Consider the following 57,671-nt stretch of genomic DNA (forward strand, 5'->3'; position numbering starts at 1 on the left):
CATAGACAGACTCTCCTTTGCAATTTAGCTCTGCTTTGGATCGCAGGCCCTTATACTACCTGTATTGCCAAAGTAACCTAAGATATTGCAAGTACGTGGGAGTCTGTCTCGTTCATAATAACTGTTGGGGATGGTTCAGCCGGATAAGGATGTGTCTGAAGCAGCGGCCTACTCGTTACGCAGGCTTTCTGCCAGCCGCAGGAACGACCTGACAGCACTGAAAACGCGTTCGTCCGCTTCCGGCACGGACTCATGCACACCCGTCTGGAGGCCGGATATGCCTTCGAATTGGTGGCGCAGACTGCCGCCGATCGAGATCCATTCCGGGCAGTTCACGCCGTGCAGGTTGCGGACGATCGCCTGCAGCTGCAGCAGTGAGCTGATGCCAACCGGACCTCCGGCGGTGCTGGCGGTTAGCACGGCCTTGCCTTTAAAATGCGCCTGGCCCAGGTAGTCGAGCGCGTTTTTGAGCACACCACTGATACTGCCGTGATACTCCGGCGTAGTCAGCATGATGGCGTTAGCCTGTTCAAACGACTGCAGCAGCTGTTCTACGCCAGGATGCTGCAGATTTTCCGCTGTGGGAGAATAAAGCGGCAGCGGCGTATGGTACAGATGGATTATGCGGACTGTATGTCCTGACTCACGCATGATGGCTGCGGCATATTCCGCAAGCCCGCTGCTTGCTGCATGATTACGGTTGCTTCCTGTAAGGGCGACAATATTCATTAGAGATTCCTCCTGTATTCCTGTAAATTAGGCTTCTGTTAGCGTTGTGCTGTTTCTACTGGTATCTTACCTTACGGACGCAGCAGGGGGCGTCGGCAGAGGGATGTATCTTTGTATGGCGAAAAACGCTCAGCCGCAAGGCTGAGCGTCTACAACTTTAGGATGAGATGGAATGGGTATCTTAGCTGCTGATTCCGTTTTTTAAGGCGAAAATGGCCGCCTGCGTCCGGTCAGCAAGCTCCAGCTTGTCGAGCAGATGGCTGACATGGGTCTTGACCGTTTTTTCGGTGATGACCAGCTTCTCCGCAATCTCTCGGTTGTTCAATCCGTGGGCAATCAGGTCCAGCACTTCACGCTCCCGGGGGGTTAGCCGCTCCAGGTGCGGGTAGGATGGTTTGCCTCTTGCGGATGCATTCTCATCGTGCGGCTCTTCTCCGTACCGAAGCTCCCCTGCATGGTGTGGAGGGTTCGTATCCTGCATATTTTGACCCACTCTCAGCCCTTGGGCATCCGGGGAAGACATCAGTCTCATCAGCTCTCCCGCTGCGTCGGGATGGAGCTCAACCTTCCCTTGATACACCCTCCGGATGGCTTCCGCCAGCTCGGAAGGTTCGATATCTTTCAGCAAATACCCCTTAACCCCGGCCTGGACGGCGGGCAGGACATGGGCTCTGTCATTGAAGGAGGTCATGACGATCACCTTGATCTGCGGCTGTGCCGCCCTCAGCTCCCGAGCCGCCGCAATCCCGTCCATCATGGGCATGTTCAAGTCCATCAGAATCACATCGGGCAGCAGCAGTGCTGCCTGCTCCAGTGTCTCCGCTCCATTGGAAGCCTCACCGACCACCTCGATATCCGATTGGGTAGACAAAAACACCTGCAGTCCCTTGCGCACCATGGCATGGTCGTCGGCAAGCAGCAGTTTAATCATAATCAGGCTCCTCCCGTCATCGGATCTCTATCACTCAAACGGCCCAGAGGAATGGTGGCTTCCACGACGGTTCCGTTCCCGGCGCTGCTCGTAATTGTACAGCTTCCGCCTAGCGACTCGGCACGGTGCTTCATGTTGGCCAGCCCGTAATGCCCCCCTCCGGAGGCCGGATGCTTTAATACACCGCCGCGACCCTGATCCGCAATGCGCAGCACGGTCCGGTCTGGCAGGAGTGAAAGTCTTACATCGGCTGCTCTGGTTCCTGCATGTTTGACGACATTGTTCAAGGCTTCCTGCCCGATGCGCCAGAGCGCTTCCTCGACTGCTGGGGGAAGCTGCCGGACGCCCTCCATTTCCGTTTGAATCCGCAGTCCGAGCATGGATCCATATTCCTGCAACGCAGACAGCACACCGGCTTCCAGACCGGCGGGCCGCAGTTGCCGGATCAGGCTGCGCATCTCCTGCAGTGCGGTCTGCGACAGTTGGCGCATATCTCGGACGGCTGCGGCCGCCGGACCGTCGTTTTCTCCAGTGAGCATGGCTTCCACACCCTTGGCGGTCAGCGATAGAGAAAATAAAATTTGGCTGACCGAATCGTGCAAATCTCTTGCCAAACGGTTGCGCTCCTCCAGACGGGTCAACAGCCGTTGCTGTTCCTCCAGCTTCACCCGTTCCAGTGTGACGGTAATATGCTCCGCCACCGCCTCGATCACCACGGCATCCACCTGTGTGGCTTCTTCTTCCCTACTGCCGTTGCACCCGACAACCAGCACGGCCGACTGTCTGCACCATGAAGGCACAGCAGCTGCAAAGGCTGCTTTCAGTTGAGTTCCGTTGTCCCCTGTTGCCAGGCGCAACTCCGCCAGCTCAGCAGCTGATGCGCGCACGGGTCGGCTGTCTGCGGCGCCCCTTGTCAGCAGGCTCCGCAGCCGCTCCGTACCGGAACCGGCCTGATGGGACAGGCCGGTTCCGACATACAGACTCCGCAGGGTGTAACCGCCCTCTTCCGGCTCGAACAAGGCGGCCAAGGGCCACTCGGCGAACGTCTCGCCGAGCAGCTGTGTTACCCGGTCAGCCACCAGGTAGAGCATTGTGCCGGTTCCTGAGGCCATTTTAGCAAGTGCACCTCCGAATTCGCCTGCTTTGCTGAACAGCAGCGCTCGGCGCTGCTCCGCCTCGAACAGACGGATGCGCTCCAGTGCGCCTCCGATTTGCAGCGCTACGGACTGCAGGAGGGCCAGCTCGCTGTCTGTGAAGTGGTTTTTGCCTGGAGAAGCGACATTCATCAGGCCATAGCTGCGCTCTCCTGAGCGGAGCGGAACCGTGGCATGGTGAGTGATTCCCCCAGTATCCGCAGTCCGCTGCTCCTCGGCGTCTTCGAGCCGTTTGCAGTTCAGAATGTTAACGGCATTATGCAGTCGTCCGCCATGATACCGGTCCACGCACCAGCAGTTGCCGCATTTCATGGGCTGTTTATCCCTGTAAGTCAAAGCCGGCGGCAGATTCCGGTCGGCGGCAAATTCATATTCATGTGAGGTGTCCATCAGGAAAATCCAGCCTGTCGTCAGGCCGGTCAAATCCAGCAGTTGTTCGAGCACATTTTGCAGCATCGGCTGTAGTGTGCCTGAGTGATTCAAGGTTTCGGCAATGGTTTTCAGCGTGATGAGCTCCTGCATATGTGTAGGGTTGTTCATACGGATCCCCGCGCTTTCTTGTCATTTCTGAGTCGTTTTTATTATAGCATTGCCCCTACTGAAACTTAACATGGAATGGTTGTATTTATATGAATACGGATGTATAATAATACACAACTCAAGCAGAGCGGAATGGGGGAGCAGCATTTGAACAGCAAATTGAAAGTAGCAATCGTCGGTTCCACCGGCTACGGCGGGGTGGAACTGATTCGTTTTTTACAGCATCATCCGCAGGTGGACGTTGTCTCGGTGATCTCATCCTCCAGCAGCGGAACGCCCATTAACGAAGGCTTCCCGCATTTAACGGATATATTGGTTCAGGATCTGGATGGGGTTATAGTAGAGGAGATTGCGGCCAAGGCCGATCTTGTTTTTACCGCGACGCCGTCGGGTGTAAGTACAGAACTGGTCCCTCAGCTTCTGGATGCCGGTCTGAAGGTTGTTGACCTGTCGGGGGATTTCAGGCTGAAGGACGGCGCTTCCTATGAGCAATGGTACAAAAAGCCGGCTGCCCCCTCTGCTTATCTGGAACAGGCAGTATACGGGCTAGCGGAAGTGTATGGTGATCGTGCGGCGGGCGTGCCGTTCATCTCCAACCCGGGATGTTATCCGACAGCGACGCTGCTCGGTCTCATTCCGGCGCTCAAGGCTGGCTGGATCGACCACCGCAGCATGATTATTGATGCGAAATCCGGTGTATCCGGCGCGGGACGTGGCACCAGCCTGATGACGCATTTTGCCGAAATTAACGAAAATTTCAAAGCGTATAAAGTGAATAAACATCAGCATATACCGGAAATTGAACAGGTGCTTGGAGATGTGGCGGGAGAGACAGTTACAGTCACCTTCACTACTCAGCTTGTGCCTATGACGCGCGGCATTATGAGCACCATGTATGCGACACTGAACGGAGACTATACGGATCAGGATCTGGTGGATCTCTACAGGGAGTATTACAAAGGACGGCCGTTTGTGCGTGTCCGGAATGCGGGCGTATGGCCGGCCACGAAGGAAGTATCCGGCTCCAACTATTGTGACATCGGCTTTGCCGTCGATTCAAGGACGAACAGGGTGACGATTATTTCGGTCATTGATAATGTCGTTAAAGGCGCGGCAGGCCAGGCTATTCAAAATATGAATCTCATGATGGGATGGGAGGAAAACCTCGGGCTCGGCTTGACGCCGGTCTATCCGTAACGCGGATACGGGGGCACAACTATGGGGAAACAAATGTTCGAAATCGTGAGCGAAGGCTCGATTGTAACGCCGCGCGGTTTCAGTGCAGGCGGGCTGCATTGCGGCCTGAAGAAGACGGACCGCAACGATTTGGGGGCGATCCGCTGCGAGGTTCCAGCCACGGCGGCAGCCGTATACACCACCAACATTTTTCAGGCAGCGCCGTTGAAGGTAACACGGGAGAGTATGGCCGATGGCCGATTGCAGGCTGTTATCGTTAACAGCGGCAATGCCAACGCCTGCACCGGTCAACAAGGCGAGGAAGACGCCTACGCGATGCGTGCGGCAGCAGCGCGGGAGCTTGGCGTGGCTGAAAGTGATGTGGCCGTGGCATCCACGGGTGTCATCGGGGAGCTGCTGAAGATGGACTGTGTGCATGCGGGGATCCAAGGGCTGCCGGAGCAGATGAACGTTGACCGCGAAGGAGCTGAAGCCTTTTCGCAGGCGATTTTGACGACAGATCTGGTGAAGAAGGAGTCGTGCGTTTCGCTGGTCATCGACGGGGTAACAGTACATATCGCCGGTGCCGCTAAAGGCTCGGGTATGATCCATCCCAACATGGCAACGATGCTTGCCTTTATGACTTGTGATGCGGCAGTGGAGCAGGCGTCGCTGCAGCAGCTCCTGAAGCAGGCGACGGATACGACGTTCAACATGATTACGGTTGATGGTGATACGAGCACGAATGATATGCTGGTCGCCATGGCAAGCGGACTTGCCGGCAATCAGGAGCTGAATGCGGAGCATCCGGATTGGGAGGCCTTTGCCGAGGCATTTACATATGTGTGCCGTATTCTGGCCCAGAGCATTGCCCGGGACGGGGAAGGAGCGACCAAGCTGGTGGAGGTGTCCGTAAGCGGTGCGGTCAGTGAGCTGTCGGCTAGAGCGATTGCGAAGACCGTGATCGGCTCCAGTCTGGTCAAATCAGCCGTGTTCGGAGCGGACGCCAACTGGGGACGCATTATCGCCGCCGTTGGCCGTGCGGGAGAGCCGGTCAATCCGGAGACGGTCGATATCCGGCTCGGTGATATCATCGTGCTGAAGGGCTCACGTCCGGTCGTATTTGATGAAGAGGAAGCTCTTGCTTATTTGCGCGGAGACACGGTACGCATTGTTGTTGATCTGCATAACGGCGATGGTGCTGCTACCGCATGGGGCTGTGATTTGACTTATGATTATGTGCGAATTAATGCGGCTTACCGGACGTAAGCGGACTTATATATACCAGGAGTAGAGGAGGCATGCAATGAAAACCGCAGCGGACAATACAGCACAGACAGTGCCGGAACGGCTGCGCTCCAGCTTTGTCATGAAATGTGGCGGTAGCACGCTGGCTGCGCTGCCGGATTCCTTCTTCGACGATCTGGTGCACCTGCAGCGGGATGGCAGGCAGCCGGTCATCGTGCATGGCGGAGGCCCGGCCATCTCCGATACGTTGACGAAGCTCGGCATTGAGACCGAATTCGTCAACGGACTGCGCCGCACGACGGAAGAGGTGCTGGATGTGGTGGAAATGGTGCTGGCAGGCAGCATCAACAAGCAGATTGTACGCCGCATCATGGTGCGTGGTGGCAAAGCAGTTGGCCTGTCGGGTGCGGATGGTTCTCTGATTCAGGCGCAGCCGGTGGCGAACAGGGCAGAGGTCGGCTGGGTCGGGGATGTGACAGCGGTCAATGCGGAGCTGATCGGGGGTATTGTGGATATGGGCTATATGCCGGTCATCGCGCCGGTGGGCATCGATGCAGGAGGCCAGCGTTACAATATTAATGCCGATACGGCGGCAGGTGCGGTGGCATCCCACATCGGGGTGAGCCGGATGATCGTGGTGACAGATGTTCCCGGTATTATGCGGAATGTGGACGGCGTTAAGCAGGTGCTGCCTCTGGTGACGGTACAGGATATTGAGGATATGATCGGCACAGGCGAAATTTACGGCGGCATGATTCCGAAGGTGCGGGCGGCGGTTGCTTGCATCCATGGTGAAGTCCGTGAGGTTGTCATTGTGGACGGGACGGAGCCGCAGGTGCTCAGCCGTGTACTGAACGGGGAAAATATCGGTACGAGAATAGCCAGAACGTAACTCTATCTTTACTAAAAAATCAACCCGGCCGTAGTGTCGGCATGAACAGGAGCGTGAAGGATATGGCTAACGGGCACAATGGAACAGCAGGCGGAGCCACGGTGAAGGAAATGGCGGCAGGTCAAGCGCAGGAGAGTGCCTTGTTTCCCACATATGCAAGATACCCGCTGAGTCTCGTCAAAGGAGAAGGCAGTTGGCTGTGGGACGACCAAGGGAAACGCTACCTTGATTTCATGTGCGGCCTGGCGGTGACCAATCTGGGGCATGCGCCCAAAGCAGTGGCCGAGCGGCTGAAGCAGCAGATCGATACGTTGTGGCATGTATCGAATCTGTTTCATATTCCGGGTCAGGAGCAAGCCGCGCAACTGCTAACGGCAAATAGTTGCGCGGATGCGGTATTTTTCTGCAACAGCGGGGCGGAGGCGAATGAAGCCGCCATCAAGCTGGCGCGCCGTTACCACCAGAAGGTGAAGCAGGACGGAAGATATGAGGTTATTACGTTTACCCAATCCTTTCACGGACGGACACTTGCGACATTGACCGCTACCGGACAGGATAAAGTGAAGGAGGGCTTCCTCCCTCTGCCGGCAGGCTTCAAAAGCGTTCCGCTGCATGACAAAGCGGCTCTGAAAGCCGCGGTCAGTGATGTTACAGCCGCCATTATGCTGGAAATGGTGCAGGCCGAAGGCGGGGTATACCCGGTGGAAGCGGATTTTGTGGACTACATCGTGGAGCTGTGCCGCGAGCACGGGCTGCTGCTCATTATTGACGAAATTCAAACCGGCATGGGACGTACCGGCAAATTGTTCGCGCATGAGCATTACGGGATTGAGCCTGACATTTTTACCATTGCCAAAGGGGTAGGCAGCGGCTTCTCTGTCGGCGCGATGCTGGGCAAAGGGTATCTGCGCGAAGCCTTCACGGCGGGCAGTCACGGTTCCACCTTCGGCGGTACACCACTCGCGATGGCGGCGGTCAACGCAACAGTAGAAGTTATCGTGGGGGAAAACCTGGCGGCACGAGCGGCGGAAATGGGCGAATATTTTATGGAGCGTTTGAACAGCCGTTTTGCCAATATGCCTTTTGTCAAGGAAGTGCGGGGCAAGGGACTGCTCATCGGCGTTGAATGCGCGGAACCGGTGGGCGAGCTGGTGCTGGCCGGACAGGAGAAAGGATTGCTGTTTGTGACAGCAGGGCCCAATGTCATCCGTTTTCTGCCTAACTTGTATGTAACAAAGGAAGAGATTGACATGGCTGTGGGCATTGTTGCGGAAGTGATCGAAGCCCACACGGCTGCGGAAAAATAAACCGGCTGCAGGCCGAAAGGAGACTCTCTCATGAGCAAAACCGAAGAGAAGCTGAAGCTCGACCTGAAGGGGCGGGATTTTATAGAGCTGAACGATTTTACGACCGAAGAGATTCAATATCTGATTGATCTGGCGGTGGATATCAAGCGCAAGCAGAAGAACGGAGAACTGTATCAGCCGCTGCAGGGCAAGACGCTGGGCATGGTTTTTGAAAAATCCTCAACACGCACCCGCGTATCCTTCGAGGTCGGGATGTATCAGCTTGGGGGGCATGCCCTTTTTCTGAGCAAAAATGACATTCAGCTCGGCCGGGGGGAGATCATCAGCGATACGGCGCAGGTGTTGTCCCGTTACCTCGACGGCATCATGATCCGCACGTTCGGCCACAACAATGTTATTGATCTGGCGCGTTACGCCACGGTGCCGGTCATCAACGGATTGAGCGATTTGGCACATCCGTGCCAGGTGCTGGCAGACTATCAGACGGTGTATGAGAAGAAGGGCAAGCTGAAAGGCCTCAAGGTCGCTTATATCGGCGACGGCAACAACATGGCGCATTCCTTGATGATCGGCGGAGCCAAGCTGGGGATGCACGTATCCGTAGCCAGCCCTGCCGGTTATGAACCGGACAAAAATGTGGTGGCTGAGTGCAAAGAGATCGCCAAAGAAACAGGCAGCGAGATCGTGGTCACAGCCAGTCCGCAGGAAGCGGTCAAGGACGCTGATGTGATCTACACGGACGTGTGGGCGAGCATGGGCTTCGAGGAGGAGCAAAAGCAGCGTGAGGCGGCCTTCGCGTCGTATCAGGTGAACGAAGAGCTGGTCAAGCTGGCGAAGCCGGACTACCTGTTCATGCACTGCCTGCCCGCACATCGCGGGGAAGAAGTTACCGCTGGTGTCATCGACGGTCCGAATTCCGTGATCTTCGATGAGGCGGAAAATCGGCTGCACGCGCAAAAAGCGCTGCTCGTCGCTTTAATGGCTTAACAGTACAGCACCTAAAATATATATTTCAGGTCATGAATGGTACATGTAATTAACAATAGTATGGATGCACAGGGAGGAAGCGGTCTAATGGCAAAAGAAAAAATCGTACTGGCGTATTCCGGGGGTCTCGATACGTCGGTCATCCTGAAATGGCTGAAGGAAACCTATGACGCGGAAATTATTGCTTTTACAGCGGATATCGGCCAGAAGGATGAGCTGGACGGGCTGGAGGAAAAAGCGCTGGCAACCGGCGCATCCAAGGTATACATCGACGACCTGCGCGCCGAGTTTGCGAAGGATTTCATTTATCCGATGTTCCAGGCAGGGGCTTTGTATGAAGGCCAGTATCTGCTTGGCACAAGCATCGCACGTCCGCTGATCGCCAAGCGCATGGTAGAGATTGCGCAGGCGGAAGGCGCGACGGCCATCGCCCACGGTGCTACAGGCAAAGGCAACGACCAGGTGCGCTTCGAGCTGAACGCGGCGGCGCTGACGCCGGACATCAAGGTGATTGCGCCTTGGCGGCTGGAAGAGTTCCGCAATCAGTTCCCGGGAAGAGCGGAAATGATCGCTTATGCGGAAAAGCACGGCATCCCGGTCACCGCATCTGCGGCGAAGCCGTATTCCACAGACCGCAACCTGCTGCACATCAGTTACGAAAGCGGGGTGCTGGAGGATCCGTGGTTTGATCCGAGCACACCGGAGAACAAGGATATGTTCCTGCTGAGCAACGATCCCGAGGACGCGCCGGACACACCGGAATACCTGGAGCTTGAATTTGAACAAGGCAATTGTGTCGCGCTGAACGGCGAGCGTCTGAGCCCGCTGCAGGTGATGGAGAAGCTGAATGAGCTGGGCGGCAAGCATGGTATCGGCCGTGTCGATATGGTGGAGAACCGTTTCGTCGGCATGAAGAGCCGTGGTGTATACGAGACGCCGGGCGGTACCATCCTGTTCACGGCGCATCGCAAAATGGAATCCATTACGATGGACCGCGAAGTGATGAATCTGCGTGACAGTCTGATTACGAGATACAGCACGCTTGTGTACAACGGCTTCTGGTTTGCGCCGGAGCGTCTGGCATTGCAGGCACTCGTTGCGGAGAGCCAGAAAAATGTGACTGGCACGGTGCGCGTGAAGCTGTATAAAGGCAATGTCATCGGCGCAGGCGTGAAAAGTCCGGTCAGCCTGTACAATCCGGACATCGCCACGATGGAAGCCGATCCTACCCAGGCCTACGATCAAGGGGACGCAACCGGCTTTATCCGCCTGAATGCGCTCCGCTTGAAGGTGTATTCCGGTGTAAATCAGAATAAATAAGGCAGAGAGGGGGCAGCAGAATGAGCAAGCTGTGGGGCGGCCGTTTTACGAAGCAGACGAACAAGCTCGTGGAAGAATATACGGCTTCCATCAACTTTGATAAGACACTGGCTGAAGAGGACATTCAGGGCAGTCTGGCCCATGTCACCATGCTGGGCAAATGCGGAATTGTTCCGCAGGAGGATGTCGAGATCATTAAAGAGGGTCTGTTAAAGGTGCTGGAGCGCATCCGCAAGGGAGAGATTGAGTTCTCCGTAGCGGACGAGGATATTCACATGAATATCGAAAAGAATCTGATTGAAGAGATCGGTCCTGTCGGCGGCAAGCTGCATACAGGCCGCAGCCGTAACGACCAGGTGGCGACGGACATGCATCTGTACCTGCGCGGCCGTGTGGTTGCTCTTGTTGGCATGCTGCATGCGGTACAAGAAGCATTGATCGGACAGGCCAAGGAAAACATGGACACGATTGTGCCTGGTTATACGCATCTGCAGCGGGCGCAACCGATTCTGTTCGCCCATCATTTGATGGCGTATGTGTCTATGTTTGAGCGAGATATCGACCGGTTGAAGGATAGTTATAAGCGTATCAATATCCTGCCGCTTGGCGCAGGGGCGCTGGCCGGAACGACGTTCCCGATCGATCGTCATTTTGTGGCTGAGCAGCTCGGATTTGATGGTGTATACGAGAATAGTCTGGATGCGGTCAGCGACCGTGATTTTATCGTTGAATTCCTGGCCGCGGCTTCGCTGATCATGACCCATCTGTCCCGGCTCAGCGAGGAGCTGGTGCTGTGGAGCAGCACGGAATTCAGCTTTGTCGAGCTGGACGATGCCTTCTGCACAGGCAGCAGCATCATGCCGCAGAAGAAAAACCCAGATGTGCCTGAGCTGGTACGCGGCAAAACTGGTCGTGTCTACGGCAACCTGATGGGACTGCTAACTGTGCTGAAGTCCTTGCCGTTGGCCTACAACAAGGATATGCAGGAAGACAAGGAAGGCATGTTCGACACCGTGGCGACGCTGGAAGGCGCGCTGCAGTTGTTCGCGCCGATGATCGCCACGATGAAGGTCAACAAGGAGCGCATGCGCCGAGCGGTGAACCAGGACTTCTCCAACGCGACGGATATTGCGGACTTTCTGGTGGGTAAAGGGCTCCCGTTCCGCCAGGCGCATGAAGTGATCGGCAAGACGGTGCTGTACTGCATCCAGAACGGCAAATACCTGCTTGACCTGACCTTGGATGAGTTCAAGCAGTTCTCGGAGCTGTTTGACGACCGGATCTATGCTGTGTTGCAGCCGGAAGCGGTCGTGAACGCCCGCAACGTGTACGGCGGAACCGCCACTGCTCAGGTCACAGATGCGATCACGCGCAGCGAGAAAACGCTGCAAGCTACCGTGCACTGGCTGGAGCTCCGTCGGGGAAATGTGGAGGCATAATATTTAGAAGATCACAGTTGAAGCAAACAAGGAAGAAGCCCCAGGTGTCGAACTGAACTTTGACCCCGCAGGCTTCTTCCTTTTTCTGTTCAGACAGGCGCGTCTTCGGGTGTCCATCCATTTAAACCATGTGCGCCAGCACCAGACCGCCGTAAATGAATGCCGCCACAATCACCAGCGCGGGGTGAATCTTGCGCAGATTCATGGCCCAGAAGGCCACGGCTGCAATGCCGAGTGACTGCCACATGCCGATGGAAGCAAAGGACGTGGCGCCCATTTGCCAGGTCAGCACTGCCATCATGACTGCGATGACCGGCTGCACGAGCAGCGTCATGCCTTTGACGACCGGGGACTGCCGGTACTTGGCCATAATGCGCAGCAGGATGATCAGCGCGGCGGCCGACGGAACCACAGTGGCAGCAAGCGCAATCAGAGCGCCTAACCAGCCGGACACGTCATAACCGACAAAGGCGGCAATTTTGGTGGCAATCGGTCCGGGCAGAGCATTGCCAAGCGCCAGCATATTGGAAAATGCCTGATCATCTAGCCAATGATAGCGGGGTACAATTTCTTCATACATTAACGGGATCGAGGCGGGGCCTCCCCCATATCCCAGGACATTAGCAATAAAGAATCCAAGCAGAAGCTGCAGCCATTCGATCATAGACCCTCCTCCTTTTGCTTGCGGCGTGCCTTCATCTTCGCCAGAAGCCGGAAATGCACGGCTCCGTAAGCAAGAAATAGCACGATTACAATGGCCGGATGAATTTCAATGATCTGAAGCAGCAGCAGGGAAATGATAAAGAAGGCGATCCCCACATATTTGCCCAGTCCCTTGACAGCTTTCTCCCCGAATTCATAAGCCATGGTGCCGAGCATGACCGCCACGACAGGGGTCACCGCAGCAATCATGCCCGCGATGACCCTGGAGGTGCTCAGAAACTGCACGGCAGATAGCAGCGCAACCATGGCGATGCAGCTTGGCAGGATGTGGGCAAGCACCGCGATGATCGCGCCGAGAGCTCCTTTTTGCCGGTATCCGAGGTAGGCTGCCATTTTGGTTGCAATCGGTCCGGGCAGGGCGTTGGCAATCGCCAGCGTCTCTCCGAATTCATCGTCCTCCATCCACTGATAACGGGTGACGGCTTCGTAACGGATCAGCGGAATGACGGACGGTCCGCCGCCGTAACCGAGAATACCGGTGCGCATCATGGCGGCCGACAGATTCCAATAGGTTGTGCCTGATGATTTCATCGTCATTGGATTAAAGTTCCTCTCTTGTCCATGTTATAAACGCATGCCCATGCGGCTCTTGTAGCGCTGAATCAGCACCTGGCAATCTACCCCGGTAATGCCTGGAAGGGGATACAGCTTTTCCTTCAGAAACTGTTCCATTTCCTGATGGTTGGCGAACAAGCCGTGCATATGCAGTTTGCTCGGGCCGGTCATGTGGTACAAGCTTGTCACTGTAGGTTCCTCGGCAAGAATTTCGGCCACCTGCTGCAGATGCTTGGGCTCCACCTCAACGTTAAAAAAAGCCGACACCGAAATGCCGATCTTCTCGGGATTAATGACGGCGGTAAAACGCTCAATGACCCCATGATCCATCAAGGCCTGAATACGGGTCTGCACGGCTACGCGGGAAAGGCCGATTTCCTTAGCAAGGTCTGTATAGGAGATGCGGGCGTTTTGGTGCAGGATGGAGATAATTTTGCGGTCAATCGTGTCGACAGGTGCGTGAGCCTGCTCATCCATATTTTTCATGATGTGATCCTTTCCTGTTCAAATTCCAAACGAAATATAATAATCTATTTTCATTTCTTTATGTATGAATATAAGCTTAAAATGATTACCAATCAATGGTTGTAATCTGATTTTTGTTTCGTTTTGATAAAAAAACCGTTCGTTTTAGTAACAAAACAGGAAACCCTTCGCCAGAAAGGATTTCCTGTTTTTTGACGCATATTCGACAAAATTAGCATTAGGTGTGACGGCCTATTTCCGCTCGAAAGGCAGCCATGCCAGCACCTCTTGTATTTTGGCATCCCAATAGCCCCACTCGTGCTCCCCCGGTCCCTCTTCATAAGTAAGCTGGATGCCGGTGTTCAGACAAGCGTCCCGGAAGTTCAAATTTTCCTGATACAAAAAATCCTCCGTTCCGCAGCACTGGTAGAGCAGCGGCTTTGCGCCTTCACTCCGGTCGAGGCGTGCAAGCAGCTCCAGCAGGTCATTGTCTGTGCCTTGGATGGGGGCGGCACCGAAGATTCGGTCCCATTCGGCGGCTTCCATGACGCTCAGCTGCGGCGAGGTCCTCATTTTGCTTAAATCCAGTGCGCCTGACAGGCTGGCTGCGGCCGCAAACTTGTCCGGATGCCGCAGCGCAAGCTTGAACGCCCCGTAGCCGCCCATGGACAGGCCTGCAACAAAGTTGTCCTCCCGCTTGTCAGATAGTGGAAAGAAAGAGCGGGCGAGCCGTGGCAGCTCTTCGCTGATGAAGGTCCAGTAAGCGCCTCCATCAGCCATATCCGTGTAGAAGCTGCGATGGACCTGAGGCATGACGACCGCGATCCCGAGCGATGCGACATACCTTTCGATGGAGGTGCGGCGCAGCCAGATGGAATCATCATCCGATAAGCCATGCAGTAAATAAAGGGTAGGATGCGGCCCGTGTCCTTTCGTATTTTGCAGTCCGATCTGGGAGCGGGTTTGCTGCGGCAGAATGACCGTCATGGACGTGCTCAGCCCGAGTGTTTCCGAATAGAACCGGCATTCAATCAGCGCCATAAGTGTAGTTCCTCCTTTTGAAAAAGTAATTATTCCAGCAAATGATAAGCGCTTGCATGAACTATTTTATCGGAAATGATGAGTGGTGTCCTGACGGAATTAAAGGTTTTGACATTTCTTGAATTTCGTAAATATGAAAATTAAAATTCGCAATAAATCAACGAAAAATGAAATATAGCTTTGCTTAGTGATTCTGGTGTTGATGAAAATAGAATCTTAAGTCCTGGTGTTGATGTTTTTTTATGCAGCATACCGCGAATGGGAGAATCGAATCATTTTCTGGAAAAAAGGGTTTTCATTGTTTGGAAATCTGATAAATTGTTTTAAAAAGGATGGGAGCTTCATTTCTTCGCAAGCCAACTCAAAGGAGGATGTAAAAGGAATGGGAAAATATTTTCGCAAAGTAGTGACAGGAGCTTTGGGAACGGGATTGGTGCTGAGCGCATTCAGCAGCGCATCCGCAGCGACTGAAAATCTGAGCACGCATTGGGCCGGGGATCAGATCAAGCGCTGGGTAGCGATCGGCACTCTGGGCGGATATAGTGACGGTACACTGAAGCCGGACGGAAGCATTACGCGCGCCGAATTCATTTCACTTGTCAACCGTACCTTTGGCTCCTTCACTTCGTCCGCGCCGACGGTTGCGGATACCACCTATGGTTCAACCGGTTCCGGCTTCAGCGACCTGTCCTCCGGCAGTTGGGCTTATAACGATATCATGACAGCGGTACAGGCCGGTTATATCAACGGTTATGCGGATGACAGGATTCGCCCGAATCAACAGGTAACACGTCAGGAGGCAGCAGCGATTATCGCTAAGGTCATTGGGCTGACACCGGGTTCAGCAAGCACGCTCACAGGCTTCTCCGATGCTGACGAGATCGCTTCCTGGAGCAGAGGTAGTGTAGCGGCTGTGATCGGGCAGGGTTATATGAACGGGTATCCTGATGGCAGCTTTAAGCCTGAGAAAGAGCTTACCCGCGCTGAGGCCGTCGTTATTCTGGATGCGGCATCCGGATATACGCTGGACGATACGGACAATATCATAGCTCCTGATGAAAATACAGGAAGCGTTATTGATGATACTTACGGCGAAGATGATAATATGGTCCTCCCTCCGGTAGATACGGATGCCGAGCCTGAGCCCGCAGAAGATACGGACACTTCTACCGATACGGAAGATACGGCGGCCGCTGACAGCGGGGATGCTGTAGATACACAGGTATCAGCGCCGGATGTAGATGCTGTGGAGAGCGGGGAAAGCAGCATCACCGGTACGGCTGATCCGGGTGTGACCATCCGTGTATATTCTGAGGATGACACGCTTCTTGGCAGTGACACAGCGGATGAGTACGGACTGTTTGAGGTTTCCGTTTCGGAAGTGACGGGGGATGCCGTATTGAGGGTCATTGCTGAGGATGCCGACGGCAATGAGAGCACAGAGGTTGAAATTACGGTGGTCAGCGAGGATGGTAATGATTCCACGTCCACGGAGGATGAGGACAGCATTGATCAGTAAAGTTAACAACTGAAGCAAGGGTGTACCGCCCTGGTTGAGAGGGTAAAGCGAAAGCCGAGGGCTCTAATAGCTCCGGCTTTCTTGCCGTTTAATCCGAGTCTGTTTTGCCAACACCATCCTCGATCAGGGGGGAGCGGGATGGCTGCTGTCTATCTGTATTGGGTGTACGTCCTCTGAACTCGCTGCCAATGGCGATAACTCGTTTTTGCGCACTGTATGTGTCACGTGAAATTCGGATTCGCTCGACGGGCTTTCCATTAATGAGCTTCGTACGGAATGTATCGACAACATACCCGGGCTTACCCTCTTGGATCAATTGCTGACCGCTGCCGGGAAGACCGCTGTTCACATAGCTTACCGACGGGCTCAGCGTCTCAACCGTCCGTGATTCGATCCGATAGGAGACATTGGAGGGGAAGGTGCCGAAAAATTTGACGGTCAGCACTCCGTTACGAACTCCCGTACGAAGCAGCAGATGCTTGCCGGTGTTGTTTCTGAAACGGAAATTAATGTAGCCGGAGGCGAAGGTGGCATCCTGTCCTTTAGGCAGATAACTGACAGGCAGGGAGTGGTTGCGGCGCTCCACAATTTCAAGGCCAGCACGCAGGGCTGCATTGTATACCGTACTGGACACCTGGCAAATGCCGCCGCCGATGCCGGGCTGTAGACGACCGTTGACGATAACGGGTGCCTTTCGGAATCCGTATTGGCTCTCCGCCTTAGCGATGACCTTTCCGTAATCGAATACGCCCTCTGGCTCAAGAATCATGCCATCAACGGCCCTTGCTGCCGACGCCACGTTAAACACTCGTCCTGCTGAGCTGCCGCGGAGCTTGGTCGAGAACAGAGTAATACGCCGCTCAATGCCCTCCTTTTTCAGCTTCTCTAGCGTTATGTCAGGCTCTTCAACGGCCAGCGGCAGTACAAGCTCAACGCCGCCGTCATCTGTTTGATCGAGAATGGAAAAATCGGCTGGCAAAGACTCGTCCAATCTGGTGCGCAATGACTTCCATTGAATTCGGTAGACCGGTATTTCGGGGATGTATTTAACGGTATCGTCGGCTTCAATCCGGCGAACTGCATTTGCCGGTTCACCGTAACGTGCCTTCTCCCATTCGGTGTTGAGCCTCTTTTCCAGCACCTCCGGCCTGCGTTCGGCTTCAATATTCCAAGAGCGGGGGAAAGAGGCACGGACGCGGACCCGCTGCAGCAAGCTTCCTTTTTGTAATCCTTCCAGTGCCCCCATAAAATGATCGGCATTGTAGACAATGCCTGCTTCGCCAAGCGACATCTGCACATCCGGGGCACGGGTCTCCTGATCGATAAGCACGAGTGGAATGGCTTCCATCGCTTGCAGGTCCGAACGGACACGGTCGGCCGCTTCATCCAGCTTCATGCCGCCGATGCCGTGTCCTCCTACCGTCACTCCTTCGGGTACGATATTCCGGTTGGCGTATAAGTGAAGTCCGCCATAAATCACGGAACCTGCCAATATGACAGACAGGACAACAATCATGATGAAATGTACTTTTTTCATAGACAGGTCTCCCATCCTGCAAATCTCCGGGCTTGCCCGGAAGTACTTACTCTATGTATATGTGAGCCTTCGTTAAAAATCACATGTTACGAAATATGCAAAAAAACGGCAAAATTCCGTCTACTCAACAGGTAACAAATTTGTTACAATAAGCCTTAGTCTGATGAATTTCAGCTTTTCCCAAAGGTTTTTAAGGGAAGCTGTCGAAATAGTAATAGTTAGGTGTCTTATTGCCCTATACCGGTAGCGTCTCTTCATAAGTACAGTCAACAGCGCAAATATACAGCGGGAAGTGATGAAGTGATTGAAATGCAGGACGTGTGGAAGACCTATTCCAATGGAACCCACGCGCTTCAAGGAGTGTCGGTCAAAATTGACCGCAATGAATTCGTGTATCTCGTCGGTCCGTCGGGTGCGGGCAAGTCGACGTTTATGAAGCTTATTTATAGAGAAGAAGTGCCCACCAAGGGACAGATTTCTGTAAACGGATTTAACATCGGCAAGCTTAAGCAGCGCAAAATTCCTTACGTGCGCCGGAACATTGGCGTTGTATTCCAGGATTTCCGTCTGCTGCCGAGGCTGACTGCATACGAGAACGTTGCCTTTGCGATGGAGGTTATTGAAGCCCCCAATCGGCTGATCCGCACACGGGTTCCGGAAGTGTTGGAGCTGGTCGGACTGAAGAACAAGGCGAATCGTGACCCGTCTCAGCTCTCCGGCGGTGAGCAACAGCGCGTGGCCATCGCGCGCGCGATCGTGAACAACCCCTCCGTCATTATTGCGGATGAGCCCACCGGCAACCTGGACCCGGAGAACTCATGGGAGATCATGCAGCTTCTGGATGAAATCAATTTTCGTGGTACGACTATTATTATGGCGACTCACAACAAGGATATCGTGAATTCCATGCGCAGGCGTGTTATCGCGATTGAACACGGCCACATTGTGCGGGACCAGATGAGAGGGGAATACGGGTATGACTTTTAATACCTTCTTGCGGCATATGCGGGAAGGGTTCAAGAACGTATTCCGCAACGGCTGGATGTCTATGGCATCCATTACGTCCATTATTGTGTCGCTTCTTATTTTGGGCGTGTTCATTTTGCTTGTGTTGAACGTCAATTCCCTCGTGGACGAGGCGGACAATCAGGTCCGTGTTAATGTGTTTCTGGAGCTGAATGTAGAAGATTCCCTGCGAGAAACGCTGCAGTCGGAAATCGGCGGCATGCCTGAAGTAAGCAAAACGGAGTTCGTCCCTAAAGACCAGGGATTGGAAGAGCTCAGAGCCGACATGGGTGAAGGCGGCGAAGGATTGCTGGAGGGCTTTGACAAGGACAATAACCCGCTGCCGGATAAGATTGTCATCGAGGTTTTTGAACCGACAACGGCTCCTTTTGTTGCCAAGAAGATCGAAGCGCTTAACGAGAAGCATCAGGAGAAGCCGATTCTTAAAGTCAAATACGGTGAAGGCACGGTGGAAACGCTGTTCAAGATCACACGTCTCATCCGCAATGTCGGATTTGTATTCGTGGCCGGACTTGCTCTCATGTCGGTGTTCCTAATATCCAATACCATTCGTGTAACGATTTTGGCGCGGCGGCGCGAGATCAGTATTATGAAGCTTGTAGGGGCAACCAACTTCTTTATTCGCTGGCCATTTTTTATAGAAGGAGCGCTGCTTGGGGCCATCGGTTCGCTGATCACGATAGCTGTTCTGTTTATAGGATACGGTCGTCTGGAAGCAAGTATGGGCCAGGATTTGACGCTGGCTATGTTCAGGCTGCTCCCGCTCAGCGGTCTGTGGTTTCAGCTTGGCAGTTTGCTGCTGGTTCTTGGTATCCTTGTAGGGATTTTGGGCAGTATGCTGTCTATTCGTAAATTTTTGAAGGTATAACCGTCTGCCGCTGGCGGAATGCACATGCTGCCGCAGGTACTCATGTCGATTTTTTAACGGGTTCCACCCGGCATCATTATGAACAAAGGATGGGGAGTACAAGTTGAAGAAAACAGTCTCTGTTATGGCCGTAGTCCTCACGGCTGCGCTGGTCATCCAGCCTTACGGTGTACAAGCCAAGAGCATGTCGGACATTAACAGCCAGTTGAACCAACTGGACAACCAGTCCCAATCGGCCAAACAGCAGAAGGAAGATGCCGCCGCCCAGAAGCAGAAAGCCCAGCATTACAAGAATAAGACCATGCAGAATTTGAAGCTTGTCATGGAGCAGCTCAACGATGTGAGTGAGCAGCTTACCCGGGTCGCTGTGGATATAGAAAATACGGAAGATAATTTGCGCAAGACAAAAAAGGAGATCCAGGAGGCCACCGATCGGATCGCGGCCCGTGAGAAAACGCTGGAAAGCCGCGTGCGTCTGATGTATACGGATGGTACGGTGTCCTATCTGGATGTGCTTTTGTCATCAACGAGCTTTAACGACTTTATTACCCGTGTCGATTCGATCAAGACGATTGTGGACCAGGACCAGTTTCTGCTGGACGAGCATAAGAAGGACAAGGCGCTTGTTGTCAGCAAGAAGAAGGAGCTTGACGCCCAGTATGCGTATGCCAAGAGCCTGTATGCGGTGAAGCAGAATGTGAGGAAGCAGCTAGACGCCAAGGAAGAGGAAAAGCAGCGCCTGATTGCGAGCTATAACGAGCAGATTATTGAAGCGGATGAAATTTCGGAGGAATCGGATCAAATGCTTGTCCAGTTGGCGGGCAAGCGCTCTGAGTTGATTCAGCAGAAGAATAAACTGCAGGCTGAACAAGCCGCTCGTGCTGCCAGAGCCAGGGCCGCCGCAGCCGCTGCAGCCGCCAAGCGTTCGTCGGGCAGCTTCGCGGCTGCTAGCTCCTATACGGGAGGAAGCGGAGCATTGGCTTTGCCGGTTAGCAGCTATCGTCTTTCGTCAGGCTTTGGTCCCCGCACCCATCCCATCAGCGGTGTGGTCGGTAAAATGCATACTGGCATAGATATGGCAGCTCCTCAAGGGACGGATATCCATGCGGCTGAGAGCGGAGTGGTGATCGTTGCGGAATGGTGGAGCGGATACGGCAATACGGTCGTTATCGACCACGGCAACGGCTTATGGACGCTGTACGGCCATATCCGCAGTGGAGGTATTAAAGTTCGGACAGGCCAGACGGTGACACGAGGCCAGAAGATCGCAGAGGTTGGCTCAACGGGCAACTCCACCGGTCCGCATTTGCATTTCGAGGTCCGCGAGAACAATAGTCCTGTTAATCCTATGAATTATTTGTAAGGTTAAGTGACCCTATGTATAACCGATATTCGTTAAATCGGTTATACATAGGGTTTGTTTTTAACGATTTGAAATATCAGGCCAATCAGTGGATAATGGGGAAAGCGGACTGTTTGTTCCGCCTTCGGTACAAACAGAGTTTTAGGGTTATTTCGCAGGCGATAAGACATAATATAAGAATGGTTTTCATGGAAAAACATACAAAGGCGGGTGAACGGTTCGTGTTGAAAAAAGGCACGGCAGTAATGCTAATGGTGATCGGACTGCTTGGGGGCAGCCTGTTGACCTTTGCTTATACAGGATATTCCGGGGGATCGGGCAGCGTAGCAAGTGAGGGTCTTTTGGCAAGTTTGACAGGTAGCGCAGCCCAGAAGGATGATTTGAAGAAAATTGAAACCGCAATGGAATTGATCGAAGGGCAGTATTATAAGGACATCGACCGGAGCAAGCTGGTGGATGGTGCCATTAATGGTATGATGGAAGCGCTCGATGATCCCTATTCCTCTTATATGGGCAAAGAAACAGCCGCCCAATTCGAGGAGTCTATTGAAGGGTCTTTTACAGGAATTGGGGCTGAGGTTGCCTCGGAGAATGGAAAGGTCGTGATCGTGACCCCGATCAAAGGAGCACCTGCGGAGAAGGCGGGTCTACGCGCGCAGGATATTATTTTATCCGTGAACGGAGAATCACTGGAAGGGCTTGAACTGAATGATGCCGTCTCCAAAATCCGCGGACCGAAAGGCAGTGAGGCGAAGATTAAGGTCCAGCGTGCCGGCTCAACAGATCCGTTGGAGTACTCGATTATCCGTGATGATATTGATATGGAAACCGTGACTGCCCATATGGAGAACGATGGAGTGGGTGTTATCACGATTACCCAATTTTCTCTGAATACGGCCGACCGATTCAAGGAAGAGCTGGCGAAGCTGGAAAAGCAGAACCTGAAGGGCCTCGTCATTGATGTGCGCAACAACCCGGGTGGTGTGCTTTCTGTTGTCATCGACATTGCGCAGCAATTTGTGGAAAAGGGTAAAACGATTGTGCAGGTGGAGGACAAGAATCAGAAGCGGGAGAAGGAAGTTTCCAAGGGCTCCAACAAACCTTATCCTGTGACGGTTCTGATGAATAAAGGCAGCGCAAGCGCCTCTGAAATTTTGGCGGGTGCTCTGCAGCAGTCGGCGGGGGCTACCCTGATCGGTGAAAATTCGTTCGGCAAGGGCACTGTTCAGACGAGCTATGATAAGCAAATGGGCGACGGAAGTCTGCTCAAAATCACGATAGCCAAGTGGCTGACGCCTAACGGAACCTGGATTCACGAGAAAGGCATTAAGCCGGATATTGCGATACCGCAGCCTGAGTATTTTACCGTAGCGCCCCTCAGTAAAGAGAAGTCACTTAAATACAATGCGAATAATACGGATGTGAAAAATGCACAGATCATGCTGAAGGGTCTCGGTTATGATACAGGCCGTGAAGATGGTTATTTCGATAAAACAACAGAAGAAGCCGTCAAGAGCTTCCAGAAAAAGGCGGGGCTGACCGTTAACGGAGTCATTGATACGGAAACGGCCAGCAAGCTTGAGGCTGCTCTTATCGAAAATATCCGTGATCCACAGAACGATACACAGCTTAAGCGTGGAATTGAACAGATCCGGAAGGAAATGGCCGCAAGCGTGTCGAATTCAAAGTAAGGCTGAAGGGGGCTGGCAACAGCCTCCTTTCTTTGTAGGGTGAGATGGATATGTCGTTTACAGACATCATGATAGACAACTGTTGCCTGTCTGAGGACAGGGCACCAGCGGGAGGAGTGAATGGCTTTTGGATTGGGCTGCACAATGGGGATGGAATGTACTGAATGCATGCTTGCAGTTGCTGACGCAGCCGTTTTATTATATTTCGATCATCGTGGTTGCACTGGGCTACCGGCGGCAGATGTTGCTGGAACGGAAGCTGTTTCATACGAGGCTGCACGGCTGGTGGCCTCAGACATGGCGCACGGTCTTGACCGGTCTGGTTGCAGGTCTGTTAATCTCGGCAGTGGGATTGTTCGTGGGTGCTCATCTTACAGCAGGAACTGTGATCAGCCTATGGGCATGCACAGGTCTGCTGATGCTGCTGCGTGTACGTTATCTGTGCTTTGCTTATGCTGCAGGTTTGCTGGGCGTCGTCCAGTTTGTCCTCAGCTTGGCGGACAGTTGGCAGCCTGAGGGGTGGGTCGGGGACGCAGTGGCTGTAGTTCGTGGTTTGGACATGCCTGCCCTGCTGCTTTTGGTGGCTGTTCTGCATATGGCGGAAGCGCTGCTGCTTCTGTGGAAGCGCGGCATGGCTGCAACACCGATGTACTTTGAGGGCAAAAGAGGCAGAATGGTTGGCGGCTATCGGATGGAGGATTATTGGCCGGTGCCGCTGCTTCTGCTCATTCCGGTGCAAAATGGGTTTTCGCTGCCTTGGCCTACACTGTTCGGTGATCAAGCGGGGTACATGCTTGCTGCGCTGCCGGTGATCATCGGCTTCAGTGGTTTGACGACCGGGCGTTTGCCCGGTCACAAGGCTGCTCAATCAGCAAGGCGATTGTTTCTGTACAGCTTGGTGCTGCTGGTACTCAGTCTGCTGGCGGCGTGGTGGAATCCTCTGATCATTGCTGCGGCGCTCTTTTCTTTCCTAGCCCATGAGGTGCTTGTCTGGTTTGACAGCTATGAGGAAAATCAGATCAGCCCTCTGTATGTACATCCGGAAGAAGGTCTGCGCGTGCTTGCTGTGCTTCCGGGCAGTCCGGCGGACGAGCTTGGCATAACTGCCGGAGAAGCTGTTTATAAGGTCAACGGCATGTTGATCCGGTCCAGGGAGGAGCTGCATCAGGCTCTCCGCGTGAACGCGGCGTTCTGCAAGCTGGAAATCCGCAACCACCAGGGCGAGAGCAAATTTATGCAGCGGGGGCTGTATGAGGGGGAGCATCATCAATTGGGAATGGTGCTCGCTCCAGACACGGATGTCGACTGGTCGGTGCCGACTCGGCAAGCTTCAATCTATCAAGTGATCACAATGCGCACCGGTGCCCGCCGCAGGAAGGCAGCAGAGCCGGTGCCAAGATTGCAGGGGAGAGTGCAGAAGCCGTTGGATATGTGAGTACTTAACTTCAAAAGAAACCTCCGCATTCATCGGTCACCCGATAGGATACGGAGGTTTCTTTTGTTTACTGCTGCAGTTGCCTCAGCACGGTGATTTCTACACGGCGGTTCTTTTGACGTCCGGCTTCGGTGGAATTATCTCCGGCAGGGCGTGTATCCGCATATCCCGCATATTGGAAATGGGTTGGGTCCAGATGCTCACGGTCGATGAAAAAGCGCAGTACCGATAGTGCGCGCGCGCCGGATAGATCCCAGTTATCACGATAGACGGAGCCGTTCCCGACGGGCACGTTGTCTGTATGACCCTCAATACTTATGGGTGTGTTCAGATCGCGGAAAAGGCTTGCGAGCTTAGCGAGCGTCGGAGCGGAGCCGGATTTAAGCGCTGCCCGTCCCGGATCAAACAGGAAGCGGTCGCTCAGTGTAATGGAAATCCCGCGCGGTTCATCCGCAACGAAAATCTGGTTCTGCAGATTGTTGTCCGAGACATATCTCTGAATGACTCCCATCAGCTCCTGCAGCTCCTGTTCCTGCTGCCTGAAAGCCAGTTCGCGCTGGCTGAGCACGTCCGCGCCCTCGCTCCCTGTATTTGTTCTCTCATCTTCTGGGTTGGAGGGGGGATTTCTCGTTGTATTCACGTCTGCGGTACCAGTTAGGCCCGAGCCCATCTCCAGTATGGAGTCCCCGGAACGAAAGCTATTCTGGAGCGCTTGCGTGACATCATCATATTTGGTAGTATCCAGCCTGCTCATGGCAAACATCATGACGAAAAAGATAAGCAGCAGGGTGATCAAATCAGCGTATGTGATCAGCCAACGGTCTCTGTTTCCAGGCTCCTGTCCGCGGCGCCGGCGGCTAACGCGTGCTCTCATTCAGGGCCTCCTTGGTGTCGGCAGGCGGGCGCATCCGGCTGTCAGGACGGTGATGAAACTCCAGCTTTCTGCGCACAAGCTGTGGATTCTCCCCATTTTGCACGGCGATGATCCCTTGCATCAGCATCTCCAGCGTGCCAAGCTCATCCTCGCCGCGAGCTCTGATCTTGGATGCGATGGGCAGAAAGATCAGGTTGGCGCTGGCTACACCGTATAGAGTAGCCGTAAAAGCCAGTGCAATGGAGGGTCCAAGTTCGGCCGGCTCTGTCAGATTGCCAAGCACATGAATCAGCCCCATCACCGTGCCGAGGATACCCATGGTTGGCGCATATCCGCCGGCTGAATCGAATATTTTGGCATACCCTTCATACCTCTGCTCCACAGCGTCGAGCTCCACTTCCAGAATCTCCTTGACCTGTTCCTGATCGGTACCGTCCACGACAAGCTGAAGGCCCTCGCGAAGGAACTCGTTGGGGTGCTCCATTGACAAACGCTCAAGCGCAAGCACACCCGCACGCCGGGCGGTCGCTGACATGGCTACAATATCTTCCAGCAGTTGCCCTTTGTCCAGAGATTCTTTTCCAAAAGCAATACGCAGCGCCGCAGGCAGGGTGCGCAGCTTGGAGGCAGGGTAGCTTACCACGACGGCTGCGGCAGTTCCGCCAAATACGATCAGGGCGGCTGTCCATTGCAGCAAACCGGAGAATTGTCCTCCCTCCAGCATGAAGCCCCCGATCAGAGCGGCCAGACCTGCAGCGATTCCAAGAAGTATGGTGATATCCAACTGTGCTTCACTCCCATTCAGACTTAACGTTTGCATCCCAAATACGAAAGATGTATAATATGACGGGAACAAACATTCTTATTCAACATATATTTTCCGTATCATTTCTCGGGAAATATCGACATAAACGCAGGCAACCTCGAATTTTAAGGTGTTCATATGTTATTAACAACAAGCTATAGTTTTTAAACGGCAAAAATCGTGTATTAATGAATACTATAGAAGTTTTAATCGAAATTTGTTTTCCAGTGTATCCATTTTAGACGATAAGGGTGATGCAGGGCAATGAGCGATATTGTCGTCAGTAACAAGACTTTTGAAATCCAGTCGGAGTTTTCCCCACAAGGCGACCAGCCCAAGGCGATCTTTGAATTGGTCGAAGGGATTCAGCATGGGAAGAAGCATCAGACTCTTCTCGGTGCTACAGGAACGGGGAAAACATTTACCATCGCGCAGACCATTGCCAAGCTGCAAAGGCCGACACTGGTGATTGCGCACAACAAGACACTTGCTGCCCAGTTGGCAAGCGAGTTTAAGGATTTTTTTCCGAACAATTCTGTTGATTATTTCGTGAGCTACTATGACTATTACCAGCCTGAAGCATACATCCCGTCTTCTGATACCTATATCGAGAAGGATTCGAGTATTAACGAAGAAATCGACAAGCTGCGGCATTCAGCCACCAGCTCGCTGTTTGAACGGCGTGATGTCATTATTGTGGCGAGTGTATCCTGTATTTACGGTCTCGGTTCACCAGAGGAATATAGCAGCTTGCTGCTATCTCTGCGTGTAGGGATGGAGAAGCCCCGCAATCAAATTTTGTCGCGGCTGGTAGATATCCAGTATCAGCGGAACGACATAAATTTTGTGCGGGGCACTTTCCGTGTACGTGGAGACGTCGTCGAGATTTTCCCGGCATCCGAAGGAGAGCATGCGATCCGGGTCGAGCTGTTCGGAGACGAGATTGAACGTATTACGGAGATTGATGTGCTCACAGGGGAACTGTTGGGCGAGCGCGATCATGTGGCCATTTTCCCAGCCTCCCACTTTGTTACGCGTGAAGATAAAATGCGGGTCGCGCTGGTGAATATTGAGCGGGAGCTGGAGGAGCGGCTCACTGGCTTGAGAGCGGAAGGCAAGCTGCTTGAGGCGCAACGCTTGGAGCAACGTACGCGTTATGACATTGAAATGATGAAAGAGGTCGGCTTCTGTTCAGGCATCGAGAACTATTCGGGTCCTCTGACGTTCCGTGAGCCAGGCGATACTCCTTACACGCTGATGGATTATTTTCCGGATGACATGCTGATTGTTATCGACGAATCCCATGTGACGCTGCCTCAGATCCGAGCTATGTATAATGGAGACAGAGCGCGGAAGACGGTACTCGTGGAGCATGGCTTCCGTCTGCCGTCCGCGCTGGATAACCGTCCTTTGAAGTTTGAGGAATTTGAAGACAAGGTGAAGCAGATAATCTATGTATCCGCAACGCCGGGTCCATACGAGATGGAAAAATGCGATACGATGGTTGAACAGATTATCCGGCCTACCGGTCTGCTGGATCCGGTGATCGAAGTCCGTCCGACCAAGGGGCAGATTGACGATCTGATCAGCGAAATCCGAATACGAACCGAGAAGGATGAAAGGGTGCTCGTAACCACCCTAACCAAGAAGATGGCGGAGGATCTGACCGATTATCTGAAGGAGGTTGGCATCAAGGTCCGCTACATGCATTCCGAGATCAAGACGCTTGAGCGGATGTCTATTTTACGTGACCTGAGACTGGGCTCCTTTGATGTACTGATCGGAATCAACCTGCTGCGGGAGGGTCTGGATCTGCCGGAGGTTTCATTGGTGGCTATTCTGGATGCTGACAAGGAAGGATTCTTGAGATCTGAGCGTTCTCTGATCCAGACCATCGGTCGGGCGGCCCGCAACAGCGAAGGGCGTGTCATTATGTACGGGGACAAGGTGACCGAATCCATGGACAGAGCCATCAAGGAAACGGCCAGACGTCGGGAAACTCAGATCAAATATAATGAAGAGCACGGTATTACGCCGCAGACGATCCGTAAGAAGGTAAGGGATGTTATAGAAGCGACGAAGGTTGCCGAGGCCCGCAATGATTATCTTCCGGGGACTGGAGGCAAGATGTCGAAGAAGGAGCGTCAGTCGCTTATCCAGCGTCTAGAGGCGGAGATGAAGGAAGCCGCCAAGAATTTGCAGTTCGAACGGGCGGCGGAGCTGCGTGACGCCTTGCTGGAGCTGCAGGCGGAATAGGGATAGGATGTCAGCAAGGTGCGATACAGAGAATGCGGAACATGCAGGACATGTGTTCTTTTTTGGCGGAATGTGATTCATCTCCCATCCTCTATAGGTGGAGATGAATCACACCTTATAGATAAAGCAGTGGCCACTCCGGACTGTCGGTCCGGCTCAACGGCCGGAATGTATTGTATAAAAGGGAGATGAAACTTTTGGCGAGTGAAAGCATCATCATCAAAGGTGCGAGGGCACATAATCTGAAGAATATCGATGTTACCATTCCACGTGACAAGTTTGTCGTGCTGACCGGACTGAGCGGTTCGGGCAAATCATCGCTCGCCTTCGATACAATTTATGCGGAGGGGCAGCGGCGTTACGTTGAGTCCTTGTCGGCATATGCCCGCCAGTTTTTGGGGCAGATGGAGAAGCCGGACGTGGATTCCATCGATGGATTGTCACCTGCCATCTCTATTGATCAGAAGACGACAAGCCGCAATCCGCGTTCGACCGTGGGAACCGTAACGGAAATTTACGATTATTTGCGTTTGCTGTTTGCGCGGATCGGCCGGCCGCATTGCCCGGAGCACGGCATCGAAATCACCTCCCAGACGGTCGAGCAGATGGTGGACAGGATTATGCAGTACCCTGAGAAAACACGCCTACAGATTCTGGCACCGGTCATCTCCGGCCGCAAAGGTGAGCATAAAAGTCTGTTCTCCGACATTGCCAAGCAGGGCTTTGTACGTGTGCGAGTGGACGGTGAGCTGAGGGATCTTTCGGAGCAAATCGAGCTGGAGAAGAACAAAAAACACACGATTGAGGTGGTAGTCGACCGAATCGTTGTGAAGGAGGATGTACGCACCCGCCTCGCAGATTCGATCGAAACGGCCTTGAAGCTGTCGGGTGGGCAATTACTAGTCGACATTATTGGACAGGAGGAGCTGCGGTTTAGCTCAAATTTCGCCTGCCCGATCTGTGGTTTCAGCATCGAGGAGCTTGCGCCTCGTATGTTCTCGTTCAATAGTCCGTTTGGTGCCTGTCCAGACTGTGACGGGTTAGGTGTCAAGATGATCGTCGATCCTGAGCTGCTCGTTCCCGATTCCAGTAAGAGTATAGAGGGAGGAGCGTTTGAGGCCTGGAGCGGGGGAACCTCCACTTATTATCCCCAGTTCCTGAAATCGGTGTGTGAGCATTTCGATATTCCACAGAACGTACCAGTCAGTGAACTGACTCAGGCGCAGATGAGCATTCTTCTATATGGGACAGGGAATGAGAAGGTCCGTTTCCGTTATGAGAATGATTTTGGTCAGCGTAAGGAAGCATACGTTACGTTTGAGGGGATTATTCCTAATCTGGAGCGTCGTTACCGCGAAACGGCCTCTGAGGGCATCCGCGAATTCATTGAGGGTTTTATGGGATCGAAGCCATGCGGCACCTGCAAAGGCAATCGGCTCAAGAAGGAAACTCTTGCGGTGACCATTCAAGATCAGAACATGGCTTATGTCACGAACCTTTCCATCGGGGAAGCCCGCAATTTCTTTGATAGTCTTGAGCTTAGTGAGAAAGAGCGGTCTATTGCCAGCCTGATTCTGAAGGAAATTAACAGTCGCCTAGGATTTCTTGTTAATGTAGGGCTTGACTATCTTACGATGAGCCGTGCCGCCGGCACGCTGTCCGGGGGAGAAGCTCAGCGTATCCGGCTAGCTACCCAGATCGGGTCCAGCCTGATGGGTGTGCTGTACATTTTGGACGAGCCCAGCATCGGATTGCACCAGCGTGATAATGACCGGCTGATCCAGACGCTTGAGCATATGCGCAACCTGGGTAATACCCTGATTGTTGTTGAACATGACGAGGATACGATGTTCGCTGCCGACTATATTATTGATATCGGTCCAGGGGCAGGTATCCATGGTGGACAGGTTATCGCACAGGGCACTCCGCAGGAGATTATGAACGACCCGAACTCGCTGACAGGGCAATATCTTAGCGGCCGCAAGTTCATACCGGTGAATTCGGAACGGCGTAAGCCGTCAGACAAATGGCTGGAAATACGTGGAGCCAAGGAGAACAACCTGAAGAACATCAATGTTAAAATCCCGCTCGGGGTATTCACGGCCGTAACGGGTGTATCCGGCTCCGGCAAATCTACGCTTGTTAACGAGATTTTATACAAAACGCTGGCCCGTGATCTGAACAGAGCGCGTGTGCGTCCCGGACAGTATAAGGAAATTCGTGGACTGGAGCAGCTTGACAAGGTGATTGATATCGACCAGTCTCCGATCGGTCGGACTCCACGCTCGAATCCGGCAACCTACACCGGGGTGTTTGATGATATTCGTGATTTGTTTTCACAGACCAATGAAGCTAAAGTGCGCGGATACAAAAAAGGCCGGTTCAGCTTCAATATCAAAGGTGGCCGTTGCGAAGCATGCAGAGGGGACGGCATTCTCAAGATCGAGATGCACTTCCTGCCGGATGTCTATGTCCCATGCGAAGTGTGCAAGGGCAAACGCTACAACCGCGAAACGCTTGAAGTGAAGTACAAAAATAAAAGCATTGCTGATATCCTGGAGATGACCGTAGAGGATGCGACCAAATTTTTTGAGAATATCCCCAAGATCCATCGTAAAATGCAAACGCTGCTGGATGTTGGACTCGGCTACGTTACTTTGGGGCAACCGGCGACTACGCTCTCTGGCGGGGAGGCACAGCGTGTGAAGCTTGCGTCTGAGCTCTATAGACGCAGTACCGGCAGGACGATGTATATTCTGGATGAGCCGACAACGGGTCTTCACGTGGATGATATAGACCGTCTTCTTAAGGTTCTGCATCGCCTGGTGGATTCGGGAGAATCCGTTCTGGTTATCGAGCATAATCTGGATGTTATCAAGACAGCAGACTACTTGATCGACCTTGGCCCCGAAGGCGGCAGTGGAGGCGGTACGATATTGGCCACAGGCACACCGGAGGAATTGGCGCAGGTTGAAGCATCTTATACCGGCAAATACCTTAAGCCTGTGCTAGAGCGGGATACAGAGAGAAGCAAAGCGCTGCAGGCGGCTGAGTTGAGCTGATTGCAGTTGTAAGAAGATATCATACCCCTGTTACACTTGAATCGGAGATGCCTCCGTTTGGGCTGTACAGGGGTTTTCTTAAGATTATAAAATGTATAAGTTTTCTGTGAAGCTGAACAATTCGATAATCGCAAGAAAAGCTTCTGCTAAACGTGGTCTGTTTTCTTAGGAAGTGAGGATGTCCCCAAGGGCTCTTGACCGGGGGCACTCTTTTCGTGTGTGTTTCGTGCGTGGGTGAGACGGCTACGAGAACGAAGCATTCCTACAATCGCTGTTGACCCTTCGGGCCAAAGGCGACCGCTCCGCTTTTCCGGAATTGCTTCGTTCTCTCCGATGCCACGTGCATACCCCAACTTAACAAGAACAACTGGAAATCGCAATCTTCTGGCTTAACAAAAATTGAAAAGGGGGATGCCTAAGCCATTTTCATGACTTTTGGGAAAGCCCCTTTTCTTAATTGGAATATGTTTTGAAAATTGGATACCGGGTAAATAATTGCATGTCTGTGCGTTTTTCGAATACATATATGTGTATTCGTACAACGTATATGCCTTCGAAAGGCGACGATAGGCCTAAATTTTGAGGTGAAGCAGCTACTACGCAGCAGGAGAGAGGCGATTGAGCATGGAATATATAGAGAGGAGATAAGATCGGACATAGGGACTTCGGCAAGCACGGAAGCAAGCGTACAACGGTCACTTGGACGTATACATGGAAAGGATGGTATCGAAGTTGAACTTTTTAGGAGAAGCTGGCCAAGGGAAGAAGTGGATGAAGCTTTTGTCCGGAGTGACTTTGTCAGCGTTGGTGATCGGGGCCTCGGTTAATTTGTCAGGCATGGCGGCCGCAGAAGCAGGAACGCCCCTGGAAGCTGAAATTGCCACAAGCGCCGAAATGGGTTCATTCGACGACCAGGGTTATGAGCAAAATTATATCCAGCCCGTATCGAATGGAGGCTTTGCCGTCCTTCAAATGGAGAATGAGGAAGAGTCTAGTGTTTTGAAGGTGACATACAGCAAGCTTGACGGTGAGCTTGAAGCAGTATGGACGAACTCTATAACATTGAACAAGCAGTCCAGCTCCAGATCCGGCAGAGGCATTCAACGCGAAACCGCTGACGGAGGACAATTGTGGCTGGTCGATTATATACGTGCGCAATCGGGCAGAGAGCTGCTAGCGATTCGTACAGATCACCAGGGAGAGACAATGTGGTCTGCTCCGTTGCAGGCAGAGGAGTTGTTTGGCGGCAAAATGGATAGCCGGATCGGTCTTGAACCTGTGCAGGACGGTGGTTTTTTAGTCTCTTCACTGGACGAGTCAGTGGATGAGCTTACGGTCGCCAAGTACAATCAAGACGGAAAATATCTCTGGTCCAAAGTAACGCCAAATACGGAATCCGGTTGGATCATTGGGAACGGCAGCGGTTATTGCATGGTATTGAACCAGGCGCAAGGGCAGGGAGAGGGTGGACCTGTGGTCGTTCTGGCTGATGTATATGGTGAGGAGCAGGGGAGGAACCACCTGAAGCTTGGCAGCGGGATAAAGATTTCTGGGGTTCAGAAGCTGACTGATGGCGGGATCGCTGTAGCCATTATGATCGAACAGGGAAAGAAGCCTGTAAAACGCACCCTCGTGTTAAACCGTCGCTTTCAGCCAGTGAGTGTATCTCCGGAATATGGTGTTGGCAGCACGTATATCCCTGACGATCAAACGATCGTTCGTATAGAGGATCAATATGATAGCCTCAAAACCGGAAGCGCTATTACCATTCATGGGATTGTCATTACAGGACTGGATGCGCAAGGAGAGACTAAATGGCAGGCTTCTACTCATTATCGTGAAGATCCGTACTTCAAGGTTGTCTATGACGGAAATCTGGTATACAAAATCCCTGGAGGCTATGCGCTGATTAGCAGAACCACCGGAAGCGGCCTACCTGTGCTGGATTTCATAAAAATTTTACTTCCAAGCATAGAAAAGAGCTCATAGAATAAGTCTGGTAGTATAGATTCTAAGCTACCATGTGCTGGTGATCGCAGTTTTAGGGTTGTCCGCAGTCACTGAAAGAGGAAGGTGGCTGCGGGCTTTATTTTATCCTGTAATGAGGAGGCGAATCTTACAAAAATAGGACTTTTTAGATTTGTTTTCACGTTAACTTCATGTTAATTTCGTACTATCTATAAATCTATTTTGGCCTTCGCAGCTTGTGCTTTTATAGAAATTTATGGGGATTTTTGAAGAAAAATAGATTAGTATAAACAGAGGTACATACAGGTAGGCTGCTTCAATGGTAAGAATTCAGAATGAACAGTATGAGAGGAAAAAGGTGAAGAATGAGAACAAAGGGAAATGCTTGGTTCGTCACGAGTCTGGGAGTGGCTGTTTTCCTGAGCAGTGGCGGTACGGAGGCTGCGGCCGCAGGAGACAAGGCGTTAAAGGCGCAAAAAATCAAGGGTTCTATCTATGTCGATGTGAATGATCTCAATAAGGCGCTGGGGACAAACGGTACTTATAACGGATCTAGCGGTACTTATACGCTGTCTACAGGTACGGTTCCTCAGGTTATAGAGAAGGTATCGTCTTCAGTGGTTGGCATCATCGGCCGTCCCTTCTCTTCAGATACCTCGGCAGGCGGTGATCGCTACAACCTGGCCCACGGGACAGGAGTGATTATTAAGAATAACGGGTGGATTGTCACCAACGCGCACGTCATTGACGGGCTCGATGAGGTGCTGGTCGTCACATCGGACGGCAAAACCTATGGCATCACAGAACGCTTCAGCGATCCGGTCAGCGATTTGGCTGTGATTAAGATTAATGCCAACCATCTTAAACCGGCGGTATTTGCGGATTCACCCGCTCAGCTTCAGGTGGGAGAGCAGGTGGTCGCGATCGGCACGCCGATTTCCTTTTCGCTGCGCAACTCTGCGACAACGGGAGTCGTTAGCGGGCTGAATCGGGGGGTTAACGCATCCTATAAGCTGATTCAGACGGATACGGCAATTAACCCGGGCAACAGTGGTGGACCGCTGGTGAACCTGAAAGGACAGGTCGTCGGGATTAATACGATGAAATTCTCGGCAGTAGGCATCGAAAATATGGGCTTCTCGATCCCGGCGGACACAGTCAAATATGTCATCAACCAATTTTTTAAATACGGCGAGGTGCGGCGGGCAAGCCTTGGTCTGGATCTGGAGGAAAGCTGGTCCGCTATCGTGGGCCTTCCTACGGACGATCCGCTTACCGTGACAGCGGTTGCTTCAGCGGAAGCGAAGCAGGCGAAGATTGCCGAAGGGGATGAGCTTTACAGCATCAACGGGAAACGGATGACGTCGATCATTGATATTAATGAGCTGATGAAGAGCTTTCAGCCTGGCCAGACGGTTACACTTCTCATGCAATCGGATGGGGATATCGTTGAACGCAAAATGAAGCTGAGCAGGGATGATGGCAGCATGCTGGAGGCGGCGGAGGCTAGAGCTTCCGAAGCTGTTGAATGAGGCGTGCTATTCTGTTGGGGAAATGCATAAAAAATAAGCACTTTATAGGGGTACAAGTATGATACCATTCCAAAAGAAAATTGTTCGCAGGTTTGCAGTCGGTCTGGCGGCCCTGAGCTTGCTGTTACCGGTCCTGCCCGTCGCGGCGGACGGTGAATTATCTGAACTCCGCCTGCAGACCGGCAGTACAACGGCCGTCGTAAACGGTCAGAATATTGTAATTGCGAAGCCTTATACTAAGAACGGTACGATGATGGTGCCTGTCGGTGTATTCAAGAAAGCCTTTAACAGCCAAATTCGTCTTGAACAAAGCGATGTGATCAAGGTAATGAGTGGTCCCCATACGGTCATTCTGACGATGGGCAGCCGGACGGCCTGGGTGAATGGGCAGAAGGTGAAGCTGCCTTCGGCACCGGAGATGAGCGGAGGCACACTCATGGTGCCTCTGCGGTTTGTGGTGGAGGGCCTAGGCGGAAGTCTAAAAACAGGCGGCGGGGGTTTTATCGTTCGCATGGAGGCTGGCGCAGGCGGAGCTGCGGCAGAGCCCGAGGTACCGACGATCGATAACGATGAAGGAAAGACCAGGGTCGGGAACAGCTATTACAATTGGTCGATGAGTTATCCGACAGGGCTTATGATTGGGCAAGGTGGTGAGGATGAGAGCATCTCCACCTTCATGAGCGAGGACAGTACCTATTACATGGAGGTGCATGTTGCTCCACAGCCAGTCCCTTATGATGCGGATGATCTGCTTCAGCAGCTCGTGCAGACGGCGAAGGAAACCGGCGAAACAGTTATTGACCGCAAAGCCTATCCGGATGCGGAAGTGCCTTACGCACGCATTATAACCAAGGATGGGGATGGGGCACTCTGGGAGAATAGACAGTATTACGACCATGAGCAGGTGTATGTTGTATATTTAACCGATTCAACGGCAGTCAACTATAAGGATCTAGCAAAATATTCGGGACTCCTGAATTCGTTCAAAACCTCATTTGATACGGCTGACAAAACGATGAAGGACCTTTCCACCATCGAAGGCGGCATACGGGATGTCTACAACAGCGATTACGGCATCGCGCTGAAAATTCCGGCCGGCTGGACCGGAGACAACAGTAGCTTGCTGTATGAAGGCAGGGATGGTTCCAAGCTCCAGATGACAGTAACCTCAGCCCCGCAGGGCTCTGTACTGACAGACTGGAGTGCACAATTGCAGTCTTGGTTAAAGGATTCATTTACAGCCTCCGCTTATGAAGGGCAGAAAACGTATCCGCTGGAAGTGGCAGGTACCAACGCTATTGTACATGAATACCGCTACAACTTCGGGAACGGTTGGGTGAAGGAATACGATGTCATGCTGCAGGAGAATGGTTACCGCTACCTGACGGAATATTCGTTCCCGGACGATGACGGCAAGGGGCAGGATCAGTTTGAGCTGCTGATTCACAGCCTGGATATCGATTTCAGTGTGGTTTCCTCCAATTTCGGCCAGCTCGAAGAGGATGAATATTTGGCGGATAAAACCAAATCTGACCGTAAAATATCGAAGGCTTACGGATATACGGTAGATATACCAACCTACTGGACACCCGTAAGCGAACGCTTTGAGTCTGCGGATATCGAATACCAGTTTCTCGGCGGCAGCTTCTCCATCAAGATTGATGAAGATCAGTCCTATGAAATGATGGTGTCCCAGCTCAAGGATTTTTATGACGGCGAGGCGAAGGATTACACAAGCCTGAAGGTTGAAGAAGTAGAAGATACGACCATTGCAGGAGTACCGGCTGTCTCCTTTACCTTCCATCAAACGGATAACGGTATTGGTTATACGGGGCGTCAAATTTTGCTTGAGCACAACGGTGCCACTTATATCTTGTCTACAACGCTAAATGATGCGAACAATACCGCTTCACAGTCGCTTGCACTTAATTCCGCATTAAATTCATTTACATTTGTTGATTAGTCATTTATCAGGTCATATCCGAGAGGAATAGCTGATAAGCCCGCCGCAAGGCGGGTTTCTTTTGTTGTATACCCAAGCGGTCTGCTGCCAATTTTTTTGCGCAAGGAATGCCTGGAAAGAGTAGAAGGAAGCCGCCCAGTCTGGTAAACTAGATTAGTTGCAGTATCATTGAATTGTTCAAAATGAAAAGGCGGGGGCTGGACCATGCTATAGTCGCAAGAAAAACTGCCTCTAAGCGCGGTTTGGTTCTTAGAAAGTACGTCGAGAGACTTTTTTTCTTATATATGGATATGGATATGGATATGGCGTAGAGTTAGCAACATAGTAAGTAAAAGAGATACCGGCGCTGCGGGCGCCGATCAGGGAGGATGTTATGGAAATGCAGCAATTGCGAAGAGAAGACGTGGAACTGTTGGCGCCCGCGGGCGACTGGGACTGCATGCGGGCGGCCGTGGCGAATGGAGCGGATGCCATTTTTTTCGGTGTGGAGAAATTTAATGCCCGGGCACGTGCGAATAACTTCCGGATGGATGAACTGCCGGAGATTATGGAGTTCCTGCACAGCTATGGGGTTAAAGGCTTTTTGACCTTTAATATTCTCGTTTTTGAAAATGAGATGGAGGATGCCAAAGAGCTGATAGATGCTTGCATTGACGCGGGCGTAGATGCGGTGATTGTGCAGGACCTGGGTCTTGTAAAAATGATTCGTGAGATCTCGCCGGATTTTCCGATCCATGGTTCGACACAGATGACCATCACTTCCCCGGAAGCGGTGGAATTCACCAAACCGTTTAATATGGAGCGGGTCGTGCTTGGACGGGAGAACAACCTGAAGCAGATCAAGAAAATCGGCGAGCAGGCGAAGCTGCCCATGGAAGTGTTCGTTCACGGAGCGCTGTGTGTATCCTACTCCGGGCAGTGTCTGACCTCTGAAATGTGGGGAGGGCGGTCGGCGAACCGCGGCGAGTGTGCACAGGCGTGCCGCCTGCCGTATGACCTCATGGTCGACGGCGAGCAGAAGCCGATGGGCGATGTGGCTTATCTGTTGTCGCCGAAGGATTTGGCTGCAATTGACATCATGCCTGAGCTGATTGAAGCGGGGGTAACCTCCTTCAAGATTGAAGGACGCCTGAAGTCGCCTGAATACGTGGCCAATGTCGTGAGCAAATACCGTAAGGCGATTGACCGATACTTTGACGGTGACCATACGAAACCGGGTAAAGAAGAAATACGTGAGCTGCAGCAAAGCTTTTCGCGGGGGTTTACGCATGGCTTCCTGGATGGCACGAATAACAAGCAGCTCGTGGACGGCACATTCCCGAAAAGCCGCGGTGTCTACCTTGGGCGGGTCGAGCAAATTTTGCGTGACGGCGTTGTATGCCGGATTGAGGCGCCGCTCAAGCGAGGAGACGGCATCGTATTTGATGCTGGCGATCCGACGAAAAAGGAAGAAGGCGGACGTGTTTACGATATTCGCCGCAAGGGTATCAAGGTGGAAGGAGAAGCTGATGAGGGCTGGGTGATTGACATCGTGGCCGGTCGCAACGATGTGGACCTGCGCCGTCTCCATGTCGGTGACCGCATTTGGAAGACGAATGATCCGGCCTTGGACAAGCGCCTGCGCCAGACGTATGAGACAGAGAAGCCGTACCGGGTCTTCCCGGTACACGTGAAGGCTGTGGGTCATCCTGGCCAGCCTTTGACGACCTGGTGGACCGACGTGCAGAAGGGCACAACGGTCCGCGTGGATTCCGAGCTGGAATTGGAGATCGCCCAGAAGCGCCCGATGACCGCAGAGCTGCTCGAAGAGCAGTTCGGCCGTCTGGGCGGGACCGTGTTCCAGTTGGAAGCGCTGGACGTCCACCTGCACGGGGACGTCATCGTGCCGATGCGCGAGCTTAACAACATCCGCCGTAAGGCGGTGGAACAGCTCGCGGGCGAACGGCCGAAACCGCCGGTTTATGTGAAACGGGCGGCCCAGGTATACGGCGATGCAGCCGTGCCGGCAGCGCCGGTGGCGCGCGGTCAGGCGGAGCTGACCGCGCTGTGCCGCAGCCTCCCGCAGGTGGAGGCTGCGCTCGAAGCCGGCGTGCAGTTCATCTACGCCGACTTCGAGTTCATCAAGCAGTTCCCGGCAGCGGTTGAGACCGTACACGCCGCAGGGCGCAAGATCGCGCTGGTAACCCCGCGCATTCATATGCCCGGCGAGAACGGCTACCACAACAACATCCTGCGTCTTCAGCCCGATGCGGTGCTGGTGCGCAATACCGGTGCACTCTATTTCTACCTGAAGCACCGCCGGGAAAATCCGGACGCGCAGCATCCGGAGCTGATCGGCGACTTCTCGCTGAACATCGCGAACCACAAAGCTGTCGACCTCTTCCTGGAGGCCGGCTGCGATGCCGTAACACCGTCGTACGATCTGAACATCCAGCAGATGGTCGATCTGCTCGGACGCTCGCGTACAGACAAGCTGGAGGTTGTCATCCATCAGCATCTGCCGATGTTCCATACCGAGCATTGCGTATATTGCACCTTCTTAAGCGAAGGAACGGACTATACGAACTGCGGCCGTCCGTGTGAGGAGCACAACGTCTCCCTGCAGGACCGTATCGGCATGTCCCATCCGGTCCGCGTGGACGAGGGCTGCCGCAACACGGTTTATAACGCCATCGAGCAGTCCGGCGCCGAGTACCTGTCCAACTTCATGGACCTTGGCGTCTCCCGCTTCCGCGTGGAGTTCCTGGAAGAGACGCCGGAGCAGGTGCATGAGGTCATCGACCTTTACAAGCGCGCTCTGCGCGGCGACATCAGCGGTACTCAGGTGTGGAAGACGCTGAAGGCCACCAACCAGCTTGGTGTAACCAGAGGGCAGCTAGTGAAATAGCAACGCAGCATAGCTTTCAAGGCTTTTCAATATATAACTGCAATGTATATCACAATTATGATATTGTAATATTGTGAATATACTGCACTTGCGCCTCCAGAGGAACCACGTGAAACTGTGGGCTGGGGGCTTTTTGTGTCTGGCGACGCAACGGCAGAAGTGAAAGCTGAATGTTCGAAGGAACTCGGTTTTGTGAAAGGCGGTACAGAAGCCATGTTTGATTATAACTTGAACGATATACGTGCTCTGTGTGGAACAACAGCGTACAACAGGGGAAGAGACTACTGCGATTCAGGGCGTGTGATTTCTCTTGATCTTGAAGAAAATGAGGACTGGTCTGCTACCGACGAAAGATACAATGCTGTAGTTCAGGGGAACAAAAAATACAAAGTTACTATCGACATAGATGACTACGGAGATGTAGAGACAAGCTGCACCTGTCCTGCTTATGGCGATTACTATTATGAAGGCTGCAAGCATATCGCGGCGGTGCTGATTGCCCTGTACAGAAGGAACAAGGAGGCTGACAAGCAGGAGAGAAAGAGGGAAAAGGAGCGCATTGGACAGGAAGCCCTCTCCATTTGGGGACCAAACTCTATGCTGCATCAGGCGACCCGCACAACCTCCAGCAGCCGTCCGCAGACGAATCCTAAGCAACAGAAGTTATCAACGGTCAGTTACGCAGCAGCAGACCAGATGATGAAAATACTGGATGCACGGAAAGCGGGACATGATAGAGCAAAGACAGCCGATGCGGCCAGAAGTATTGCCGGGAAAGACACACTGCAGGTGGAATATATAGTCAAGGTCATGGATGGGTACCATGCTGAGGATTACTTAGCGCTGGAGATGAAGATCGGGGTCAAGCGAACTTACATTGTGCAGAAAATTAGAGATTTTCTGGATGCAGTGGAGGGTGAAGAAGCGTATCCTTTCACTAAGTTGTTCACCTTTGATCAGACAAGCCAGGTTTTTCTGCCGGAGGATCAGGCTATTATGGACATTCTGCTGCGTGTCAGAGCCAGTGAACGGTTGATGAAGAAAACGATAAATCCTTATATGTCCAATCACGGTACCTATGAAGATCCCAAGCGGATGTATATTCCGCCCATCATCTGGGATCAACTGCTGGACAAGCTGCTGCAAGCCAGGAATGTCATTTGGGAGGGAAAGGGCACATTGGGTACGGGTCAGCTTGAGCAGGCAGAAGGACTGCCTCCGGTGGAGTACAGCATCATGCCGGGTCAGGAGGACGGTTATTCTTTGAAAGTGGAGGGGGTAGACAGGCTCGCGCTGTTGGACAATTACGGAGTTGTGCTGGGGTCTGGAAAATTGTTCAAAATGGAACCCCAGCACATTCGACATCTGTCCAGGCTGAAATCCACTTTGTCCTCTAGTGGGAGCAAAGAGCGGATTGAGGTGTCCGCCCGGCAGATTGAGCCTTTCCTGCAGCATACCCTGCCTGTGCTGCGTCAGCTCGGTCAGGTCAAGCTGGACAAGCGGGTGCAGCGGAAGATTCAGGAGCCTGAGCTTGTCGTCAAGGGTTTTCTGGATCAAGAGGACGATGACCTGGTGCTGCGCATCGAATTTCATTACGGGGATATTGTAATCGATCCTTTGGAGAGCACTTCCAAACAGCGCAAATCCGGAGAGACCATTCTCATTCGTGACGATGAGCGTGAACAGCTTGTGTTGAGACTGCTAGAGGCGGCGGCTATATCCTGTATCGGCGGTCGTTGGCTGGCAAGCACGGACGAGCAGATATACGATATGCTGTATCATGTACTGCCCTCGCTGGAGGAACTGGCAGAGTTATATGTGTCCCAGTCGGTGCAGCAGTTCAGGAAGAGCTCGTTGAACCAATTGAAGCTGAAGGCGGACATAACGGAGGGGCTTGACTGGCTGGAGCTCACCTTTGAGCTGGAGGGCATAGAGGCTGAAGAGATTGCTCATATTCTGAAGCATATTGTGGAGAAGAAAAATTATGTGCGCTTGCGCAATGGCGCGCTGCTGTCGCTGGAAGGGCAGGCTTATGATGAAATCCGGACAGTAGCCGAGCAACTGGACATGAAGCGTGACCAAGCGAAGCAAGGTGTGTTTCGTCTGCCGGGTCTACGGTCCTTGCAGTTGTTCCACCCCGAGGAGACGAAGAACAAAGCTGTGCGTCTGAGCAAGTCTTTGCGTCAGTTTCTGGAGCGTTTGCTTCATCCGGAACGGACGTCATATGAGCTGCCTGATAGCCTGGAGCCGATATTGCGGGATTATCAGGTGGAGGGTTTCCAGTGGTTCAAAAACTTGTCTGCCTTTGGTTTTGGTGGTATTCTGGCTGACGATATGGGGCTGGGTAAAACCTTGCAGACGATCTCCTATATTCGCTCTGAGCTGGACGAGCGTGCAGCGGCCGCTGCGACGGGTACTAAAGCAAGCACTAAAGCAGGTGCTGAAGCAAGTATTGAAGCAAGTGCTGAAGTAGACACCGAAGCAGGGGCAGACAGCCAATATGTTGATCCTGCAGCACAGCAGCCTGTGCTGATCATTACACCAGCTTCACTGACCTATAACTGGGAAAATGAGCTGCGCCGTTTTGCCCCGGAACTGAAGGTAGCTGTAGCCGCCGGCGACAAGGAGCAGCGCAGCAGCTTGATGGAGGACATGCAGGCACAGGCTTATGATGTGTTGATTACCTCTTACCCGCTGCTGCGCCGGGATGCGGAATGGTATAAAGACAGGAGCTTCCCGATTCTTATTCTGGACGAGGCCCAGGCGATCAAAAACAGCGGCTCCCAGACGGCGCAACTGGTGAAGCAGCTATCCGCAAAGCATCGGTTTGCCCTAACGGGGACGCCAATCGAAAACTCGCTGCAGGAGCTGTGGTCCATCTTCGAGGCCGTTTTTCCCGCCTTGTTCCATGGGCAAACGCATCTGCAAGAACTGCCGCGTGAGCGTATTGCACGTATGATCTCACCATTTCTATTACGCAGGCTTAAGCAGGATGTACTGGAGGAGCTTCCGGACCGCATCGATACCGTGCACCGTTCGGCTCTTGCCCAAGAGCAGAAGAAGCTGTATATGGCGTATATGGCACGCTTGCGAGAAGACACCTTGAAGGATTTGGAGGAAGAAGGCTTCCAGAAGAGCCGCATGAGGATTCTGGCGGGAATTACACGTCTGCGCCAGCTCTGCTGCCATCCATCATTGTTCGTCGAAAACTACGAAGGCACCTCCGGCAAACTGGAGCAACTGCTGGAGCTCGTAGCGGACGGTCTGGCCAGTGGGCGACGTTTCCTGATCTTCTCCCAATTTTCCAGCATGCTGGGGCTGATTCGCACTACGCTGCAGGAGCGAGGCTACCAGACCTTCTATCTCGATGGAAGCACGCCTGCCAGTGAACGTGTGGAAATGAGCCACCGCTTCAATGAAGGCGAGCGCGACATCTTCCTGATTTCGCTCAAAGCAGGCGGTACCGGCCTGAACCTGACCGGCGCCGATACAGTAGTGCTATTCGACCTGTGGTGGAACCCGGCAGTCGAGGAGCAAGCAGCAGGCCGCGCCCACCGCATGGGACAGCGTAAAGTCGTGCAAGTCTTCCGCATGGTAGCGGAGGGCACGATTGAAGAGAAAATGCTGGAGCTGCAGCAGAAGAAAAAGGATCTGATCGAGGATGTGCTGAACTCCTCCACAGGCAATACCTCTGCACTGAGCGAGGAGGACATCAGGGAATTGCTCCAAATGTAACCAGCAAAGATCTGTAAGGTGAAATTTGGTCCTCGTAGAGTAAAACCTCGCTGTGGCGTGTAATTGATGGATGCGTTAGATCGTTAGCAGCGGGTTGTGATAGGAGAAGCAGTTCCCTTAGACTGAAGTGGATTGCTTGAACATCACGAATCTAAGACAGCCGACCTCCTTCTGGAGGTCGGCTGTGATGCTGTAACGTCGTCGAACAATTTGAACATCTAGCAGATGGCCCGCCTATTGGGGAACTTTCGTACGGACAAGCTGGAGATCTCCCCGCCATCCATCAGCATTTGTCGATGTCGCATAGTATGTATTTCTTATACCTTTCTTAGTGAAGGTGGGACTACACCAACTGTGGTCGTCCGTGTGAGGAGCACCACGTCTCCCTGCAGGACTGCTTCGTATATCTATCTGGCGCGTGCCTATTCTACTCTATGGACCTCGGTGCCTCCTGCTTCTGCGTGCGGCTCTTGGAAGAGACATCGGAACAGGTATTACGAGAGCTTCGATCTTACAAGCGAGATTTGTGGAAATTCTTTTTTGATATGGAAACCTTAGTAGTGTATCTTCTTTTCATTTTATCGGGTTATTATACTATATAACTATTTTCGAAAAGAACTTCTGACTGTCCAGTATATTTATCTTGAAACTTTAACAACCCTAAGCCTACAATATAACATAGCGTATAAATATCGGGGGATAATAAATGGAACAAGTTAATGAAAGAAGATTGGATGGTATTGATGTATTAAGAGGTGTCGCCGCAACAATGATAATTGCGTTTCACGCGTTATTTATTGGAGGATTTGATGGGAAAACTAGCTTTGATCCTGTCATAACAAAGTTAGACATTGGTGTTAGGCTTTTCTATGCTCTTAGTGCGTTCTCTCTAATGTATGGATATGATAAGAAAATAGAAATGGAAAATGGTTTGCAAAAGTTCTATGTTAGTAGATTTTTTAGAATAGCACCATTGTTTTATTTATGTATTATATTTTATTTAATTGCAATGCCAAAATGGTTTAATACTAGTGTTGAAATTACAGACTTATTAACAAACCTTACTTTTATATTTGGAATTCTTCCTGGGAAGCACGAGAGTGTTGTTTGGGCGGGGTGGTCACTCGGGGTTGAATGGATATTCTATTTCATGTTCCCTTTATTTATTATATGTAGTAAAAACATAAAGAATACTATGGTGTTATTTATACTATCTATTTTTATTTTTTACAATTTTGATATTCTAGGTGCGGAATTACTGAAAATATCCAATAGCGCTTTTGAACTCAATTTCTTACATCATATTGTGTTTTTTATTTCAGGAATATTGAGCTATAGATTATTTAAAGTTATAAATTTTAATAAAAAAGTTTTCCGTATCACTTTTCCCGTTGCCATAATTTCAATTCTATATTTATATTTTTTTACAAGTTTTTTAGGGGAAAGAATCGGAGATTTATTAATGGCTTGTAACTTTATATTAATAATTCTTTACTTTTCATATTTCCCTGCAAAATATTTTACAAACAAATTTTTTATTACATTGGGATTGAGTAGTTTTGGTTTATATTTGTTGCATCCAATTGTAATAATTATTTATTTAAAAACAGATATTTTGAATAAGCTAAACTTAATCCCTCAAAATGGAAATGGGGCTTTCTTCGTTTTCTTTGCATTTACATTTCTAATAACGTTTATTCTTGCATCTGTTTCATACAAGTTTTTTGAATATCCAATGATGAAACTAGGGAAAAAGATTGCTAATAAAAAGTCTATTGATATAGGGACAGAGAAGAGAAAAATTGCTTAATCACGTAATCAATATTCTGTAATTTAGATATATCACCAAGCCAAATGCATTGTATACGTCTTTTTAATACTCATTAGAACGATAATGGGTAGATAAGATACACCTTGAAAAGGTGTATTTTTTAAATACTCAACCTTTGTAGAACAAAAATCGGCATGAAAGAAGATGTCCAACGGGTTGGAGAGTGATGAAACACTCAGCTTGGCAAAATAGAAAACATCGTTTTGTTTGGTAAAGTGAGAGTAACGAGCTTCCACTACCTGACAGAAGAGGTGTTCTCCATCATGATAAAGCAGATTTGTCTATATTAAATATGATTTGCTGTAGTCTAGGAGATACCTGTTATAATAGAACATGTTTGTTTGATAGATTGTTATGCAATGAGACAAAGGAGCAGTTACATGAATAAAATACGTAAAGCAATTATTCCGGCGGCTGGCTTGGGTACACGATTCCTTCCTGCAACCAAAGCAATGCCCAAAGAAATGCTTCCCATTGTTGATAAGCCGACCATTCAATATATTATTGAGGAAGCCGTTGCTTCGGGAATTGAAGATATTATCATCGTAACAGGTAAAGGGAAAAGAGCGATTGAGGACCATTTTGATTCCTCCTTTGAACTCGAATACAATTTGGCTGAAAAAGAGAAATGGAAACTGCTTGATGAAGTGCGCAAGCCCTCAGAGATGGCGGATATCCATTATATACGCCAAAAGGAACCGAAAGGCCTGGGCCATGCCATCTGGTGTGCTCGTAAATTTATCGGTGAAGAACCCTTTGCTGTCCTCCTCGGTGACGATATCGTTGAATCCGACGTCCCTTGCCTCAAGCAGATGATCGATGTCTTTGATCAATATCAGCGGGCAGTAGTAGGGGTAAAGCAGGTTCCTTGGAACGAAGTGAATCGTTACGGTATCGTAGAGGGTACTCCGCTTGAAGAGAAGATAGTCAAAGCGAAACGGTTGATGGAGAAACCAAAGGCGGGGCAAGCAAAGTCAAATCTGGCCATTATGGGAAGATATATTTTGACACCGGATATTTTTGAGTTGCTAGGGCAGCAAAAAACGGGCGTGAATGGTGAGATTCAGCTTACTGATGCTTTAGCGGAATTAGGCGAGCGCAGTTCGATCCTCGGGTATGAATTCGACGGGAACAGGCATGATGTGGGAGAGAAATTAGGCTTCATTGAGACGACTATCCATTATGCGCTCCAGCACAATGAATTGAAGGACGATGTCCTCGATTATATGAGACGGATTATTGAAAAAATGGATCAAGAGAAAAAGGTCACTCCTTAGTGATATGCTCCCATCATAGTAGACAGTAGAAAAAAACAAAACTCTACTTCTACTATGATGGGAGTTTTTGTAATGTCCAAAAGAAGCCCAATTTCATCTGAAATAAAGTTAAGGGCCGTAAGGCGCCGCCTGCAATATGAATCCAATCCCAACCATGAGGCAAAACAATTAGGTGTCCATAGAAACACGGTTTCCGAATGGATAAGAAAATATCAAGCAGATGGAAAAGAAGGATTAGGAGAATCCAAAGGGTGGGAATCTTACTCTAAGGAGCTAAAACGGTCTGCCATTCAAGATGTACTCTCTGGAGAATACTCCGTACGTGGATCGGCTACACTTAGTTGGACAATAAAAATAAGGGCTTGTAGAATAAACCTATCATGCTAAGGAGCGGAGCTCTACAATGCCAAAACAACAACGGCGAACCTTCACCTCAGCATTTAAAAAGCAAATGGTGCAACTCTATGAAAACGGGAAATCCAGAGCAGTGATTGTGGAGGAATACGACCTCACAGCTTCAGCCTTAGATCGCTGGATCAAGCAAGCTCAGACGTCAGGCTCCTTCAAGGAGAAGGACAATCGTTCTTCAGATGAAAACGAGCTCATCGCTTTGCGCAAAGAACTCCAGCGCCTGAGAATGGAGAATGATATTTTAAAGCAAGCCTCGCTGATCATGGGACGAAAGTAGCTATCATCCAGAACGACCGTGATAAATACTCAGTATCAGCAATGTGTGACGTCCTGCAAATCGCAAGAAGTACCTTTTACTATGAAGCGAAAGAACAACCGAACGAAGACGAGCTCACGGAAGTCATTGTGGAGATCTTCCGCAAGAATTGAAAAGCCTACGGCACACGCAAGATCAAGTGCAAGCTCCATGAACGTGGACTCGTCGTGTCCAGACGTCGTATGGGTCGGATCATGAAAGAACAAGGACTCGTTTCTACGTACACAGTGGCGCAGTATAAGCCGCATAAAGCCGCATGTAACGAAGAAGCTACAGCCAACATCCTGAATCGTGAATTTGACCAAACCGAGACCAAACGCTTCGTCGTCAGTGACCTGACCTATATGAAGGTTCAGCACCAGTGGCACTACATTTGCGTACTCGTTGACCTGTTCAATCGAGAGATGATTGGTTATCGTGCAGGTCCGAACAAGGACGCTGCCCTGATTTCACGCGCCTTTGCTACCGTACAGGGGGATCTGCGTCAAATTCAATGGTTCCATACAGACCGTGGCAGTGAATTTAAAAATGAAAAGATGGATGAGCTTTTGGAAACGTTTGAGATCGGTCGTTCTCTGAGCACGAAAGGCTGCCCCTATGACAACGCTGTAGCGGAAGCCACCTATAAGGTGATGAAACCGAGTTCGTCAACCAGCAGGAATTTCAGAACCTTCGTCATTTGGAGATCGAACTATACGATTACGTCAACTGGTTTAATAAGTATCGCATTCACGGAACACTGGGATACATGACACCTGTTCAGTACCGCGAAGAAGCCCTTAAAAAAGCTGTCCGATTTACTGTTGACAATCCAACGAGAGGTGGCGAAAAAATACCATATTTCGAGTAAAAGTGTGTTAGAGACCTGAATTGCCAAGTATATTAAAGGGGTGAAAATGAAACCAACTCGGAAAAGGATAACGAAGAACGGATCGAAATTGTACAATTCACCATCGTCAATGATTTAGATTACCAGAAGGCGATCGACAAATACGGTGTCTCTTACCCGCAGGTTTACGCATGGGTTCGTAAATATACAGCTAGGGGTCAGGAAGCCTTACAAGATCATCGAGGGCGTAAAAAGCCACTAGAGGAGCTGGATGAGCAGGAACGACTAAAGCTTCGGATTAAGGGACTCGAAGCACGTAATGAGTACCTTGAAATGGAGAACGCACTTGCAAAAAAAGTTGGCAGAGATCCGGCGAAGAAATACACGCTAACCTTAGCTCGGCATGTAGACATCTATCAAGCCATTCAAGAGCTACATGCTGAAAAAGGCTACGCGATCACAAAGCTCGTGAGCTCGCAGGAATCGCCCGATCTGCCTACTACAAGTGGCTGAAATGGACGTCATCCACTAGAGAACTCGAAAATATTGCACTAGCCAAGGAAGTCAAATGTCGCTACGACAAGCGAAAGGGGATACTCGGTTATCGTCAAATGCGTACTCAGCTGAATCGTAAGCTGAAAAAGAACTACAACCGCAAACGGTATTACCGTATCATGCGCGCACTTGAACTCAAGGCAGTCATTCGAAAATTACGTGAAAGCTCCAGCCCTTCATATCGCTGAGAATGTCATGAACGAGGATTTAAGGCGGATGCAGAGTGTAAAAACCTATATGCGCTATTGCAATAATGATCGGTACACCGAACGACTAAACGGTTTATCCCCTAACGAATATCGACGAACAGCTTAACGACAAAAAACAATCCCCTCGGCTTGGATAACCGAGAGGATTGTTTTTTGGTCTGTCTACTTGACAGGGTGCATTTCATTAGGGAGTGGCCCTTTTCTTGTCTTCTGTGAAGTACTTCAAGAGATGTTTTCTTATGCTTACATTCATTGAAGCTTTAGTGCAACCAAATCATCAATCTGCTGTTTTTCATTTGCATCGGCTTGAATCAGCTTGTCATACCAGATATGATCTACCTGACCTTGTTTTTGCGTAGCGGCGACGTAGTATCGGGCGATTTCTTTATTTGTCGCGTTACTCAGATCTTCATTCAGAAGAGGCTGCAAGATCACCACCGCTTCGGCAAATTTATTGGACATAAACTGAATTTTGCCTGTATTCAAGGCAATTTCAGGCGTCAAATTAAACTGCCGTGTAAGTATAATGCTATCAGGCAGATCATTGATGTGAGCTATTCCATCCAGCACTTGTTGATATGCGTTCAAACCTGCTTCAAAATACTGCTGCTGCTTCGCAATATCGCCCTGCTCTCTCGCCTGAATGCCTAGAGTGAAGGCTTGTTGGATGAGATTACTGTACCACGAGATATCCCATTTATAGTTCGAAATTTTGCTCTGCAGGATTTCAAAAGCCTTCTCATTGCCGTTTTTTAACTGATAGTGAGACATTAAATAAGAATACATGCTTTTGTTATAAGGCTCTGCTTCCAGTCCCCGCTGCAGCAACTCTTCATCAGCTGTATAAAACTGTTCATTCTGGCTTTGCTTATACGCTGCTTGATATAGAGATGACAGCAAGAGTAAGGAATCCGGGTGAGTCGGCCGGATGGATAAGTCTTCGTTGACCGCCACCTGAATTTGATCAAAAGACTGACTCGTACGGGCAACCTGTCTGGCCTCCGTAGCCGCATTGCTTGACTGTATAAAACGCAAACCTGTGAACACCAAGACAATCGCTACAATACCAATGACCCCACTATACAGTGGACGGAAAGCACCAGGATTCAAAGTCAACCGTTTTACCGGTCTGCTGTCCATTGCTGCAGCCATACCTCCTAGCCCCACAAACACCAGCATGCCCATGAACACATAGCTCAAGTTAAAGTCCAGAATACTGTGCAGCAGAATAGACAGCGTTAAAATGAAATAGAGAAAATAAGAGTCACGCTCTTCCGCATTCTGCTGGATATAGCCCCGGGTATATTTATAAAATACAAACAATATGAAAGCCATAAAGATGATGAAGCCTAGTATGCCAACCTCCACTAAATACTGCATGAAGAAGTTATGCGCCTGACGGCTTGTATAAGGATAATCCTGGTATTTCTCGTACAGTGTTGCCCAGCCGCCACCACCAGCTCCTATGATCGGATAATCCGCAATCAGCTTGGATGCATCTTCATAAAACTGGAAGCGTTCCAATACACTGTGCTGCTGGAAGTTGATGCCTTCCACACGCACCCGGATATTTTCAGGCAGGACGTTGCGCAGACTTGTACCGATAAGCAAGAAGGCTACAACCCCAACGATGACGACCGAACCGACAGGCAGCCACAGATTGGAGAGCTTTCGCGAAGCCCATCCCTGCATGCCGTTCTCCAGCTTCGGTGCGACATACTGCTGAATCAGCCAGGATATCACACCAGAAATGGCCGCAGCCGCAATGAGCAATCCCCAGCCTTTTGCTGCGGTAGCTCCGTTGTAAGTCTGGTTCAGCTCCAGCCCCATATTGGTAATCGGACTAAGCACAGCCAGCGATACAATCCCTGCTACGACGCAATAGATAATCCACAGCAACTGCCGAGCAGATTTGAAGAACAGAAGCAGAATAACGAATACAACCGGCAACATAACCAAGCCACCGCGTGACAAGGTCAGGAACAGAGACACGAGAATCGGAACGAGCATAAAGCCATGTGTTAGCCGTCCAAACCAAGTCTTGGATTTCATCAAACTAAAGATGGATGCGAACAAAAATGCCATCAGAAACGCTGCATACGTATTCGCATACTGGAATACAGAAGTCAGACGAAGACCGTTTGAATCCGTCATTACGGCACTGGTGTAGCGGTTTTGATACACTGCACTGGAGAACCAATCTACCAGCTTACCAGCCAGAATCCACTGTCCAAACCAGTTGATAAAACCAAAGCCCACAATCAGATAGGCTACGGTCATAATTATGATTTGGATCATTTTATTCCCGAGCCGGTCCTGCAGCAGATACAATGATGTGATGAACATTGAGGCATAGACACACTGAACAATCACCATGTTCATGGCCAAATAGTGAGAAGCCGCTGAAATAAGAGACAATGCATATGTTACAGGCAGTAGAATCACCAATACCGCCAGCCAGTCTCTTTGCTCTTCCAGTTTGAATTTTTTATAATAGCTTAGTATTACTAAAATCAATAGAATCGAGGTGATCGTAAGGGCCCAATAAATAGGTTTTTCAAAATCTAGCATCTGTCCGTTGAACAGAGCGGCCTGAAACGGAGACCAAACAAAAAACAACATGATTCCAACAATTAACACCCAAAATAACGGTGACCTTTTCTCGTCACGGGTCGACGTATGGGCTTGTTTCCCGTATACTGGATTCGACAAGGTTTACAATCTCCTTTTCTTGTAGATACGTCAATATTTTAGCATAGAATGTCGCCAAGTTGAAATTGAAAGACCATGAACTTTTATATCGTTAGGGGATGCAATTTGTGAGCAATTTAAGAGAGTCTTCTTTTAGAAGAAAATTGATTGTTGATTTATCCAAAAATGATTTCAACAAGAAATTCAAGGGGTCATACTTGGGTGCCCTTTGGGCGTTTGTTAACCCAGTTATCACTATATTGTTGTACTGGTTTGTTTTTGAAATAGGCTTTAGATCTGGAAGTACACCTGAGGGATATCCCTTTGTAGTTTGGTTAATATGCGGGATGGTCCCCTGGTTCTTTTTTGCTGAGGCCTTTGCAAGTGCGACGTTAAGTTTTTCCGAGTACAGTTTTTTGGTGAAAAAGGTTGTTTTTAATATAAGCATTCTTCCTTTAGTAAAGATATTTTCAGCCTTTTTCATCCATCTATTTTTCATATGTTTTTTAATTGTAGTTCTTTTATGTTATGGTGTTACGCCGACAATCGCTTGGCTGCAATTATTTTACTACGTGTTTTGTACTTTTGCCTTATTGGTTGGGACAACATTTATAACTGCATCGATTATGCCCTTTTTTAAAGATATTGCTCAAGTAGTCTCAGTTATAGTTCAAATTGGTTTCTGGTTGACCCCGATTGTATGGTCGCTAGATATTGCACCTTTAAAGTATCATTTGCTTTTTAAATTAAATCCCTTTTATTACATTGCGGAAGGATATAGGGATGCTTTTCTGTACAACACTTGGTTTTGGAGCAAACCATTTGAAACTTTGTACTTTTGGATTATCTGCTTTGTGTTATTCACGGTAGGGGTGGCTATGTACAAGAAATTGAAGCCTCATTTTGCTGATGTATTATAATCTGATTAGGGGAAATAATAATGAACTCAATAATCAAAGTGGAAGATGTTTCGAAAATATATAAATTATACATGAATCCGTCAGACCGTTTGAAAGAATCGTTGCATCCGCTTAAAAAAAGTTATCACAAAGAATTTTTCGCTTTAAATAATCTTTCTTTTCATGTGAATAATGGCGAGTCTGTAGGGATAATAGGTAAGAACGGTTCTGGAAAATCAACTTTACTGAAAATAATTACTGGTGTTCTTTCTCCAACTACTGGTAGTGTCCATGTCCAAGGGAAAATTTCGGCATTGCTAGAACTTGGAGCGGGTTTTAATCCTGATTTTTCAGGTTTGGAAAACATTTATTTAAACGGTACAATGATGGGCTTTAGCAAAGAAGAGATGGATGCAAAGTTAGATGATATAATTCAATTCGCAGATATCGGTGATTTTATACATCAACCTGTTCGAACATATTCAAGCGGTATGTTTGTAAGATTGGCTTTTGCAGTGGCAATAAATGTTGAGCCGGAGATACTTATTGTCGATGAAGCATTATCGGTCGGTGATATTTTCTTTCAAGCAAAATGCTTCAAAAAATTTACTGAGTTCAAAGAACAAGGGAAAACAATTCTTTTTGTTACGCATGACATGAGTAGTATTATGAAATACTGTGATCGCGTAATTGTTATAAACGAAGGAGTTATAATAGAAGAAGGACCCCCTGGACCTATGATTGATGTTTATAAAAAAATACTGGTTGATATGTATGATAAAAATGAAGGAATTCAACCGCAAACTTTAGAAGAAATAAAAGATGAGCATGGAAGCTGGAAAGATAATCTTAGTATTAATCCAGGGTACACGGAATACGGCAATAAACGAGCTGAAATTTTAGACTATGCCATTTTTGATCACAATAACGATCTAACAAATGTTGTTTTAAAGGGAAAAGAATTCAAAATCAAATTAAAAATCCGTTTTAATGAACCTTTGAGAGATCCTATTTTTGCTTTTAGTATTAAGGACGTTAGAGGGACTGAAATAACTGGTACGAATACAATGTTGGAATCGGTGGATATTAAAGAAGCTGTTGCAGGGAAAATTATAGAGGTTTGTTTCACTCAAACTAATCATCTTCAAGGAGGCGATTATTTAATATCATTAGGATGTACCTGTTACGAAGGAAATGATTTTGTCGTATTTCATAGGCTTTATGATATTATGAATCTTCATGTCATATCTAATAAAAATAGTGTGGGTTTTTTTGATATGAATTCAAAAATACTTATCTCTGATTTTGAAAGGAATGGGTAGGCATGATTGAATATATAGGAAATGTTAAAATGAATTATAATTTTTATAATGGTCAAGACAGCTACTCGGATGGGGAAATAGAAGATGAGTTGCTGAAGGTATTACTTGATCAGAAAGATATCTCACAACTTCTGCAAGAGGATAACCGATGGCCGACATTATATCATTTTTCACCTAATCGTCATAATTTATTAGAGTGGTTTTCTTTTAAACCCGAGAGTGATGTTTTGGAAATAGGAAGTGGCTGCGGAGCTATTACAGGTTTACTCTGTGAGAAGTCTAAGAGTGTTACATGCATAGAATTGTCTAAAAAACGTTCTTTAATTAACGCTCATCGACATTTGGAAAAAAGTAATTTAGAGATTATTGTAGGGAATCTCAATGAGATTAAATTGGAAAAAAAATATGATTATGTTACTTTAATTGGAGTTCTTGAATATGCTGCGTTGTATACCGAGACTGAATCGCCTTATATATCTTTTTTGGAAAATGCAAGAAAGTATATTAAAGAGGGCGGAGTTTTAATTATAGCGATTGAGAATAAGCTTGGACTTAAATATTGGGCGGGAAGCAGAGAAGATCATACTGGCCAATTTTTTGACGGCCTTCAAAATTACCCGTCAAAACGAAAAGTTGCAACATTTTCAAATTTGGAATTGGAAGCTCTAGTTCGAGAGGCTGGTTACAAGGATGCTCAGTTTTATTATCCCTACCCTGACTATAAAATGCCGACACAAATATATTCTGACAACAGATTGCCTGTTGTAGGTGAGTTAAAAGGCAATAGTCCTAATTATGATCAGAACAGAGTTTTATTGTTCGATGAAGAATCTGTTATGGATAATTTGATTCGAAATCAACTCTTTCCTACCTTTTCAAATTCATTTCTTGTTTTTTGTTCAAATTAAAAGGGAAGGCTGATGAGTAATGGAGACGACCTTTGTTAAGTACAGTCGGGAGAGATCCACTGAGTATCAAATAAAAACAATGATCTTCAATGAAGACAATAAGACTTATGTATCCAAGCAGGCACTAAACGACTCCGCAAAGGATCATGTAAACAAAGTTAATAATAATTATAAACTCCTTCACCCGGTATATAAACAAAACATACTTGCAAAACCTTTGCACTATGAAGAAGGATCAGTGCTTTTTGAATATTTAGAAGGCATTAGTTTAGAACAGGTACTGTTAATGGCGGCTATTGAGAAAGAATTGCCGAAAATATATACTGTTCTGGATATGTATACTGAATTTTTGGATAATGTGGCGACTGAACATTATTGTGACTTTTACAATTCGCCTGGATTCATCAGCTTTTTTGGGAACAGAGAAAGGTTAGTGGGATTAAAAAGTTTCAAAATATCGAATATTGATTTAAATTTAGATAATATAATAATGGATGAAAATGGGGAATTTAAAGTTATTGATTATGAATGGGTACTTGACTTTTCCGTCCCATTAAATTTCATTAAATTCAGGGCGATAAATAACTTTTACTATTCTCATTTTGTAAGCATAAAGAATCTTATTTCTATTGAAGACATATTTACTTATATAGGAATTTCTAAAGAAGAATTATCTGACTATATCGATATGTCTAATAAATTCGCCGATATGGTTGGAACCGATAAGAATATGTTTCTCTTAGAGAAGTATCTTAAAAGAATAGTCCCATTTGAATTTGATGAGCCGCCAACTTTTATCGCACAGCTTTTTACCAGCGCAAATCAAGAGTTTATTGAAGAGGAGAGCTTACTTTACAACGTAAGCCAAACAAATCAAATAATTAACTATGATTTAACTTCGAAAGGCCAAATTAAAAATATCAGGTTTGATCCTTTACAGGGTAATGGTACAGTATGTATTAAAGATTTAAAATTAATAGATCTACAGGGTAACTCGATATCCGTTAATGAATATTATTCTAATGCAGACTGGAATGGGAATGGTTTTTACATTTTTTTTGATAACGATCCTCAAATTTACTACGAGGTGGAGGAAAAAAAATATGCAAGTATTCAGATTTCCATAGCATATTTTGACAACTTACCAGAAGAAATATCATATCAATTTCTTGAACAAACTCAGTGGTTTCAAAAAGAAATTGAAAAAAAGAAAAATCATCTAAATAAATTAGAAGCCGATAGAGAACAGATTATTAATGAGAATAGTAATTTAGTTAACTTAAATAATAATTTGGCCAATCTAAATAATAATTTAGTTAATCTCAATAATAATTTAATAAATGAGCATAACAATTTAACCAAGTCCATAAGTGACATTGAAATGGAATATAAAAAGCTGCAGGAGAATTTTCGTATTAAAGAGGAAGATATTCGTACATTAAATCAAAAATTTAGTGCTGTTTCACAAGAGAATTTATCTTTAACGGAGTCCTTGTTGATTTCAGAAAAACAACGTGCTGAGTTGAATGATCTGGTTACTAATAGAGAGCAGATTATCAATGAGATGATCAGTTCTAAGTGGTGGAGGTTGGGGCTTTTTTTGAAAAAAATTGTAGGGAAACGTTAATAAAACACTAATTTAAGGAATGATTTAATTGAGAGAACTTGAAGTTGTTACTTTGTTTGGATTAAACAGAACAGAGGAAGAGTGGGAGAGTACTAGTAATGACCCTCAAATGTACTTTCAGGGGGGGGTTAAGAAAGGCTGGTATAGAATAAAGTGTGAGGGAACCTCTGAATCATTGAGGTATCTTAAACTCTATGTTGATTACGGTGCAGGTTTTAATGAAGACGACTCTTTTATAATTGGAAAATTGGATCGACTTCAATCCAGTTTTCGGCCAGTTTACTTTAAAAAGGATGTATTATCTCTGCGTTTAGATCCTGGGGATTCCCCAGGAGTGTTTTACATACAGCGAATTGGTATAGAAAAGGTTGGATCTTTATCTATACTTAATCAGGCAATTCAGAGTTACAAAGAAATAAACCAGGGTAATAATCAAAGTTTATTTTTGCATGCACTAAAAAAAATGAGGCAACACGGTCTTAGATGGTTGTGGAATCGGGCTGTCACGCTTATGCTTAATCGGCCAGATCACCAGATTGGGAAGTTTGAGCCATACGCTTATAGTGAAGAGGGGAAAATTCCGAATTTCCATTCTGATAATAAACCGCTATTTACAATTATTATTCCGATTTATGAGTACAATCTCACTTACCTATCTAATTGTTTAACGTATTTAAAGAACCAATCATATACGAATTATGAAATAATCTTGATTAGTAGAGAGAGTATAGATAAACACACCTTGTCAGAATTCGTCTCTTCCAACAAAATTAATTGTATAACAACTTCCAAGAACACATTGTTGGGGATGATTCAAGAGGCGAGTAATTTTGTGGGTGGGGATTACATTACTGTTCTCGAACAGGAAGATTTTATTTCAGTAAATACCTTGCACGCTGCTGCGTTAAATACGACAGAAGATGTAGATTTGATATTTACTAATGAAGATAGGTTCCTTAATAATGGAGATCATTTTGCACCTTTTTATAAGGAAGAGTTTTTGCGGCAAGATAGATTGACAGCAAAGATCGTGGGTTCGTTTTTTGCCGCAAGAACAGATTTATTTAAAGAACTCATTCTGCTGGACTTCAATGATTACGAGGACTTTACAGATGCTTTGGTTGAAAAGGCATTGAATATAAAACATATTACAAAATTCTATTATCATCGAAGAGTGGCGGAATCCGTTTGGCCTGAATATAAAGATAATAAAACAGATATTGTTCCTTTTTATTTGCCGCAATTTCACGCGATTCCTGAGAATGATAAATGGTGGGGGAAAGGGTTTACGGAATGGACCAATGTGACAAAAGCTAAACCTTTGTTCAAAGATCATTACCAACCGCACGTTCCCTCAGATTTAGGATACTATAATCTCGTAGAGGATAATGACATTCAACAAAGACAAGCAGAACTAGCTAAGCAGTACGGCGTAACGGGATTTTGCTATTATTATTACTGGTTTGATGGTAAGCGTTTGTTGGAAAAACCTTTAAACGCTTTTCTGGAAAACAAGGATATAGATATTCCTTTTTGTGTTTGTTGGGCAAATGAAAGCTGGACAAGGCGCTGGGATGGACAAGAAAAAGAAATGCTTATGAAACAAGTTCATGATGAGGATTCAGATGCCAGATTTATTGAAGAGATGATCCCTGTTCTTCAGGATGAAAGGTACATTCGAATTAATGGAAAGGATCCCGTGCTTCTTATTTATAGAGCGGAGTTGTTTCCTAATTTAAAGGCAACTGTTCAAGCGTGGAAAGCAAGA

General features: G+C 49.3%; 41 protein-coding genes and 1 pseudogene (1 of these 42 running past the window's edge). 31 read left to right on the forward strand and 11 right to left on the reverse strand.

Annotation, left to right across the window (positions count from 1 at the left end; all coding sequences use genetic code 11):
• Window positions 1-168: 168 nt before the first annotated feature.
• From OIN60_RS06780 to OIN60_RS06790, 3 genes are all read right to left on the reverse strand, one after another.
• Complete coding sequence (locus OIN60_RS06780; RefSeq protein WP_305754104.1) at window positions 169-729, reverse strand: NADPH-dependent FMN reductase; 561 nt, start codon at window positions 727-729, stop codon at window positions 169-171.
• Between the two features lie 181 nt (window positions 730-910).
• A complete protein-coding gene (locus OIN60_RS06785) occupies window positions 911-1,660 on the reverse strand; it encodes a response regulator (RefSeq protein ID WP_305754105.1) in 750 nt (249 codons plus the stop codon).
• A 2-nt stretch (window positions 1,661-1,662) separates the two neighbouring features.
• Window positions 1,663-3,354 (reverse strand): GAF domain-containing sensor histidine kinase, encoded by a 1,692-nt coding sequence (locus OIN60_RS06790; protein ID WP_305754106.1) that lies wholly within the window; start codon window positions 3,352-3,354, stop codon window positions 1,663-1,665.
• A 147-nt stretch (window positions 3,355-3,501) separates the two neighbouring features.
• Between OIN60_RS06790 and argC the strand changes: the two genes are divergently transcribed.
• From argC to argH, 7 genes are all read left to right on the forward strand, one after another.
• Window positions 3,502-4,551 (forward strand): N-acetyl-gamma-glutamyl-phosphate reductase, encoded by a 1,050-nt coding sequence (argC, locus tag OIN60_RS06795; RefSeq protein ID WP_305754107.1) that lies wholly within the window; start codon window positions 3,502-3,504, stop codon window positions 4,549-4,551.
• Between the two features lie 21 nt (window positions 4,552-4,572).
• A complete protein-coding gene (argJ, locus tag OIN60_RS06800; protein WP_305754108.1) occupies window positions 4,573-5,799 on the forward strand; it encodes a bifunctional glutamate N-acetyltransferase/amino-acid acetyltransferase ArgJ in 1,227 nt (408 codons plus the stop codon).
• Window positions 5,800-5,836: 37 nt separating this feature from the next.
• Complete coding sequence (argB, locus tag OIN60_RS06805) at window positions 5,837-6,670, forward strand: acetylglutamate kinase (protein ID WP_305754109.1); 834 nt, start codon at window positions 5,837-5,839, stop codon at window positions 6,668-6,670.
• 110 nt (window positions 6,671-6,780) lie between these two features.
• Window positions 6,781-7,977, forward strand: a complete 1,197-nt coding sequence (gene argD, locus OIN60_RS06810; protein ID WP_305754152.1) for an acetylornithine transaminase — start codon at window positions 6,781-6,783, stop codon at window positions 7,975-7,977.
• Window positions 7,978-8,007: 30 nt separating this feature from the next.
• Window positions 8,008-8,964 (forward strand): ornithine carbamoyltransferase, encoded by a 957-nt coding sequence (gene argF, locus OIN60_RS06815; protein ID WP_305754110.1) that lies wholly within the window; start codon window positions 8,008-8,010, stop codon window positions 8,962-8,964.
• Window positions 8,965-9,051: 87 nt separating this feature from the next.
• Window positions 9,052-10,284 (forward strand): argininosuccinate synthase, encoded by a 1,233-nt coding sequence (locus OIN60_RS06820; protein WP_305754111.1) that lies wholly within the window; start codon window positions 9,052-9,054, stop codon window positions 10,282-10,284.
• A 20-nt stretch (window positions 10,285-10,304) separates the two neighbouring features.
• Window positions 10,305-11,723: an argininosuccinate lyase gene (gene argH / locus OIN60_RS06825; protein WP_305754112.1), complete on the forward strand. Its 1,419-nt coding sequence runs from the start codon at window positions 10,305-10,307 to the stop codon at window positions 11,721-11,723.
• Between the two features lie 121 nt (window positions 11,724-11,844).
• Here argH and chrA read toward each other — a convergent pair whose 3' ends face one another.
• The 4 genes from chrA to OIN60_RS06845 all read right to left on the reverse strand — a co-directional run bounded on the left by chrA (window position 11,845) and on the right by OIN60_RS06845 (window position 14,507).
• Window positions 11,845-12,387 carry a chromate efflux transporter ChrA gene (chrA, locus tag OIN60_RS06830; RefSeq protein WP_305754113.1) on the reverse strand — a complete coding sequence of 181 codons (543 nt, stop codon included), beginning with the start codon at window positions 12,385-12,387 and terminating at the stop codon, window positions 11,845-11,847.
• Entirely contained in the window at window positions 12,384-12,977 is a 594-nt protein-coding gene (chrB, locus tag OIN60_RS06835; protein WP_305754153.1) for a chromate efflux transporter ChrB, read from the reverse strand. Before chrB ends, chrA begins: the two co-directional genes overlap by 4 nt.
• A 33-nt stretch (window positions 12,978-13,010) precedes the next feature.
• Entirely contained in the window at window positions 13,011-13,487 is a 477-nt protein-coding gene (gene chrS / locus OIN60_RS06840) for a chromate efflux transcriptional regulator ChrS (protein ID WP_370872406.1), read from the reverse strand.
• Between the two features lie 231 nt (window positions 13,488-13,718).
• Window positions 13,719-14,507, reverse strand: a complete 789-nt coding sequence (locus tag OIN60_RS06845) for an alpha/beta hydrolase (protein ID WP_305754114.1) — start codon at window positions 14,505-14,507, stop codon at window positions 13,719-13,721.
• Window positions 14,508-14,889: 382 nt separating this feature from the next.
• Between OIN60_RS06845 and OIN60_RS06850 the strand changes: the two genes are divergently transcribed.
• Entirely contained in the window at window positions 14,890-16,026 is a 1,137-nt protein-coding gene (locus tag OIN60_RS06850) for an S-layer homology domain-containing protein (RefSeq protein ID WP_305754115.1), read from the forward strand.
• 88 nt (window positions 16,027-16,114) lie between these two features.
• On the opposite strand, the gene OIN60_RS06855 is transcribed toward OIN60_RS06850, so the two are convergent.
• Window positions 16,115-17,563, reverse strand: a complete 1,449-nt coding sequence (locus OIN60_RS06855; protein WP_305754116.1) for a VanW family protein — start codon at window positions 17,561-17,563, stop codon at window positions 16,115-16,117.
• A 300-nt stretch (window positions 17,564-17,863) separates the two neighbouring features.
• Here OIN60_RS06855 and ftsE point away from each other — a divergent pair, with 300 nt between their 5' ends.
• From ftsE to OIN60_RS06880, 5 genes are all read left to right on the forward strand, one after another.
• Complete coding sequence (gene ftsE / locus OIN60_RS06860; RefSeq protein WP_305754117.1) at window positions 17,864-18,550, forward strand: cell division ATP-binding protein FtsE; 687 nt, start codon at window positions 17,864-17,866, stop codon at window positions 18,548-18,550.
• Window positions 18,540-19,457 carry a permease-like cell division protein FtsX gene (gene ftsX / locus OIN60_RS06865; protein WP_305754118.1) on the forward strand — a complete coding sequence of 306 codons (918 nt, stop codon included), beginning with the start codon at window positions 18,540-18,542 and terminating at the stop codon, window positions 19,455-19,457. Before ftsE ends, ftsX begins: the two co-directional genes overlap by 11 nt.
• Before the next feature lie 103 nt (window positions 19,458-19,560).
• A complete protein-coding gene (locus OIN60_RS06870; protein WP_305754119.1) occupies window positions 19,561-20,820 on the forward strand; it encodes a murein hydrolase activator EnvC family protein in 1,260 nt (419 codons plus the stop codon).
• A 221-nt stretch (window positions 20,821-21,041) separates the two neighbouring features.
• On the forward strand, window positions 21,042-22,511 hold the full coding sequence (locus OIN60_RS06875) for a S41 family peptidase (RefSeq protein WP_305754155.1): 1,470 nt from the start codon (window positions 21,042-21,044) through the stop codon (window positions 22,509-22,511).
• A 127-nt stretch (window positions 22,512-22,638) separates the two neighbouring features.
• Window positions 22,639-23,946: a PDZ domain-containing protein gene (locus OIN60_RS06880; protein WP_305754120.1), complete on the forward strand. Its 1,308-nt coding sequence runs from the start codon at window positions 22,639-22,641 to the stop codon at window positions 23,944-23,946.
• Between the two features lie 67 nt (window positions 23,947-24,013).
• On the opposite strand, the gene OIN60_RS06885 is transcribed toward OIN60_RS06880, so the two are convergent.
• Entirely contained in the window at window positions 24,014-24,820 is an 807-nt protein-coding gene (locus OIN60_RS06885; protein ID WP_305754121.1) for a flagellar motor protein MotB, read from the reverse strand.
• The gene (locus tag OIN60_RS06890) at window positions 24,804-25,604 is read right to left on the reverse strand and encodes a flagellar motor protein (protein WP_305754122.1); all 801 of its coding nucleotides are present in this window, start codon (window positions 25,602-25,604) and stop codon (window positions 24,804-24,806) included. The genes OIN60_RS06885 and OIN60_RS06890 overlap by 17 nt, the downstream gene beginning before the upstream one ends.
• A 285-nt stretch (window positions 25,605-25,889) precedes the next feature.
• On the opposite strand from OIN60_RS06890, the gene uvrB reads away from it, so the two are divergent.
• From uvrB to OIN60_RS22575, 13 genes and pseudogenes are all read left to right on the forward strand, one after another.
• A complete protein-coding gene (uvrB, locus tag OIN60_RS06895) occupies window positions 25,890-27,881 on the forward strand; it encodes an excinuclease ABC subunit UvrB (protein ID WP_305754123.1) in 1,992 nt (663 codons plus the stop codon).
• A 197-nt stretch (window positions 27,882-28,078) separates the two neighbouring features.
• Window positions 28,079-30,943 (forward strand): excinuclease ABC subunit UvrA, encoded by a 2,865-nt coding sequence (uvrA, locus tag OIN60_RS06900; protein ID WP_305754124.1) that lies wholly within the window; start codon window positions 28,079-28,081, stop codon window positions 30,941-30,943.
• 732 nt (window positions 30,944-31,675) lie between these two features.
• Window positions 31,676-32,932, forward strand: coding sequence for a hypothetical protein (locus OIN60_RS06905; RefSeq protein WP_305754125.1), 1,257 nt, complete (start codon window positions 31,676-31,678; stop codon window positions 32,930-32,932).
• A gap of 344 nt (window positions 32,933-33,276) precedes the next feature.
• The gene (locus tag OIN60_RS06910) at window positions 33,277-34,443 is read left to right on the forward strand and encodes a S1C family serine protease (protein ID WP_305754126.1); all 1,167 of its coding nucleotides are present in this window, start codon (window positions 33,277-33,279) and stop codon (window positions 34,441-34,443) included.
• A 58-nt stretch (window positions 34,444-34,501) separates the two neighbouring features.
• On the forward strand, window positions 34,502-36,406 hold the full coding sequence (locus tag OIN60_RS06915) for a stalk domain-containing protein (RefSeq protein ID WP_305754127.1): 1,905 nt from the start codon (window positions 34,502-34,504) through the stop codon (window positions 36,404-36,406).
• Window positions 36,407-36,779: 373 nt separating this feature from the next.
• A complete protein-coding gene (locus OIN60_RS06920; RefSeq protein WP_305754128.1) occupies window positions 36,780-39,293 on the forward strand; it encodes a U32 family peptidase in 2,514 nt (837 codons plus the stop codon).
• 135 nt (window positions 39,294-39,428) lie between these two features.
• The gene (locus OIN60_RS06925) at window positions 39,429-43,028 is read left to right on the forward strand and encodes a DEAD/DEAH box helicase (RefSeq protein ID WP_305754129.1); all 3,600 of its coding nucleotides are present in this window, start codon (window positions 39,429-39,431) and stop codon (window positions 43,026-43,028) included.
• A gap of 706 nt (window positions 43,029-43,734) precedes the next feature.
• Window positions 43,735-44,838: an acyltransferase family protein gene (locus OIN60_RS06930; RefSeq protein ID WP_305754130.1), complete on the forward strand. Its 1,104-nt coding sequence runs from the start codon at window positions 43,735-43,737 to the stop codon at window positions 44,836-44,838.
• A gap of 401 nt (window positions 44,839-45,239) precedes the next feature.
• Window positions 45,240-46,136, forward strand: coding sequence for a UTP--glucose-1-phosphate uridylyltransferase GalU (gene galU, locus OIN60_RS06935; RefSeq protein ID WP_305754131.1), 897 nt, complete (start codon window positions 45,240-45,242; stop codon window positions 46,134-46,136).
• A gap of 72 nt (window positions 46,137-46,208) precedes the next feature.
• A complete protein-coding gene (locus OIN60_RS06940; protein WP_305754132.1) occupies window positions 46,209-46,523 on the forward strand; it encodes a transposase in 315 nt (104 codons plus the stop codon).
• A 16-nt stretch (window positions 46,524-46,539) separates the two neighbouring features.
• Window positions 46,540-47,713 (forward strand): annotated as a pseudogene (locus OIN60_RS06945) (IS3 family transposase).
• 81 nt (window positions 47,714-47,794) lie between these two features.
• Complete coding sequence (locus OIN60_RS22570; RefSeq protein WP_370872412.1) at window positions 47,795-48,205, forward strand: helix-turn-helix domain-containing protein; 411 nt, start codon at window positions 47,795-47,797, stop codon at window positions 48,203-48,205.
• Between the two features lie 32 nt (window positions 48,206-48,237).
• Complete coding sequence (locus OIN60_RS22575; RefSeq protein ID WP_370872413.1) at window positions 48,238-48,435, forward strand: IS3 family transposase; 198 nt, start codon at window positions 48,238-48,240, stop codon at window positions 48,433-48,435.
• Window positions 48,436-48,705: 270 nt separating this feature from the next.
• On the opposite strand, the gene OIN60_RS06950 is transcribed toward OIN60_RS22575, so the two are convergent.
• Window positions 48,706-51,168, reverse strand: coding sequence for an O-antigen ligase family protein (locus OIN60_RS06950; RefSeq protein WP_305754133.1), 2,463 nt, complete (start codon window positions 51,166-51,168; stop codon window positions 48,706-48,708).
• Window positions 51,169-51,275: 107 nt separating this feature from the next.
• Between OIN60_RS06950 and OIN60_RS06955 the strand changes: the two genes are divergently transcribed.
• The 5 genes in view from OIN60_RS06955 to OIN60_RS06975 are tightly spaced (at most 28 nt apart) and all read left to right on the forward strand, a layout consistent with a single transcriptional unit that may run on beyond the window.
• Window positions 51,276-52,067, forward strand: coding sequence for an ABC transporter permease (locus OIN60_RS06955; protein ID WP_370872410.1), 792 nt, complete (start codon window positions 51,276-51,278; stop codon window positions 52,065-52,067).
• Between the two features lie 20 nt (window positions 52,068-52,087).
• Window positions 52,088-53,368: an ABC transporter ATP-binding protein gene (locus OIN60_RS06960; RefSeq protein ID WP_305754135.1), complete on the forward strand. Its 1,281-nt coding sequence runs from the start codon at window positions 52,088-52,090 to the stop codon at window positions 53,366-53,368.
• A gap of 2 nt (window positions 53,369-53,370) precedes the next feature.
• On the forward strand, window positions 53,371-54,276 hold the full coding sequence (locus OIN60_RS06965; protein ID WP_305754136.1) for a class I SAM-dependent methyltransferase: 906 nt from the start codon (window positions 53,371-53,373) through the stop codon (window positions 54,274-54,276).
• A gap of 19 nt (window positions 54,277-54,295) precedes the next feature.
• The gene (locus OIN60_RS06970) at window positions 54,296-55,903 is read left to right on the forward strand and encodes a hypothetical protein (RefSeq protein WP_305754137.1); all 1,608 of its coding nucleotides are present in this window, start codon (window positions 54,296-54,298) and stop codon (window positions 55,901-55,903) included.
• A gap of 28 nt (window positions 55,904-55,931) precedes the next feature.
• Window positions 55,932-57,671: the 5' portion of a glycoside hydrolase family 99-like domain-containing protein gene (locus tag OIN60_RS06975; RefSeq protein WP_305754138.1), read on the forward strand. 498 nt of this gene lie beyond the right edge of the window; only the first 1,740 of its 2,238 coding nucleotides appear in the window; its start codon is at window positions 55,932-55,934; its stop codon lies off the right edge, out of view.

This window comes from Paenibacillus zeirhizosphaerae (assembly GCF_030705605.1).
GTDB classification, from domain to species: Bacteria; Bacillota; Bacilli; order Paenibacillales; family Paenibacillaceae; genus Paenibacillus; species Paenibacillus zeirhizosphaerae.

What these genes read in the sequence shown, in the direction of transcription:
- OIN60_RS06780 (WP_305754104.1), bottom strand. Translation starts at nt 729, where the DNA reads ATGAATATTGTCGCCCTTACAGGAAGCAACCGTAATCATGCAGCAAGC.
- OIN60_RS06785 (WP_305754105.1), bottom strand. Translation starts at nt 1,660, where the DNA reads ATGATTAAACTGCTGCTTGCCGACGACCATGCCATGGTGCGCAAGGGA.
- OIN60_RS06790 (WP_305754106.1), bottom strand. Translation starts at nt 3,354, where the DNA reads ATGAACAACCCTACACATATGCAGGAGCTCATCACGCTGAAAACCATT.
- argJ (WP_305754108.1), top strand. Translation starts at nt 4,573, where the DNA reads ATGGGGAAACAAATGTTCGAAATCGTGAGCGAAGGCTCGATTGTAACG.
- argB (WP_305754109.1), top strand. Translation starts at nt 5,837, where the DNA reads ATGAAAACCGCAGCGGACAATACAGCACAGACAGTGCCGGAACGGCTG.
- argD (WP_305754152.1), top strand. Translation starts at nt 6,781, where the DNA reads ATGGCGGCAGGTCAAGCGCAGGAGAGTGCCTTGTTTCCCACATATGCA.
- argF (WP_305754110.1), top strand. Translation starts at nt 8,008, where the DNA reads ATGAGCAAAACCGAAGAGAAGCTGAAGCTCGACCTGAAGGGGCGGGAT.
- OIN60_RS06820 (WP_305754111.1), top strand. Translation starts at nt 9,052, where the DNA reads ATGGCAAAAGAAAAAATCGTACTGGCGTATTCCGGGGGTCTCGATACG.
- argH (WP_305754112.1), top strand. Translation starts at nt 10,305, where the DNA reads ATGAGCAAGCTGTGGGGCGGCCGTTTTACGAAGCAGACGAACAAGCTC.
- chrA (WP_305754113.1), bottom strand. Translation starts at nt 12,387, where the DNA reads ATGATCGAATGGCTGCAGCTTCTGCTTGGATTCTTTATTGCTAATGTC.
- chrB (WP_305754153.1), bottom strand. Translation starts at nt 12,977, where the DNA reads ATGAAATCATCAGGCACAACCTATTGGAATCTGTCGGCCGCCATGATG.
- chrS (WP_370872406.1), bottom strand. Translation starts at nt 13,487, where the DNA reads ATGAAAAATATGGATGAGCAGGCTCACGCACCTGTCGACACGATTGAC.
- OIN60_RS06845 (WP_305754114.1), bottom strand. Translation starts at nt 14,507, where the DNA reads ATGGCGCTGATTGAATGCCGGTTCTATTCGGAAACACTCGGGCTGAGC.
- OIN60_RS06850 (WP_305754115.1), top strand. Translation starts at nt 14,890, where the DNA reads ATGGGAAAATATTTTCGCAAAGTAGTGACAGGAGCTTTGGGAACGGGA.
- OIN60_RS06855 (WP_305754116.1), bottom strand. Translation starts at nt 17,563, where the DNA reads ATGAAAAAAGTACATTTCATCATGATTGTTGTCCTGTCTGTCATATTG.
- ftsX (WP_305754118.1), top strand. Translation starts at nt 18,540, where the DNA reads ATGACTTTTAATACCTTCTTGCGGCATATGCGGGAAGGGTTCAAGAAC.
- OIN60_RS06885 (WP_305754121.1), bottom strand. Translation starts at nt 24,820, where the DNA reads ATGAGAGCACGCGTTAGCCGCCGGCGCCGCGGACAGGAGCCTGGAAAC.
- uvrB (WP_305754123.1), top strand. Translation starts at nt 25,890, where the DNA reads ATGAGCGATATTGTCGTCAGTAACAAGACTTTTGAAATCCAGTCGGAG.
- OIN60_RS06910 (WP_305754126.1), top strand. Translation starts at nt 33,277, where the DNA reads ATGAGAACAAAGGGAAATGCTTGGTTCGTCACGAGTCTGGGAGTGGCT.
- OIN60_RS06915 (WP_305754127.1), top strand. Translation starts at nt 34,502, where the DNA reads ATGATACCATTCCAAAAGAAAATTGTTCGCAGGTTTGCAGTCGGTCTG.
- OIN60_RS06920 (WP_305754128.1), top strand. Translation starts at nt 36,780, where the DNA reads ATGGAAATGCAGCAATTGCGAAGAGAAGACGTGGAACTGTTGGCGCCC.
- OIN60_RS06930 (WP_305754130.1), top strand. Translation starts at nt 43,735, where the DNA reads ATGGAACAAGTTAATGAAAGAAGATTGGATGGTATTGATGTATTAAGA.
- galU (WP_305754131.1), top strand. Translation starts at nt 45,240, where the DNA reads ATGAATAAAATACGTAAAGCAATTATTCCGGCGGCTGGCTTGGGTACA.
- OIN60_RS06940 (WP_305754132.1), top strand. Translation starts at nt 46,209, where the DNA reads ATGTCCAAAAGAAGCCCAATTTCATCTGAAATAAAGTTAAGGGCCGTA.
- OIN60_RS06960 (WP_305754135.1), top strand. Translation starts at nt 52,088, where the DNA reads ATGAACTCAATAATCAAAGTGGAAGATGTTTCGAAAATATATAAATTA.
- OIN60_RS06965 (WP_305754136.1), top strand. Translation starts at nt 53,371, where the DNA reads ATGATTGAATATATAGGAAATGTTAAAATGAATTATAATTTTTATAAT.
- OIN60_RS06970 (WP_305754137.1), top strand. Translation starts at nt 54,296, where the DNA reads ATGGAGACGACCTTTGTTAAGTACAGTCGGGAGAGATCCACTGAGTAT.